The sequence below is a fragment of the Lysinibacillus contaminans genome (genome assembly GCF_001278945.1).
Taxonomy (GTDB): domain Bacteria; phylum Bacillota; class Bacilli; order Bacillales_A; family Planococcaceae; genus Lysinibacillus; species Lysinibacillus contaminans.
Window position 1 is genome coordinate 1 of the sequence record NZ_LGRV01000008.1, and the last position, 57,671, is coordinate 57,671.

General features: G+C 34.9%; 54 protein-coding genes and 1 pseudogene (1 of these 55 running past the window's edge). 37 read left to right on the top strand and 18 right to left on the bottom strand.

Annotated features, from left to right (window positions below):
• Positions 1 to 146: 146 nt before the first annotated feature.
• From AEA09_RS18620 to AEA09_RS18635, 4 genes are all read left to right on the top strand, one after another.
• Positions 147 to 428 (top strand): AbrB/MazE/SpoVT family DNA-binding domain-containing protein, encoded by a 282-nt coding sequence (locus tag AEA09_RS18620; protein ID WP_053585470.1) that lies wholly within the window; start codon positions 147 to 149, stop codon positions 426 to 428.
• Between the two features lie 192 nt (positions 429 to 620).
• Entirely contained in the window at positions 621 to 1,427 is an 807-nt protein-coding gene (locus tag AEA09_RS18625) for a protein kinase family protein (protein ID WP_053585471.1), read from the top strand.
• Positions 1,420 to 1,821, top strand: a complete 402-nt coding sequence (locus tag AEA09_RS18630; RefSeq protein WP_053585472.1) for a hypothetical protein — start codon at positions 1,420 to 1,422, stop codon at positions 1,819 to 1,821. The genes AEA09_RS18625 and AEA09_RS18630 overlap by 8 nt, the downstream gene beginning before the upstream one ends.
• A gap of 252 nt (positions 1,822 to 2,073) precedes the next feature.
• Positions 2,074 to 2,307, top strand: a complete 234-nt coding sequence (locus tag AEA09_RS18635) for a hypothetical protein (RefSeq protein ID WP_053585473.1) — start codon at positions 2,074 to 2,076, stop codon at positions 2,305 to 2,307.
• A gap of 88 nt (positions 2,308 to 2,395) precedes the next feature.
• Here the strand turns inward: AEA09_RS18635 and AEA09_RS18640 are convergent, their stop codons facing one another.
• Both AEA09_RS18640 and AEA09_RS18645 read right to left on the bottom strand, forming a co-directional pair.
• Entirely contained in the window at positions 2,396 to 3,952 is a 1,557-nt protein-coding gene (locus AEA09_RS18640; RefSeq protein WP_053585474.1) for a class I adenylate-forming enzyme family protein, read from the bottom strand.
• Positions 3,953 to 4,128: 176 nt separating this feature from the next.
• Positions 4,129 to 5,076, bottom strand: a complete 948-nt coding sequence (locus AEA09_RS18645; RefSeq protein WP_053585475.1) for an alpha/beta hydrolase — start codon at positions 5,074 to 5,076, stop codon at positions 4,129 to 4,131.
• Positions 5,077 to 5,678: 602 nt separating this feature from the next.
• Between AEA09_RS18645 and AEA09_RS18650 the strand changes: the two genes are divergently transcribed.
• Positions 5,679 to 6,959 carry an RNA-binding domain-containing protein gene (locus tag AEA09_RS18650; RefSeq protein WP_053585476.1) on the top strand — a complete coding sequence of 427 codons (1,281 nt, stop codon included), beginning with the start codon at positions 5,679 to 5,681 and terminating at the stop codon, positions 6,957 to 6,959.
• Between the two features lie 258 nt (positions 6,960 to 7,217).
• On the opposite strand, the gene AEA09_RS18655 is transcribed toward AEA09_RS18650, so the two are convergent.
• Entirely contained in the window at positions 7,218 to 8,579 is a 1,362-nt protein-coding gene (locus AEA09_RS18655; RefSeq protein WP_053585477.1) for a sodium/glutamate symporter, read from the bottom strand.
• A gap of 542 nt (positions 8,580 to 9,121) precedes the next feature.
• Here AEA09_RS18655 and AEA09_RS18660 point away from each other — a divergent pair.
• Positions 9,122 to 9,721 (top strand): hypothetical protein, encoded by a 600-nt coding sequence (locus tag AEA09_RS18660; RefSeq protein WP_082332731.1) that lies wholly within the window; start codon positions 9,122 to 9,124, stop codon positions 9,719 to 9,721.
• A gap of 331 nt (positions 9,722 to 10,052) precedes the next feature.
• Positions 10,053 to 10,262 carry an RNA polymerase factor sigma-54 gene (locus AEA09_RS19735; RefSeq protein WP_245622913.1) on the top strand — a complete coding sequence of 70 codons (210 nt, stop codon included), beginning with the start codon at positions 10,053 to 10,055 and terminating at the stop codon, positions 10,260 to 10,262.
• A 68-nt stretch (positions 10,263 to 10,330) separates the two neighbouring features.
• Here AEA09_RS19735 and AEA09_RS18665 read toward each other — a convergent pair whose 3' ends face one another.
• Entirely contained in the window at positions 10,331 to 11,758 is a 1,428-nt protein-coding gene (locus tag AEA09_RS18665; protein WP_053585478.1) for an aldehyde dehydrogenase family protein, read from the bottom strand.
• A 545-nt stretch (positions 11,759 to 12,303) separates the two neighbouring features.
• Here AEA09_RS18665 and AEA09_RS18670 point away from each other — a divergent pair.
• Entirely contained in the window at positions 12,304 to 13,155 is an 852-nt protein-coding gene (locus tag AEA09_RS18670) for a DegV family protein (RefSeq protein ID WP_053585479.1), read from the top strand.
• Positions 13,156 to 13,444: 289 nt separating this feature from the next.
• A complete protein-coding gene (locus AEA09_RS18675) occupies positions 13,445 to 14,359 on the top strand; it encodes a DNA primase (protein ID WP_053585480.1) in 915 nt (304 codons plus the stop codon).
• A 111-nt stretch (positions 14,360 to 14,470) separates the two neighbouring features.
• Here the strand turns inward: AEA09_RS18675 and AEA09_RS18680 are convergent, their stop codons facing one another.
• The 5 genes from AEA09_RS18680 to AEA09_RS18695 all read right to left on the bottom strand — a co-directional run bounded on the left by AEA09_RS18680 (position 14,471) and on the right by AEA09_RS18695 (position 18,227).
• Positions 14,471 to 15,073 carry an ABC-2 transporter permease gene (locus AEA09_RS18680; RefSeq protein ID WP_053585481.1) on the bottom strand — a complete coding sequence of 201 codons (603 nt, stop codon included), beginning with the start codon at positions 15,071 to 15,073 and terminating at the stop codon, positions 14,471 to 14,473.
• Entirely contained in the window at positions 15,066 to 15,932 is an 867-nt protein-coding gene (locus tag AEA09_RS18685) for an ABC transporter ATP-binding protein (RefSeq protein WP_053585482.1), read from the bottom strand. Before AEA09_RS18685 ends, AEA09_RS18680 begins: the two co-directional genes overlap by 8 nt.
• A gap of 5 nt (positions 15,933 to 15,937) precedes the next feature.
• Complete coding sequence (locus tag AEA09_RS18690) at positions 15,938 to 16,309, bottom strand: GntR family transcriptional regulator (protein ID WP_053585483.1); 372 nt, start codon at positions 16,307 to 16,309, stop codon at positions 15,938 to 15,940.
• Positions 16,310 to 16,334: 25 nt separating this feature from the next.
• Positions 16,335 to 16,511: a hypothetical protein gene (locus AEA09_RS20035; protein WP_156312251.1), complete on the bottom strand. Its 177-nt coding sequence runs from the start codon at positions 16,509 to 16,511 to the stop codon at positions 16,335 to 16,337.
• A 1,098-nt stretch (positions 16,512 to 17,609) separates the two neighbouring features.
• Positions 17,610 to 18,227, bottom strand: a complete 618-nt coding sequence (locus AEA09_RS18695; protein WP_053585484.1) for a TetR/AcrR family transcriptional regulator — start codon at positions 18,225 to 18,227, stop codon at positions 17,610 to 17,612.
• Between the two features lie 289 nt (positions 18,228 to 18,516).
• Here AEA09_RS18695 and AEA09_RS18700 point away from each other — a divergent pair, with 289 nt between their 5' ends.
• Positions 18,517 to 20,208, top strand: a complete 1,692-nt coding sequence (locus tag AEA09_RS18700) for a CocE/NonD family hydrolase (RefSeq protein WP_053585485.1) — start codon at positions 18,517 to 18,519, stop codon at positions 20,206 to 20,208.
• A 487-nt stretch (positions 20,209 to 20,695) separates the two neighbouring features.
• Positions 20,696 to 21,631, top strand: coding sequence for a magnesium transporter CorA family protein (locus AEA09_RS18705; RefSeq protein ID WP_053585486.1), 936 nt, complete (start codon positions 20,696 to 20,698; stop codon positions 21,629 to 21,631).
• 421 nt (positions 21,632 to 22,052) lie between these two features.
• Here AEA09_RS18705 and AEA09_RS18710 read toward each other — a convergent pair whose 3' ends face one another.
• The 3 genes from AEA09_RS18710 to AEA09_RS18720 form a co-directional block, all read right to left on the bottom strand.
• Positions 22,053 to 22,373 carry a YflT domain-containing protein gene (locus AEA09_RS18710; RefSeq protein WP_053581955.1) on the bottom strand — a complete coding sequence of 107 codons (321 nt, stop codon included), beginning with the start codon at positions 22,371 to 22,373 and terminating at the stop codon, positions 22,053 to 22,055.
• A gap of 590 nt (positions 22,374 to 22,963) precedes the next feature.
• Positions 22,964 to 23,875, bottom strand: coding sequence for a DMT family transporter (locus tag AEA09_RS18715; protein WP_082332732.1), 912 nt, complete (start codon positions 23,873 to 23,875; stop codon positions 22,964 to 22,966).
• A 35-nt stretch (positions 23,876 to 23,910) separates the two neighbouring features.
• The gene (locus AEA09_RS18720) at positions 23,911 to 25,047 is read right to left on the bottom strand and encodes an NADH-dependent flavin oxidoreductase (RefSeq protein ID WP_053585487.1); all 1,137 of its coding nucleotides are present in this window, start codon (positions 25,045 to 25,047) and stop codon (positions 23,911 to 23,913) included.
• A 148-nt stretch (positions 25,048 to 25,195) separates the two neighbouring features.
• Between AEA09_RS18720 and AEA09_RS18725 the strand changes: the two genes are divergently transcribed.
• Both AEA09_RS18725 and AEA09_RS20040 read left to right on the top strand, forming a co-directional pair.
• Positions 25,196 to 26,077, top strand: coding sequence for a LysR family transcriptional regulator (locus tag AEA09_RS18725; protein WP_053585488.1), 882 nt, complete (start codon positions 25,196 to 25,198; stop codon positions 26,075 to 26,077).
• Between the two features lie 514 nt (positions 26,078 to 26,591).
• Entirely contained in the window at positions 26,592 to 26,765 is a 174-nt protein-coding gene (locus AEA09_RS20040; RefSeq protein WP_156312253.1) for a hypothetical protein, read from the top strand.
• Positions 26,766 to 27,215: 450 nt separating this feature from the next.
• Here the strand turns inward: AEA09_RS20040 and rpoN are convergent, their stop codons facing one another.
• Positions 27,216 to 28,538: an RNA polymerase factor sigma-54 gene (gene rpoN, locus AEA09_RS18730; protein ID WP_053585489.1), complete on the bottom strand. Its 1,323-nt coding sequence runs from the start codon at positions 28,536 to 28,538 to the stop codon at positions 27,216 to 27,218.
• Between the two features lie 310 nt (positions 28,539 to 28,848).
• On the opposite strand from rpoN, the pseudogene AEA09_RS20385 reads away from it, so the two are divergent.
• Positions 28,849 to 29,027, top strand: a pseudogene (locus AEA09_RS20385) (group II intron reverse transcriptase/maturase); the annotation flags it as partial.
• Positions 29,028 to 29,047: 20 nt separating this feature from the next.
• On the opposite strand, the gene AEA09_RS18735 reads toward AEA09_RS20385, so the two are convergent.
• The 3 genes from AEA09_RS18735 to AEA09_RS18745 all read right to left on the bottom strand — a co-directional run bounded on the left by AEA09_RS18735 (position 29,048) and on the right by AEA09_RS18745 (position 34,288).
• Complete coding sequence (locus AEA09_RS18735) at positions 29,048 to 30,172, bottom strand: M20 family metallopeptidase (protein WP_053585490.1); 1,125 nt, start codon at positions 30,170 to 30,172, stop codon at positions 29,048 to 29,050.
• A 17-nt stretch (positions 30,173 to 30,189) separates the two neighbouring features.
• Positions 30,190 to 31,599, bottom strand: coding sequence for a YfcC family protein (locus AEA09_RS18740; protein ID WP_053585491.1), 1,410 nt, complete (start codon positions 31,597 to 31,599; stop codon positions 30,190 to 30,192).
• Positions 31,600 to 32,218: 619 nt separating this feature from the next.
• Positions 32,219 to 34,288 carry a sigma-54 interaction domain-containing protein gene (locus AEA09_RS18745; RefSeq protein ID WP_053585492.1) on the bottom strand — a complete coding sequence of 690 codons (2,070 nt, stop codon included), beginning with the start codon at positions 34,286 to 34,288 and terminating at the stop codon, positions 32,219 to 32,221.
• Between the two features lie 1,035 nt (positions 34,289 to 35,323).
• Here AEA09_RS18745 and AEA09_RS18755 point away from each other — a divergent pair.
• The 4 genes from AEA09_RS18755 (at position 35,324) to AEA09_RS18770 (ending at position 38,781) form a co-directional block, all read left to right on the top strand.
• Positions 35,324 to 36,061 carry a hypothetical protein gene (locus tag AEA09_RS18755; RefSeq protein ID WP_053585494.1) on the top strand — a complete coding sequence of 246 codons (738 nt, stop codon included), beginning with the start codon at positions 35,324 to 35,326 and terminating at the stop codon, positions 36,059 to 36,061.
• Between the two features lie 876 nt (positions 36,062 to 36,937).
• Positions 36,938 to 37,294, top strand: coding sequence for a DUF4181 domain-containing protein (locus tag AEA09_RS18760; RefSeq protein WP_053585495.1), 357 nt, complete (start codon positions 36,938 to 36,940; stop codon positions 37,292 to 37,294).
• Between the two features lie 165 nt (positions 37,295 to 37,459).
• Positions 37,460 to 37,834 (top strand): hypothetical protein, encoded by a 375-nt coding sequence (locus AEA09_RS18765; protein ID WP_053585496.1) that lies wholly within the window; start codon positions 37,460 to 37,462, stop codon positions 37,832 to 37,834.
• A gap of 380 nt (positions 37,835 to 38,214) precedes the next feature.
• Positions 38,215 to 38,781 (top strand): helix-turn-helix transcriptional regulator, encoded by a 567-nt coding sequence (locus tag AEA09_RS18770; protein WP_053585497.1) that lies wholly within the window; start codon positions 38,215 to 38,217, stop codon positions 38,779 to 38,781.
• 645 nt (positions 38,782 to 39,426) lie between these two features.
• Here the strand turns inward: AEA09_RS18770 and AEA09_RS18775 are convergent.
• The gene (locus AEA09_RS18775; RefSeq protein WP_053585498.1) at positions 39,427 to 40,551 is read right to left on the bottom strand and encodes a serine hydrolase; all 1,125 of its coding nucleotides are present in this window, start codon (positions 40,549 to 40,551) and stop codon (positions 39,427 to 39,429) included.
• Positions 40,552 to 40,791: 240 nt separating this feature from the next.
• Between AEA09_RS18775 and AEA09_RS18780 the strand changes: the two genes are divergently transcribed.
• The 6 genes from AEA09_RS18780 to AEA09_RS20145 all read left to right on the top strand — a co-directional run bounded on the left by AEA09_RS18780 (position 40,792) and on the right by AEA09_RS20145 (position 44,390).
• Positions 40,792 to 41,196 carry a DUF6188 family protein gene (locus tag AEA09_RS18780; RefSeq protein WP_245622910.1) on the top strand — a complete coding sequence of 135 codons (405 nt, stop codon included), beginning with the start codon at positions 40,792 to 40,794 and terminating at the stop codon, positions 41,194 to 41,196.
• A 791-nt stretch (positions 41,197 to 41,987) separates the two neighbouring features.
• Positions 41,988 to 42,305 (top strand): DUF3784 domain-containing protein, encoded by a 318-nt coding sequence (locus AEA09_RS18790; RefSeq protein ID WP_053585500.1) that lies wholly within the window; start codon positions 41,988 to 41,990, stop codon positions 42,303 to 42,305.
• A gap of 69 nt (positions 42,306 to 42,374) precedes the next feature.
• Positions 42,375 to 42,809, top strand: coding sequence for a YxiJ family protein (locus AEA09_RS18795; protein ID WP_053585501.1), 435 nt, complete (start codon positions 42,375 to 42,377; stop codon positions 42,807 to 42,809).
• A 177-nt stretch (positions 42,810 to 42,986) separates the two neighbouring features.
• Positions 42,987 to 43,460 carry a hypothetical protein gene (locus AEA09_RS18800; RefSeq protein ID WP_053585502.1) on the top strand — a complete coding sequence of 158 codons (474 nt, stop codon included), beginning with the start codon at positions 42,987 to 42,989 and terminating at the stop codon, positions 43,458 to 43,460.
• 199 nt (positions 43,461 to 43,659) lie between these two features.
• Complete coding sequence (locus AEA09_RS18805) at positions 43,660 to 44,112, top strand: hypothetical protein (protein ID WP_053585503.1); 453 nt, start codon at positions 43,660 to 43,662, stop codon at positions 44,110 to 44,112.
• A gap of 104 nt (positions 44,113 to 44,216) precedes the next feature.
• A complete protein-coding gene (locus AEA09_RS20145; RefSeq protein WP_169778100.1) occupies positions 44,217 to 44,390 on the top strand; it encodes a hypothetical protein in 174 nt (57 codons plus the stop codon).
• A 215-nt stretch (positions 44,391 to 44,605) separates the two neighbouring features.
• On the opposite strand, the gene AEA09_RS18810 is transcribed toward AEA09_RS20145, so the two are convergent.
• Positions 44,606 to 45,040 carry a hypothetical protein gene (locus tag AEA09_RS18810; protein WP_053585504.1) on the bottom strand — a complete coding sequence of 145 codons (435 nt, stop codon included), beginning with the start codon at positions 45,038 to 45,040 and terminating at the stop codon, positions 44,606 to 44,608.
• Between the two features lie 383 nt (positions 45,041 to 45,423).
• Here AEA09_RS18810 and AEA09_RS18815 point away from each other — a divergent pair, with 383 nt between their 5' ends.
• The 13 genes from AEA09_RS18815 to ltrA form a co-directional block, all read left to right on the top strand.
• Positions 45,424 to 45,840 carry a hypothetical protein gene (locus AEA09_RS18815; RefSeq protein WP_053585505.1) on the top strand — a complete coding sequence of 139 codons (417 nt, stop codon included), beginning with the start codon at positions 45,424 to 45,426 and terminating at the stop codon, positions 45,838 to 45,840.
• Between the two features lie 315 nt (positions 45,841 to 46,155).
• Complete coding sequence (locus tag AEA09_RS18820; RefSeq protein ID WP_053585506.1) at positions 46,156 to 46,569, top strand: MarR family winged helix-turn-helix transcriptional regulator; 414 nt, start codon at positions 46,156 to 46,158, stop codon at positions 46,567 to 46,569.
• A 174-nt stretch (positions 46,570 to 46,743) separates the two neighbouring features.
• A complete protein-coding gene (locus tag AEA09_RS18825; protein WP_053585507.1) occupies positions 46,744 to 47,517 on the top strand; it encodes a DUF4097 family beta strand repeat-containing protein in 774 nt (257 codons plus the stop codon).
• A gap of 315 nt (positions 47,518 to 47,832) precedes the next feature.
• Positions 47,833 to 48,333 carry a hypothetical protein gene (locus AEA09_RS18830; protein WP_053585508.1) on the top strand — a complete coding sequence of 167 codons (501 nt, stop codon included), beginning with the start codon at positions 47,833 to 47,835 and terminating at the stop codon, positions 48,331 to 48,333.
• 147 nt (positions 48,334 to 48,480) lie between these two features.
• Complete coding sequence (locus AEA09_RS18835; protein WP_245622911.1) at positions 48,481 to 48,951, top strand: DMP19 family protein; 471 nt, start codon at positions 48,481 to 48,483, stop codon at positions 48,949 to 48,951.
• A gap of 194 nt (positions 48,952 to 49,145) precedes the next feature.
• Positions 49,146 to 49,337 carry a hypothetical protein gene (locus AEA09_RS18840; RefSeq protein ID WP_053585509.1) on the top strand — a complete coding sequence of 64 codons (192 nt, stop codon included), beginning with the start codon at positions 49,146 to 49,148 and terminating at the stop codon, positions 49,335 to 49,337.
• Between the two features lie 184 nt (positions 49,338 to 49,521).
• Entirely contained in the window at positions 49,522 to 49,827 is a 306-nt protein-coding gene (locus tag AEA09_RS18845) for a MafI2 family immunity protein (protein ID WP_053585510.1), read from the top strand.
• A 456-nt stretch (positions 49,828 to 50,283) separates the two neighbouring features.
• Entirely contained in the window at positions 50,284 to 50,790 is a 507-nt protein-coding gene (locus AEA09_RS18850; RefSeq protein WP_053585511.1) for an RNA polymerase sigma factor, read from the top strand.
• The gene (locus AEA09_RS18855) at positions 50,777 to 51,793 is read left to right on the top strand and encodes an anti sigma factor C-terminal domain-containing protein (protein ID WP_053585512.1); all 1,017 of its coding nucleotides are present in this window, start codon (positions 50,777 to 50,779) and stop codon (positions 51,791 to 51,793) included. Before AEA09_RS18850 ends, AEA09_RS18855 begins: the two co-directional genes overlap by 14 nt.
• A gap of 370 nt (positions 51,794 to 52,163) precedes the next feature.
• Positions 52,164 to 52,598: a YxiJ family protein gene (locus AEA09_RS18860; RefSeq protein WP_053585513.1), complete on the top strand. Its 435-nt coding sequence runs from the start codon at positions 52,164 to 52,166 to the stop codon at positions 52,596 to 52,598.
• Positions 52,599 to 53,217: 619 nt separating this feature from the next.
• Entirely contained in the window at positions 53,218 to 53,556 is a 339-nt protein-coding gene (locus AEA09_RS18870) for a hypothetical protein (RefSeq protein ID WP_053585515.1), read from the top strand.
• A gap of 1,079 nt (positions 53,557 to 54,635) precedes the next feature.
• A complete protein-coding gene (locus AEA09_RS18880) occupies positions 54,636 to 55,829 on the top strand; it encodes an ABC transporter permease (RefSeq protein WP_053585517.1) in 1,194 nt (397 codons plus the stop codon).
• Between the two features lie 791 nt (positions 55,830 to 56,620).
• Positions 56,621 to 57,671: the 5' portion of a group II intron reverse transcriptase/maturase gene (gene ltrA / locus AEA09_RS18885; RefSeq protein ID WP_483806700.1), read on the top strand. It continues 767 nt past the right edge of the window; only the first 1,051 of its 1,818 coding nucleotides appear in the window; its start codon is at positions 56,621 to 56,623; its stop codon lies beyond the right edge, outside the window.

Genomic DNA, 57,671 nt, shown 5'->3' on the forward strand with positions numbered 1-57,671 from the left:
AAGGATTGTTTTTTGTCTTTGAAGGACTGTTCATTTTTAACTTATAACTAATGAATTAATTATTAAATAATTTATAAATAAACAGATATCATTTATAATGAGTAATAAATAATTACTAATAAATAAAAATTAAGGACTGATAACTAATGAATAATGAAATGATTAAAAGTAAAACGATCAAAGTATCCTCTCAGCGTCATTTAGTGATTCCGAAAGAATACTATGACACGCTTCAGATCGGTGAGGAAGTAATGATTGAATTACATGAAGGGCATTTGGTCATTAAGCCGATTGTGAAAGTCGATGGGGATTTCGCAGAAAACTTATTAGAGGAACTGATTGCAGCTGGTTTTAGTGGTGAGGAACTGGTGGCTAAATTCAAAGAAGTAAAACAGATGGTACTAAACGGTGAGAAACCGTATCGATAACCTTATATAGTAGAAATTCATTAGATAATCCTTAAATATTTTTTCTCTGCAGCACGCTTAGGCTTCGCGAAATCATATTTTGCAAGGTATTAGTCATGTCGATTCGTCTCAACGTCTCAACAGCTTTCTAATGAAAAGAATTTCGACTACCTATATAATAGAAGAAACTCAAACTAATTGGACGTGAGAATTATGGAAAGCATTCATATACCTGCCGATGCTGTACGGATTATTAGTACGTCTAGTAAAGGCGACCAATCCAAATGGCGTGTCGGTAATCAATGGGTCAAACAAAATACACGTGGTTATGAAGGACAGGCCGAAGTATTAGCTTCCCTTGTACTGGCTCATTCTACGTTACAAGAAAAAGATTATGTTAAATATTATCCATGTGAAATCATCTTACCTGATGGCGAAACTTCCATTGGCTGTTATTCACATGATTTTCGAGACAAACTACAGGAAGTAACACTTGAGCGATTATTTGAAGCAAACTTTACTTCAACTGATCCGATATTGAACGATAAATCGTTATCAACATCCGAAAAGTTCGAACAAATTATGCAGCAAGTACAAGACTTTACAGGACTGGATGTACGTTTTGATATTGGTCGTATACTAGCATTTGATGCACTGATTTTAAATGAGGATCGTCATACGAATAATATTCTATTCCTGTATAATCCTGTTGAAAAATCATGGCAGCTCGCACCGATTTTCGATAATGGACTTAGCTTATTATCAGATGAAAAAGACTATGCACCCGGTAAACCTCTAACGATTTTAATGCGCAAGGTAAAGGCAAAACCTTTTAATTCAAGCTTTTCAAAACAACTATCTTTGTATACAGGACCAGCTTTTATCGATAAACTAACGCTTATTGAAGCACTCGAATCAAGTACAGATGATTTCGGTCGTGCAAAGCAAGTGCTCCTGTCACAGGTAAATGATCCAATCTTTAAACACTTATTCATTGAAGGAAGTGAAACGAATGATTGATTACATGAAGTTTGATGTCATGTGGATGGATGATGTGATTGCAACGGTTGATTTAAAACCTGTAAGCGGTGGAACGCCATACGTCATTAACTATATCACCGACTTTAACAAACAATTTTCGCCGAATATGGAGGGGCATATTACGCTCGAAGAACTTGAAAAGTGGCTTAAGTGGCGTACGTTTCCGCCAACGCGTGCCAATGCTGACGAACTACTTGAAAGCCTTGGCATGCAAGCATATAACCGCTGGGGCATTGTCCGAAAAACACATGGTGTGATGGCAGATGATGAAATTTGGCTACGTTTTAAAGGCGAGACCCTCAAACATCGGGATGTCTGCTTACGTAAAGATCTATACTATCCTGAGGAACCAAATTATCTAGAATTTCAATAAGTTAACGGGTTAACCTCACCAACAAAGGAGTTTTAAAGTTAACTAATGAAAATTAAATGGGCTCTCAGACATTTTAAAAATTGAGTTGATGGAGGATTCCCCGTCTCGATTCGTCTGAGAGCTTTTTTAATGTGCTCTTATTTAAGCAAACTAGCATAAAATAGAGCGCCATAGAATAGAGAAGTAAAATAATACGTGCGATAGCGTAGAAAAGAATTGAAAATTTTTGCGAAGAACAGGAGAGAGTAGCGTATGGAACAAACGATTTCAATAGAGAAGCGTATACAAGAGGTGCTCGCAAATGATCCATTATTTCAAGTCATCCAGGAAACACCAGCCGAGCATCACTTTTTATCAGAGCAGTACTTAGCAGAGCTGATTGAAAAGAAATTCTACTCAACACCCGAAGTAGCAAGTTGGTTTGACGTTACCGACGCCCAGTTACGTTGGTTCTGGTGCAAATATGATTTGTTAGAAACATTTTAAAAATAAAAGCCATTGAAGTATGGTTACTTCATCGACTTATAGTAAAAGCCCCTTGACGTTCCACACAATGTCAAAGAGCTTTTTTATTTTATTTAGATTCGATTGCAATACCATCACGTAAAGATTGTTTTAAAATTTTCCCTGATGTATTACGCGGTAATGCAGGTAAAAACTCTACAAACTTAGGCTTTTTATAGGAGGCTAAATTTTGAAAACAATACTCAATTATCTCTTCCTTTGTGAGTGTTTTATTTTCCTTTACCACTACGAAGGCCTTCACACTTTCTCCCCACTCTGCATCTGGTACACCTATGACAGCTACTTCAAAAATAGCCTCATGACGATATAAAAGATTTTCTATTTCGGCTGGGTAAATATTTTCACCAGCACTAATAATCACATCTTTTTTACGATCACGTATATAAATAAAGCCCTCTTCATCTGCAGAAACTAAGTCCCCACTATGGAACCAACCACCCTCAAAAGCTGCTGCTGTTTCTTCTGGATTTTTATAATATTCTTTCATCACTGTCGGTCCTCGGTACACAATTTCCCCAATTTCCCCGACTGCTACATCATTCATGTTCCCATCAACAATGCGTACCTCTATATTTAAAATAGGTTTTCCCAACGCAGCTGATTTACGCATTGAATCAGCTGGTTTCATGGCAATAGTAACTGGACTCGTTTCTGTTTGACCAAATAAATCATACATACCTTCTATTTTAAAATGCTCCATTATTTGCTCTTTTAATTTTACTGGGCATGTTGCTGCTCCAGCAATACATGTTCGCACAGAAGATAAATCATAGTCCCCTATATTAGGCGTATTCACAACAAAGTTCCACATGGCTGGCACTAAAAATAAAGTTGTGATCTTTTCCTCTTGAATGGTTTGCAACACAGCATTCGGAACAAAATCTTTCTGAATAACAGCTGTTCCTCGTGCTAAAGTGCAAAACACTAATGATGCGAGTGCTGCAGTATGAAAAAGCGGAGCTACAATCAGCTGTTTAACATTCATATCTAAATCTAATTCTCGAACCAAATTTTGTGCGTTCACTACTAGATTTTTATGTGTAAGTACAGCCCCTTTTGGTTTACCAGTTGTCCCAGATGTATACATAATGATGCATGCATCATTATCACTTTGCTGCTCGGGAATATAATCATATGTTTCATCAAACAAATGATTATATGAAAGCATCCCTTCGACTAGTTGTTCAGAAACTACTATTATTGTACGCAAATTCGGTAATTCGTTACGAATCGATTGAATAGTATCTACATACTCTTTATCGATAAATAAAAGCTCTGTATCAGAATCATTAATCATATAAAGCAATTCTTCACTGGATAGTCGGAAATTCATCGGTACACCTACGCCACCAGATAATGTAATAGCCCAAAACATTTCTACAAATTCTATAGAATTTTTAAACAGGAAACCTATTTTCTGATCTTTTTTAATACCTTGCTCCTGTATCCATCCTGCTAATTGTAACGCCTTACTTTCAACTTGTGCATAAGTAAATTCTTGATTTTCAAACGTAAAACATACCTTATCTGGTACAATATGCGCCGCACTTCTTAATATATTGCCAAGTAGTAACTCTCTCGACATCTCTAAAGATTTTGTTGTCATAAACTCACTCCTTTGAATTGGCTATAACTATAAAAACCTTTACTTGAATAACTCTGCCGCAATTTCTTCCATTGTTGCACCATCATCACCACGTCAATTAACAATTTTCGTAGCTGATAATAAGCTTTTCTTTATTTAAATTAAACTTCTTTTTTCGTTTAGTTTAATACTTGTTATCAAAGTGACTGGAGTACTCGTACACGGTCGGCCATCGAGCGCTGAGTTACTTGTGCAGATCGTGCTACTTGTTCAAACGCATGCTGTGCACCTGGGTGTACATGTAATTCAACCGAAATGCCAGATTGCCAAAGTTTCTTTGCATAATCAACATCTTCATCTCGGAAAATGTCTAGTTCACCTACCTCAATGTAAGCAGGGGCTAGTCCTTCGAAATTTGTATTACGTGCAGGGGCAGCTATAGGTGAAACATTATCTCCTGCTAAATCTTCTCCAAGAAGCGCCTTCCAACCAGTATAATTATTGTCATATGTCCATGAGGCGAATAGGACAATATACATATCAGGCTCAAGATTTCTATCATCTAGCATGGGGTAAATAAGAATTTGTTTCAAAAGTGGTGTCTCACGATCACGAGCAAGAATAGCTACACCTGCAGCTATACCTCCACCCGCACTATCACCCATTACAGCAATTCGATTTGATTCAATACCTAATTCAGAAGCATGTTCAATTAGCCATGTAATTGCAGCATAAGTATCTTCCACAAGTCCTGTGCCTGGATTTTCTGGGGCTAATCTATATTCAACCGCTAGAAATGGTACACCACTCAAAGATACATAATGAGAAACAATTGGATCATACATGTCAAGATTTCCACATACCATCCCTCCACCGTGTGCATATACAACAGCTGAACCAGGATTAGAGCCTATTTTGGTATACCAGCGAAGCTCAATTTCGGCATTGTCTTTAGTAGTTAGATTAAACGATTTGATTTTCACATCTGAAAATGATGGAGCTTGAGTCGCCCTATGTTCTATAAGTGCATTCACCATCTCTCGTAAAGCTTTCCAATCTCCACGTTTTGGTAATGTAACTTCTTCTGAATTTTTCGGAATTTCATCGAACACAGCCTGAATTTCTGAATCAAATTTAAAAGTCATTGTTCCATACCCCCCTTGATTAGTAGACCACATAACACTTCTAGTTGTAATAATATGATAGATATAGTTATTACATTACTAGCCCCATATCAAATCATCTCTACTTTTATATTAAAAAACTAAAATAATCAGAAAATTAAAAATAAAAACGCTATATCAAAAGCTAGTCAAGTTCTTATCAAAAATTCAGGTAAGAAAAGGCTTTTATAATGTTTTTTCAATGAAATGGCATAAAAAAGCACACAGTAGAAGAGAAAACTATAGAAAAGCAATAATTGGACATGCATTTAAATAGCATAGAAAAGAGTGCAAAGATTTCCGTAGAATAGGAGGCAATAGCGTATGGAACAGACGATTTCAATAGAGAAGCATATATAAGAGGTGCTCGCGAATAATCCACGATTCCATGTCATTGGGGAAACATCTGAAGTGGCCAGTTGGATTAACGTCACTGACTCTCAGTTAGATCATTATATTAAAGAATACCTTTACTATTTAAATTAAAAATTTAGTCTATACTGATTTAAAGGTAGAAAATTGATTAATCGATTATAATCGATTATTATTGATCAATATGAATAATCGATTGAGGGGTTGATTCGATGGAATGGAAAGAATCGCTTACATTAGAATGGAAACGCGAAGTAACTGAGGCCATCAAAAAAGAAGTCATTGCTTTTGCGAATACCATGGGGGGCGACCTCTATATCGGGATTGATGATGATGGGCAGACAATTGGTCTTGAAAATGCACATCAATGCTTAGAAGCTGTGTCGAGCATGATTAAAGATAGTATTAAGCCTGACATCTTAGCCCATACACGTTTAGAGATCATGCAGCGTGATCAAAAAGAGATCATTAAAATTCAAGTTTCGCAAGGAAGTCGTAAACCATACCACCTTGCGAGTAAAGGCATGAAGCCCTCTGGTGTATTTGTTCGTTATGGCACCTCTGTCAGTAACGCCTCCGATGAAGCAATTCGTCAAATGATTATGGCATCAGACGGCTCCAATTTTGAAACCATGCGTAGTCTCAACCAAGAACTTACATTTAACACTGCTCAAACGTTCTTTGAAAGGCTTCAATTGAAATTTGGTCCTGAGCAGCAGCGAACACTAGGACTGTTAACCGATGACGGCTATTATACAAACTTAGGTTACCTATTCTCGGATCAGTGTGAACATACGATTAAATGTGCACGCTACAAAGGAACGGATAAGCTTGAATTCCAAGATCGTAAAGAGTTTAATGGCTCTATTTTGGAACAAGTAGAGGCTGTGTATGAATACCTAAGCTTATATAATGCCAAATCTTCTACATTTGAGGGATTACAACGTATAGAGCAAGAAGAATACCCCTCTTATGCGATACGTGAAGCTTTAATTAATGCGGTCGTACACCGAGATTATAGCTTTAGTGGCAGCACCCTCATTCACCTATTCACAGATCGTATCGAAATCGTATCTGTTGGCGGTTTAGTAAAGGGCTTAACACTTGAAGATATTGAACTCGGCATTTCTCAGAGCCGTAATCCAAAGCTAGCCAATGTGTTTTACCGGATGAAATGGATTGAAAGTTACGGAACTGGCTTACAACGCATGAAGGAAAGTTATAAACATGCCGCAGAAGGGCCATTTTGGAAAGTCAGTCCGAATGCCTTTGTCGTGACGTTACCAAAACAGCAAATCGTTCCACCCTTACAACAGGATAACCAAATCGAAAGCTGGTTGAATGATAAGGAAACGTTCACTGCGAGAGAGCTAGAAGAGTATTTAAACCGCAGCAAAGGCACTGTCCGTAAAATCATCGAATCGCTCATTCATGAGCATCGCATACTTCGAGTTGGCAATGGCCCATCCACAAAATATGTCGTAAAAAAATAAAGAGCTCAGACCAATCTCTCCTCTCTCGATTGGTCTGAGCTTTTTTCAAGAAATCTAGCATAAAACAGCACTCAATAGAATATAGAAGCAAAATAGTACCTGCAATAGCGCTTTGTTTGAGCCATTTTTTAATGAAATGACCGCAATCTTCACTGTATTCTTCTCTATTCTTTTTTATTCTGTCCTACCCTATTCACGACTTCTATTTCTACTTCTTTACCGACCAAAGAACAAACTCACATTTCGGACAGTAAAACCTCACTTCTTATTGTAGGTCTGTTCTTTTGCAGCTAAGCCCCACAACCCAAAATATTTATAGGCTACAATAATAACTACTCCCACAATAAGAAGGGTAATTGGCATGATCCACGGTAGTCCTATGGAAACTAGTAGAGGTGCAAAAGTAATAATCATAATTTCAACCGGGACCATGCCTATGTATGATAAGGCATAATCATCTGAGGTTTTACTTTTTAAATCAGGATCCACAATACGGAGAAGTGAAAGTCCCATTGCTACTGTTCCTGTGCTCCATCCCCAACCGAATAAGGCTTTCTCAAACCAAAAATCTTTGAATATGTTTGGTCCGATAAACTTAAAGATGAGATAAGCCCAAATAGTTCCAAAAACAAATAATAAAATTAATGGTATGGCATAATCCATAACTACTGAAACATCTATAGAAGCAATACCGATGACAACTAAATAGTCGGTAGCACTCCCACCAATTCGATTTATTATTCGTTGATCGACATAAGAGTCAGCTTTTACTCGTCTAATTAAAATTTGAAAAATTAATGCTACAACAAAGGCGATACTAAGTAAAGGTACAGCAATTCCTGGTAAAAGCGAGTCCAATACCTGAGTTACCCAATAAGATATACCCACAACAAATACAATGATGGATAGATGTAAAACTAATGGATCAATAGAGCTTGATGATACTGTCTCGTCCCCCATACTAGTGCGGTCATCGGGTTTGATTAACCCTGATCGCATTTCAGAAGGTAAATCTTTAAAGCTCGACATAAATTGTGTGTGCCCTTTTTCAGTACCTCTTTTAACAAGCAGTATTCCACCTAAGACAGCAACTAATATCCCAACGGTGGCGGATGTCATACCTAGAGACTTAGCTTCTTCCCAGCCATGTAGACTAAATGCTTCTCCAATTGCGGCTGCTGTACCATGACCACCTAAAAATCCTGCCCCTAAAATTAATCCAAATCCACTTGGCAAGTCCGTAAACACTTGACCAAGGACCAAAAGGCCAAAAAGGGCTCCTCCACCCCACATTAACAAAGTCAGTAACATTGAATAGGACCACATATCTCTTACTCGACCAATGATTTTTCCAATATTGACCTTCTCATTTCCTATTGGTATAGATGCAAATATTACTGCAATTAATAATCCTGGATATGTAGCAAATTGGTCCGAGAAGGGAAGTATCTTTACTCCACTAGGTCCAAGGGCTAGTCCAATAAAACCAGCAATGATACTGGCTGGTAAAAATAGTGATTGAATCCATGTTATTTTCGCGCGTAAAATTGTTCCTACTAACAACAAACCAGACACAATACTAATATCAATCATCAATGCCCAAATTGAATATTCGTTCATTTTATTCCCCCTTTTTAAATAAATGATATTATTTGTAACACAGCACATTTTATTTTCGTAATATTGAAATTTTCAGCAAAAAAACGACATAATAAAGATATACTTCCATACAATTCCAGAATAATGTTCTTTTGGTTGGTATGTCAACAGAAAGCTAATGTCTGTTTAAATTCTACTGGCGTTAAACTGTCTAGTGTTCCGTGAATTCGAATGTTATTGCACCAGAACCCATTTTTAAAATGACCTTAATCCTCACTGCTTTCTTCTCTATTCTTCCCCATCCTATTAAAGGCTTCTACATTCTCTTCACCTATTTTAATAATTGCTCAAAAATGAACTATCCAATATTTCGAACACAATTACTTTAACTGTAAAAATGAACATTTTAAAGTTAACCACCGAAAATCAAAAGAACTCTTTTTCAAAAAATCTAGCATAAAACACAATGCCATAGAATAGAGAAAAATAGAGAAGCAAAATAGTACGTGCCATAGCGTAGAAAAGAATTGAAATATTTTGCGAAGAACAGAAGAGAGTAGCGTATGGAACAAACGATTTCAATAGAGAAGCGTATACAAGAGGTACTCGCGAATGATCCATTATTTCAAGTAATCCAGGAAACATCAGCCGAACAGCACTTTTTATCAGAGCCATATTCAAGCGAATTGATCGAGAAGAAGTACTATTCACCACCTGAAGTAGCAGGCTGGTTTGAAGTAACGGATGCCCAGCTGCGTTACTTCATTAAACGATTTGAAGAATACTTATTTGATGGACAAGCAACGAATCCAACAACAGCAACCGTTATTCGCTTAGACTTCAAAGCGATTTTGAAGCTACGTATGATACTGCTAGTAAAAGATGAGTACCGTGTGAAAGGCTTAAAACAACTTTTACGCATCAATGAAGATGGCCATATCGTCAAACAAGTACCAACTCAAGAAAACTTACCCGAAACGACCACTGACAAACGTGTAGATACTCTAAGCCAAGCGCTTGCACAGATCATGCATACCGGTTTATTTCAAATGGAACAAGATGAAGAGACCGAAGAAATGAAGCTCACTTTAAACGTGGACTTTCTCCAGAAAAAAATCAAAGCACTTCCTTCCGAATCTTCGCAAGAAATTGAAAAGCTTTAATCGCTAACGGAAAAACTGGAGCTAAAAAATCAGGAACTAGCCGAAAAAGCAGAAGGGATTCTTACATCAAACAAAGTAGACATCGCCATCCGAATCAGAGAAAAACACATTGAACAAAGCTTCCTAAACCTCCTAGAAAATGATGCCCTAACGCAATACGCAGCAACAAAAGGATGGCAACTCTTCGGGAAACTTTTCCGTTCTACCCAAATAGAAATCGAGAAAAAAAGTATATTGTTGCCTAAATCGATTAACATTTTTCTGAGCAACTAAAACAAGAACTTCACCAGTACCACGAGTTGCGTTACAATCTTTATTTACAAAAGGGCTCATCAATAGCTCCGGAAAAATCGATTCGGTTTCTTATATAAAACGTCGTATTAAAGAACTAATCGAAAAAGAAAGTAAAAACGCACCTTTATCCGATCAACAACTAACGATTGAATTAGTAGCTGAGGAGATACAAATCTCACGTCGAACTATTGCAAAATATCGTAAAGAATTAAATATTGCCAATTCATCTAAACGGATCTATATGTAGGTTCTTAAAAAGCAACTTCCTGACACACTAAAAAAGCTGTCCAACGTACGTCTTGGACAGCTTTACGATTAAGATGGCATTCCCATAATCGCTTTTGGCTCAAGAAATTCTTCGATTCCATAATCTCCCCATTCACGACCAATACCGGATTGTTTAAAGCCACCAAATGGTGCCGACCTATCCGTTTCACTATCATTGATTCTGATTTGTCCTGCTCGAATAGATAAGGCCACTTTCTTCAGTTCTTCTTTATCATTTCCGAATACATAACCAGCAAGACCATAAATGGTATCGTTGGCAATTTCAATGGCTTCGTCAATATCTTTATACGTGATCACCGACATGACCGGTCCAAAGATTTCTTCTTGTGCAATCGTCATATCGTTCTGCACATTTGTGAAAACTGTTATTTTCGAAAAGAATCCTTTATCCAGTCCATCTGGTTTGCCAGGTCCGCCAATAACAAGGGTAGCCCCTTCTTCCTCACCCTTCTTGATGTAGGCTTGAACAGTTTCCCATTGCTCTTTGGAAACCTGTGGACCCATAAATGTATGTTTGTCTTGTGGATCACCAACTGGGAACTCTGTTACTAATTCCTTCATGGCTCCAATGAAATCATCATGCATTTCTTCTGGTACAATCATTCGTGTAGCCGCTGAACATACCTGACCTGTATTCGTAGCAATTTGAGCTAAAGCCGTTTTCGCTGCTTCCTTGACATCTGCATCTTTTAAAATGACTAAGGGCGATTTGCCACCAAGTTCCAATGAGACATTTTTAATATCGTCTGCAGCATTCTTCATTAAATTACTTCCAACTGCACCCGACCCAGTAAAAGATACAGAATCGATATCCGGATGAGAGCTGATTGCCCTCCCAACTGTTGAACCTGAACCATTGACAAGGTTAAAGACCCCTTTAGGAACACCCACTTTGTCAAAAATCTCCGCCAGAATAATAGCCGCAAATGGTGTTTTAGATGTTGGCTTCACCACCATCGTGCTACCAGCTGCCAACGCACTAGCCAGCTTTGTAGAAATCTGATTGGTCGGGAAATTCCAAGGTGTAATCAGTCCTGAGACACCAATTGGTTCCTTCAGGATATAAGAGTTTCCTCGTTCCTCCGTAAACTTGAACGTTTTCAATTCCTCTGCTGCCTGTTTAAAGTGTGTAAGCCCTAGTTGATAATGGATTTCCTCCGATTTTGTTATGGGGGCTCCTAGCTCTTCGGTTATGACTTTTATTAAATCCTCCTTGCGATTTTCATATTCTTTTGCAATAGCCTCTAGAAGCTTTATTCGGTCGTTCACTGACATTTTAGAAAAGGTAGGGAACGCCTCTTTTGCCGCCTGGACAGCTCGATTCACATCTTCCTCAGTTCCGCTGCTAATCTTACCAATCACTTCTTCTGTTGCCGGGTTTATTACGTCAATTGTGCCTGACCCAGTAGAATCAACCCACTCACCGTTGATGTATTGTTTTACATGATTAAGCATAATCAAACTCCTTTTTAAATCGACTTACTATAAAATGTTCCCTTTTTGATTAATAGTAAACATTTGGCGTTTTCATCACAATTCAGCTCTATTTCAAGAAATCTAGCATAAAACAGAGCGCCCAGAGAAAAATAGAGAAGCAAAACAGTACGTACCATAGCGTAGAAAAGAATTGAAAATTTTTGCGCAGAACAGAAGAGCCTTGCGCATGGAACAAACGATTTCAATGGAGAAGCGTATACAAGATGTGCTCATAAATAATCCATGATTGCAGGTCATTGGGGAAACACCTGAAGTGGCCAGTAGGGGGCATAGCTGGTGCCATTTCATACTATTTTTCTCCAATATAAGTAGGTCAAATCATTTTCATATATTCTAGATTGTTGCTAGTATGCCTTCTTGCGTCTAGTAATACCATCCAGTCAACAAAACCACTAATTTACAAATTTAACGCATTCAAACATCAATCCCGCATTTTTAATGTATAGTTAGAGTAAATTTTAAAAGCTAAGCACTAATAGAATGTACGTTGGGGGAGATATACAGTGAGAAGAATTATTTTATCGACTGAGAGTGGGGCCGATTTGCCGGAAGTTTTAGCGGACAAACATGATGTACAAGTTGTACCGATGCATGTCATCATGGATGGTCAGGATTATTTAGATGGTCATCTATCCGTAAATGAAATTTATGATTTTTATGAACGGACAAAAAAGATACCTTCTACATCAGCCACTAATGTCCATGAGTATCATGAGTTTTTTAAGAAAATTAGAAAAGATTTTCCTGATAGTATCATTATTCACATTGGTTATACGTCAAAGGCATCTGCTTCCTTTCAAAATGCGTTAATTGCAGCGGAAGATTTTAAGGATCTTTTTTTAATTGATGCGTTGAACGTTACAGGTGGATTAACTGCAGTTGTGATGTATGCTGTAACTTTACTAGAGAAAGAACCTAGCATTGATCCTGTTCACTTAATAGAAAAAATCGAATCAAAGGTTCCTAAATCCAGGCTTGCTTTCATTCCTGGTAGCTTAGATTTTTTAAAAGCAGGTGGACGAGTAAGTAATTTAGCTTATCTCGGAGGTGCTTTATTGAAAATAAAACCATGCATTGAATTAGTAGAAGGAAAGCTTGTTTCAACTAGAAAATATCGTGGAAATATGAACAATGTTGCTGAAAAATTAATGCGTGATTATTTAAATCAATATGATATAGATAGACAACAAATTTATTTTATCTACTCAATCGGACTCAGTGAAACTATCAAGCAACGGATAACTGAAATGGCAAATGAAACTGGTTTCGAAAATAGTACTTGGATTCAAGCCGGTGCAATGATTTCTACTCATTCTGGTCCTGGAGGATTTGGAATTGCAGGAATAGAAGTTTAACCTTGTATATAATTCTAAAAAGGCTTCATCGATAAGGAAGTTTCAACCATTGAACCACTCAAGACGAATTCATATAAAAACAAATGAGCTCTAGGACGTATTTAAAATCGAGTTGACGGGTATTTCTCCGTCTCGATTCGTCTGCGAGCTCTTTTATTATGCTCTTTTTCAAGAAATCTAGCATAAAACACAACGCCATAGAATAGAGAAAAATAGAGAAGCAAAATAGTACGTGCGATAGCGTAGAAAAGAATTGAAAATTTTTGCGAAGAACAGGAGAGAGTAGCGTATGGAACAAACGATTTCAATAGAGAAGCGTATACAAGAGGTACTCGAGAATGATCCATTATTTCAAGTAATCCAGGAAACACCAGCCGAGCAGCACTTTTTATCAGAGCCCTATTTAAACGAATTGATTGAAAAGAAGTACTACTCAACACCCGAAGTGGCAAGTTGGTTTGATGTTACCGACGCCCAGCTCCGATACTACATTAAGCCCTTTGAAGAATACCTTTTCGATGGACAAGCTACAAATCCAACAACAGCCACAGTCATTCGCTTAGACTTCAAAGCGATTTTGAAATTGCGCATGATTCTACTATTAAAAGATGAGTACCGTGTAAAAGGCTTAAAACAACTTTTACGCATCAACGAAGATGGCCATATCGTCAAACAAGTACCGACTCAAGAAAACTTACCCGACACGACTAACGACAAACGTTTAGATACCCTAAGCCAAGCGCTCGCACAAATCATGCATACCGGCTTATTTCAAATGGAACAAGATGAAGATACGGAAGAAATGAAACTCACTTTAAACGAGGACTTTCTCCAGCAAAAAATCAAAGCACTTCCTTCCGAATCTTCGCAAGAAATTGAAAAGCTTCAATCCATAACGGAACAATTGGAGCAGCAAAATCAGGAATTAGCCGAAAAAGTAGAGGGGATCCTCCTATCAAACAAAGAGGACATCGCCATCAGAATCAGAGAGAAACACATTGAACAAAGCGTCCTAAATCGCCTTGAAAATGAAGCCCTAACGCAATATGCAGCAACAAATGGATGGCAACTCTTCGGAAAACTTTTCCGTTCTACGCAAATCGAAATCGAAAAGAAACAGTATATTGCAGCGTATATAGAAGAACACTTTCCTGAGCGACTAAAGGAAGAACTTCATCAGTACCATGAGCGACTGGTGGAGTGAGGGGCTACCCAAAACGCAACAAAGGCAACCTCCTAACACAGGGAGATTGCCTTTGTTGGCATTGATTGATTTCAGTGCTCTCTATGGTTTTCAGCTAGTTCACAGGGTCACTTAGAACGCTTTTCGCTGGTAAATGCTAGTGGTAACTCCCCAAGAGACCGCGTAAAGGAGCACGATCACAACTGCCACTCCCGTATACAAAGCTGAGGTGGATAAGCTGGCGATTAAATCGGTAATGATTGTTAAATGTTTAGCTAAAAACGACACAAAAGGCGGTAATACGGCTGCTAAAATGATAAAGCTAATCATAATAACCGTTGTGATTTTGCCCCTAAATATGTAAAATAAAGGGAAGGTAAACGCAACAAATGCTAAGAATAAGCCACTGCCAATTGCCAGATCAGTCAGCGTAAACGGTTTATCGAAAACTAATAAGCCTAAACTTGTGAGCCCTATGGATATGCCCATGTAAACAATCGCACCAATATAGCGTGATGCAATAATTTCCTTACGTGTATACGGTAAAGAATTTAACAAAATATTCGTCTCTGCTTTCTCATCGTACGCATATGCGTTAAAGGGAATAATGATACTGGCAACCATAAAAATTAAAGCTGGATGTGAGTTCATCACGATAAAGAAGATAATAAAAGGAATGAATAATAATAACTGTCTTTTCTGTATGATGGCATCACGCCTGATTAAATTAAACATAGCTTTTCCTTCCTTTCATGTAGTACATGATTTCTTCCAAAGATGCTCTTTCAATAACCACCGAATCCCCGAATATAGTGTTTACTGCTTTAATATTATCCGTTAATGCCTCAAAACCAGTTGGTGCAGGATGTACATGGACAAAGGCTTTTTCCGTGTCTCGATCTAGCAAATCCATACCGCCTTTCACGAGCGCATAGGTTTCAGCCACCTCATGAATGGACTGGGTAAATACCAATTCCCCGTTCTGTATAAACGCAATATAATCTGCGATACGATCCAAATCTGTTGTAATATGTGTTGAGAAGAAAATAGTACGACTACCATCAAGCATTAATTCTTGTAAAAGATCCAGCAGCTCCCGTCTGAAAATAGGATCTAAACCTGCTGTTGGTTCATCCATAATGATCAGCTCTGCATGATGGGATAGAGCGACCGCCAATGATGCCTTCATCTGCATCCCCTTGGAGAACGTTTTGATCGCTTTATTAAGAGGTAATTTGAATTGTTCCACATACTGATAAAACAAAGCATCATCCCATTTTTTATAAGCTGGTCCAACAATGCGCTTGATATCTTTTAAGTTCAGCCCTTCAAAAAACACATTGCCATCATATACAAACCCAATGCGCTCCTTAATTGCCTTCTCATGCGTCGCGTAGTCCAACCCAAAAATCTTAACCTCCCCAACATCCGGTTTTAATAAATTCATGATCATTTTGATCGTTGTCGACTTCCCAGCACCATTTGCGCCAATGAAGCCCGTCACAAAGCCTTGTTTCACTTGCAAATTCATATTGTTAACGGAAAAACCTTTGAAATTTTTCGCGACACCTTTTAATTCAACTACATTTTCCATTCATTTCACTCCTCATGTAAAATCTTCAATAATTGCTGTAGTTCATCAAGTGATAAGCCAATTTCTTTACTATTCATAATGACCGCACTCAGCTGCTCCTCAATGGCCTTTAGCTTCCGCTCTCTCATGACTTCTAAATTTTGTTCTGCGACAAAAGAACCTTTGCCGACAATGGAATAAATAAAGCCTGCCTTCTCCAATTCTTCATAAGCGCGCTTTGTCGTGATCACACTAATTTGTAAATCCTTTGCGAGTTGACGCATGGAAGGTAACGCAGCCCCATTTTTCAGATCACCTGATAAAATAGACGATTTAATTTGATGCGTAATTTGTTCATAAATCGGCTCCTTCGAACTATTGGAAAGTATTATTTGCATGTTAATCCCTCTTCTTTGTTTTTACTCAACTTCTTTTTCTCATTTGAGATACACCATATACAACGGCGAAAATCCCGAACAATACAAGAACTAGTATATTTGTTAGTGGATCGCTAATTTTTGGTATTGAGTCCTCAAACACCTTTAAAAGAACCACTAGTACTAAAACAAAAATAATCCCTACAATTGAGACTTGTTTCATTATTTCTTCCCTCCCCCAACCCATGCTTCATGCACTTCACCAATTATGTAAAATAATGATTTAGTGATTATAAACGATATACATGTATCCCCTAAGTTCCAATATTGTATATACACTATATACACATCATACACACTCATAAAACTTCATGCAACTATTTTTATTTAAAAATAAATAATTTTCAGAATATTATTCTTGAACGGTAAAACAGAATGTTGTTCCCTGAAATTTAGGGGAAAGGGATGATAACTAGGGGAAATCAGCCCCTTCCTTCGCTTTCGGAAACAAAAAACGAGTACTCCAATTTTCCAAAAGGATAAAATGATGCAACTTGATGAAAGGTATGCGGAGGGTATATGAAAGAAGTTACAGGTGAGGTTATTGTAAAGCGTACGAATACGCGAGAAATAATTTCGTGGTTTTAGATGTTAAAGAATTAGAAAATTCGAGAAACCACATTGAACAAAGCCACCTAACGCAATATGCAACCACAAAAGGATGGCAACTCTTCGGAAAACTTTTCCGTTCTACTCAAAATGAAATTGAGAAAAGCAGTATATTGCAGCCTATATAGAAGAGCATTTCCCTGAACGACTAAAACAAAAACTTCACCAGTATCATGAGCGATTGGTGGAGTGAGAAACTACACAAAAAAGCCAATTACCTAACAGAGCAAATCTTTCAACTAGAGCAAGCCAATGAACGTATTCGCGAACTAGAAAACACGCTAGAAAACGCCCAGCTGTGGTCTTTTAATAAAGATTGATAATTTATAATTAAGTTCGATCATTTATAATAAATTTTGATAAAAAACCTGTATGGAATGCAGTTTTCTTATTCCACAATCGGGCCAGATTGTTGAGGAAAGTAAAACACATATTAGTGTGTTGAAGTTAATGAATTAACAAAGCAGTTTAGATTATCTAGGAAGGCTAATAGTAGGGCACCGTCAGGAAAAAGCGGATTTACAAATAAGTTCATTCTTCAAGTAACTCTAGTGTTTTTATCGATTTTTTATGTCAAAATCGGAAAAGAATAAATTGATATAAAGGGACAGTACCTGTTATTACTAAGGGAATGCCCCTTATTCTTTAAGGATTATTTTTTTAAACCAGCTGCAAAGTAGGGACCATTAACGGTAATGGTCGTTAGAATACGAGCCATTTCTTGAGGAGATTCTTTCCTACCACTTTCCAACCATTGTTGAATTACCCCTATTATTGCAGTTCCCATATAAGAAGCTAAATATTGTCCTGGAACTAGGAAGTTTTCTTCCTTTATAAATGCGTTTGGATTATTTCCATAGAGTGTTTCCCACATAAAATCTTTCAGTTTTGATTGAAATGTTAAATCCCCCTTTGGACCTAACACTGCTTTCATAAATTCGCTATTTATACTTAGATACTCAAATAATGAAACTGTTAAGGAAAATGGTGTCAAATCCTGAGAGTCAGTTTCAAGTGCAGCAATAACACTTGGAAAGTTTTGTTTTGTAATTCTGGACATATCAAGCATAATTTCCTCTTCACATTTAGCCATTAAATCAAATTTGTCTTGATAGTGTGCATAAAATGTTCCTCTATTAATTTTCGCCCTAGTTGTTATGTCTTTAACAGTAATTGCTTCAAAACCTTTTTCATTTATTAATTCTACTAATGCGTGTCGAATGGACTCTTTTGTCCGAATGACACGTAAATCACCATTATTAATACTCAAGCTAATTCCCCCTTTATTTTACCAAACACAAATATTGAAAGTGTTCGAAAACCAACACATTTGCCATTTTTAATTATTGAATAGTACTTAATTCAGTTTTATAATTTGAAATGTAATAAACAACAGGTTGTTTATTATTATAACTTATCAGATGGGTACAGCCAACATTTTAATGAAAATATACACTTGGCTAAATTCGACATCAACTAATCTGTATTTTTTCACTCAATGTTGAGGTGCTACTTTTAGTTACAGCAATCAATTTATAAGGAAAGGAAGTAGATGTAAAATGAATAAATTCTTGGGTCGACCTGATCTGAAAGCAACACATCCAAATGACACTAAACCAGGTTTGAACAAAATAGTCGTGACTACGGCGCATTATGGTAATCAAGAGATGATAATGGAGAAGGATGTTCCCATTAAAATGCGTGATGGGGTCACTATATATGTCAATATCTTTCGTCCAGATAAGCCTGGAAAGTTTCCGGTGATTATGAGTATGGATCCATATAATAAAGATGGCTTACCCCCCTATGAGACTTTTCGTCAAGTCTGGCCGACAGTAGGTACTATCGTTACATCTCTTTTTGCACCATTTGAGTCACCTGATCCCGGTTTTTGGGTGCCAAACGATTATATATTGATTAAAATCGCAACGCGTGGTAGTTCAAATTCGGAAGGTGACCTCTATCCTTGGACGAAAACGGAAACTCAAGATTATTATGAAGTAATCGAATGGGCTGGCGTTCAGGAGTGGAGCGATGGCAATGTGGGATTAAACGGTGTGTCATATCTTGCCATGACCCAATGGCGGGTGGCAGCTATGAATCCGCCTCATCTGAAGGCGATCATACCGTGGGAAGGGACTACTGATTTGTATCGGGAATGGTACTTTCACGGCGGAATACCGGAAACGGTTTTCTCAGCTGATTTCGAGAAGTTGCAACATACCCGGTGGCCAAATAACAACATAGAAGAAATGGTAGCGGCGCAAAAAGAACATCCGTTACTCGATGAGCACTGGGAAGAAAGACAGGTTACATTGTCCGATATCAAGGTACCCATGTTTGTTTGCGCCAGCTGGTCCACCCAAGGGTTGCATAATCGCGGTACCTTTGAAGGCTTTAAACAGGCTTCATCCAAAGACAAGTGGCTGCTGGTTCATGGCCGCAAGGAATGGGAAACCTACTATTTGCGTGAATCGCTGGAACAGCAGAAGGAGTTCTTCGATTATTTCCTGAAAGGCATTGAGAATGATTGGATGGATACGCCTCGGGTACGCTACGAGGTCAGAGAGAAATTCTATAAAGGGCACATTCGCACCGCGAATGAGTGGCCGATACCCCAAACAAAATATTCCAAGCAATATCTGAACGGAGAAGAAATGTCCCTGCAGCAGGCTCCCGTTCAGAACGAAACCAGAATTACCTATAATGCCGAACCTGGTCAGACAGAAAACAGTGATTTAAGATTTAAAATTACCGCCGACGAGGACATCGAGCTCACAGGAAATATGAAGCTCAAGCTCTGGGTCTCCACCGATGACACGGATGATATGGATCTTTTTGTCGGCATTAAGAAGTATGACAGACGTGGCAATGAAGTATTCCTGCCAGACTTTAACCATATTGAAAACGGTCAGGTGGCTAGAGGATGGCTGAGGGTTTCCCATAGAGAGCTGGATCCAGTGAAATCTACTCCTTATCAGCCTGTACTTAAGCACAAGAGATTAATGAAGCTTAATAAAGGCGAGATTGTGCCAGTAGAAATTGAAATATTGCCTTCAAGCATATTCCTAAAGAGTGGGGAAAGTCTGATTCTGGTCATAAAAGGCAGCGACATAATTATCGATGACAACCAGACAGGCTCAAGGGGATATGGGCACACCGATACAGTGAACAAAGGAACTCATTCGGTTTATGCTGGCGGGAAGTATGATTCATTCCTTTTGGTACCGGTGATTCCCAAGAAAGATTAGTGAAAGTCTGAGGCAGGCAAGTATGCAAATTGCGCTGGCTGGACTCAGAAAAATATTCCATGTAGGTAAGTTAATGTTTCCGTGAAAGGATAACGGTTGGTATACGTCTCTCAATTTATTATGACCACTGAAACAATAGTAAGTTGAATGAACTGGGCCCGAGCTATACCGCCAGGACTATTGGTATTGGAGTAAGAAAAATACGCTAAGTCGGTTATATCTAAAGACTTAGCGTATCTACTCTTTAATATATATTACTATGGAAATCCACAATACCTCGAAAATGAGGTATTAAATAGATAGAGCAATAATATTTGTTGTAGCTGAAGAGTTGATTCTAAGCTCTCAGGAAAGAGAAACATGTATCTGACTTCTATATATTTAATGGTTGGTTTTATATTGGTGATGATTCTATATGTGGCATTGGGATAACTTGAATTTTTACTTATATAGGACTTTAAATTAAGAATAGAAAGGGTGATATATAGTGTTGATTACTTATAAATCTTCTCGTGATGGAATTCTAGAAAGAATAGAAAACTTCGAAAAGGATAGTTGGATAAATATTACCGATCCTTCAATAGAAGAACTTAAAGAGGTATCTCAACTTTGTAATATCCCAATTGAGTTTTTAGAGGACCCGTTAGATTTAGAAGAAAGTGCTCGGATAGAATATGATGAAGAGACAAATTGCACATTAATTATTAATGACTTTCCAACTATTAATAATAACAATCAATTTGATTCTTATATTACCATTCCTATTGGAATAATCTTAGGAACGGATTACATTGTTACGGTTTGTAGCCAATCGGGTGATTTTTTAGAGAATTTAATCAAGAAAAATGTTAACACATTAATGAAGAGTCGTTTTGCATTAGAGATATTATTTTCGATTTCAACTCAGTATATAGAAAAATTAAAAAAGCTCAACAAACAACGTCTTAAAATAGAGAATAATTTGCGTGATTCATTAACGAACAAGCAACTCTATGACCTAATGGAGATTGAAAAAAGTTTAGTTTATTTTCTTACATCATTAAAGGCTAATGCAGATGTTATAACCAAGCTATTTCGTACCAATTCCGTAAAGTTATACGAAGATGACAAAGATCTTCTAGAAGATGTAAGAATTGAAAATAATCAAGGAATTGAGACCACCGAATTATATACAAGAATTTTGAACAGTATAACGGGGTCGTATTCTTCACTAATTTCTAATGAATTGAATAATACAATGAAAACTCTTACGTTATTTACAGTTTTTTTAACTCTTCCTACACTTGTATTTAGTTTCTTCGGTATGAATGTTATCTTACCTATTGCTGATAATGATCCCTCCTCTTGGATTATTACACTGATAATAGCATTAATTTTTGTTATTTGGATCGGATTGGTACTATCGAGAAGGAGGATATTCTAATTTGTTATGTATAAATTAAAAAAGGCAGTCGATTTAAAAATAAATCGAGCTGCTTTTTTATTGTGTCTGGCTGCCTCTTAGAAGGTTGTAATAAATGTACTTAACGGGTGCGTTTCGGAAACACTGGAAACGCACTTTTCTTCTTTAAGTAACCAGCTATTAGAAGATTAATCTTATTCCATTATAGGGCGCAATTCTAGAGAAGAGATTGCGCTTCTTCTTCAAAAATTGGACCATATTGTTGAAGAAGACTCTTTAATGAAGAAGATGAAAATTTCCTCGAGCAGATCATTGACAATAAAGAAGGATGGGTTTTTATACTGACTTGGTTGAAAGGCTATCTGGAATACAGAGTCCAAGGAATACGAGGAGGACTTGTAAAATGAAAAACAAACCCGGGATTGGATTCCCGGGTTTGTTTTTACTTATTGGCAACTATGACCAATTTACCTGTATCCAGTTCCTTTTCGAATTGAGCAGCTTCCGATTCACTTAATCCGACAGAAGCTAACTCATTGCGGAGTTCATCTCCACGGGAATTCACCAGGTTCTTCATAGAAGTCAGGAACCCTTGCTCGCCAATACCAGCTTCTTCTGTCCCGAGTGCTTCGTTAATATCATCTTCACGTTCTTCATAGTGCGCAAAGATGTAAATGTTATCTCGAAGATATCCTTGCGCTTCTAATTTCTCCACTTCTTGTTTCGCCTGTACTACGTTTTCTACTGTCAATTTGACTGTCATTATTTATCCCTCCTATATATGTTCACATTCAATCTATTCCACTAAATTGAATGAATAAAACATCTTTTTAGTTTTTAATTATGTTAGAGTGGCATTAACAACTAATGGAATACTAATGAACAACTCGAAAACATTGTAAGTTGTTATTCTATAATTGGGCACTATTCTATTTAGGGATTGTACCTTATTCAAGAATAGGGCCAGATTTTTGAATAACATTCTTTTACGAAAAATCCAATCAATCTAGGAATTGTAGAAATGGTTTCTCAATACTTCCTGTTTTCTTGAATTAAGCAGATAATTATTCATTTAAATATCAAGATGGTCAAATACATAACTTATAAGAAATATAGCTACAAGATATTTAGTTGGTTAGAATTCTTTATTCAAAACCAACTAAAATTGTGAATGAATACACTTAAACTAATAGATGCAATAGCATAAGAACAGGGCCGTCATTTAGACAGCTTTTTCTTATGCAGCTATCGGGGCAGGTTGGTTCAAGAAGAATTTTTGGCTTGTTCAACAGGGAGGAATTGATGATAAAAGGAACGACGCCGTCTTTAGTAACAAAAGCACACAACTACCGTTCAGCCTACCCTTTTCGGATTGGAAGTCATATAATTCTTCTGTCGAGCATCTGTGTTATAATTGTTCGCTTTAAGGGAGTAGAATAACCCGACAAAGATACAAAGAATGCCAAGTAATTGTAACCATTTTAAATGGGTACCCGTCACAGCGATATCCAGTAAGATAGCGACTGCAGGGTCTATAAAAATCATAAAAGAGACAACGGACGTAGGCAACTGACGGATACTACTGAAAAATAAAATGTACACGATTCCAGTATGAACAATTCCCGTTGTGATAGTATAGCTCCATTGGGAAGTTCCAATTGCTTGGTAACTGAAAAAATGAATAAAAGGCAGTAATACGATTAAGCCTATCACCATTTGAAGAAAAGTGGTTGCATATACAGTTGTTTTTGTAATGCTCTTTCCTAAAATCATCGTTGCCGAATAAAAACATGCCGCAATAATGCTGTATATTATTCCCTTCCAGTTTGCAGAAGATATATGGAATCCATTCGCCCCCACAATGAACATTGTTCCAATAAAGCAAATCAAGATGGCAAGATACGTGAATTTCGTCATTTTCTCCTTAAAGAGAAAGGTCCCTACTGCAAGAACCATGATAGGGGCCAAATGATATAAGGTAATTGCGATTGTAATAGATGTCATTTCAAATGCTTTGAAAAGAAACACCCAGTTCAATACATTCGCGATGCCACAACAAACAATAAAAAATAATTCTTTTCTATCCCATTGCTCCCTTTTAAAACTACCTGTTACAATCCAAGCAACACATAGGAAGACACCTGCAAATATACAACGAATCCATACGAGTTCAATTGCCGGAAGCCCAGTGAGATTTGAGAAAAAACCAACGGACCCAAAGATGGACATGGCTATAATTAATTGAAGTACAGCATTTTTATTCATATCCATTCTCCTTACTTGTATATATACCCATGTGTTTATCTCTTTTCAGGCATCCCATCACGTGTTAGTATATTTTTCCACATTGCATCCGGAATAGAGAGTGTCTGTTGACTATCACGTGGCAAAATAGTTCGAATCTCTTCTTCTCTACCTTCTTCTAGTTTTTTAACCCAATCTGGCTCCATTAGAATTTCTCTTCCTAACGCAAACAAGGGTATGCCTTTCTCTAATACGTCCAATGCGTCGTCTGGTGTATGGATAGAACCAAGTGACAGGAAAGTTGTTCTGTCAGCGATTATATTCCGAAATATCTCTGATCTTGTCTTCGTTTGATCCGAACCACTACGAGGCATAGACCATACATTTTTAACAGAGAGATGTAAATAGGAAAGATCTAAATCAGCTAGCCGATCTACTAATGCGATGCTCTCCTCCATTATTATCCCACCCTCTTCTGGTTCTTCTGGTGAGAAGCGATACCCAATTATAAAGTTGTTGTCCGCATATTGATCCCGTACCCGTTTTACTTCTTCTATTACAGCAAGCGGAAAACACATCCTTTTTTCCAGTGATCCACCCCACATATCTGTTCGGTGATTTGAATATCCAGAGAAGAATTGTTGGATAAGGTATCCGTTAGCTCCATGAATTTCTACACCATCAAAACCTGCATGTATGGCCATCATTGTTGCACGTCCGAAATCTTGAATAGTGGATAGTATTTCTTCATGTGTCAGTGTACGCGGAATGTATACTTCTTCTGCGTCCTTATAGATACTTGCAACAACGCCGCTTGGGCTTACCATTTGCTTATCGCCAATATACCCGATAAGGCTCTCGCTTCCTCCGTGATGGAGTTGGAGGATTGCTTTTGCTCCTTTTTCTTTAATTGTAGCCGCCAAATTGATGAGACCTGAAATATTCTGCTCCCCATAAGCCTTCATTTGACAGGGAAAGCTAATGGCAAGGGGGGATATTGTTGCAGCTGCTGTAATGAACATGCCAGGGCCATCCGCTCTTCTCTTATAGTAAGCAAGTTCTTCGTGAGATACGCTTCCATCTATATTTCCGGAATAGGTCGTCATCGGAGCCACGACGACTCGATTAGTAAGGGTTACCCCATTTGAAAGTGTGTACGGTGAAAGAATCTTTTCATATTGCTGTTTTGTCATAACATATTTGCTCCCATTTCTGTGCTTTTTATTTGATTTGTTTTACAACGAATATTGTATTTCTAAAAGTAATATAAGTAAAATGAATGTTTCCTATGTAAAGTATTTGAATCTCTCATGTATAATATAGAAAAGGATGTGAGACGATTTGAATTTCTTTCAACTTGAAGTGCTTCTGAAAGTAGTGGAGAGTGGGAATTTTACAAAGGCAGGTCAGGAAATTGGGTTGACCCAGTCAGGTGTGAGCCACAACATTACTACGCTTGAATCGGAACTTGGTGTGACACTATTAAAACGTGGAAGGGGCGGTACATCACTGACAACTGCAGGTGAGTATATCATTCCACATATACGAAGTATTGTAGCTAATATGGCTCATATGGAGCAGAAAGTTGCCTCCATAAAAGGACTGGAATTAGGAAAGATTTCTATCGGGAGTTTTCCTAGTTTTACAGCCTCATTTATACCTGCTTTGTTTTCTATATGTAAAGAACGCTTTCCGAATATCGAAATCGTATTATATGAAGGTGGGTATGAAGATATTGTAAAGTGGGTTGAAGAGGGAACTGTGGACCTTGGCTTTACTGCATTACCAGTTAAAGGTGTAGAATGTATACCACTTTTGGAAGACCCTTTGTCTGCAGTCATATATGATGGACATCCTTTCGTAGAAAAAGATGTTGTCACGATGACAAATTTCGTTGAGGAATCTTTTATCATGTTACGCTCTGGATGTGAAGCTCTTATAGAAGATGAATTTCGTAAAGCACATCTTCCCCTACGTGTTTCCTATAATAGCAAAGACAATGAAACGGTAATTTCCATGGTAAAAGGAAAACTTGGCGTTACTATTATGCCAAACCTTGCAATTCCTGAATATACAGAGAAGATTCATATTTTGCCTTTGTACCCGCAGCTAGTCCGAAATATTGGTTTGATCATGAAGTCTTCGGAAAACCTAACACCAATCGCACAAGAGTTCTTTAAAATTGTAACAGATTATTTTAAGGAGCATGGGAGTAAAGTTTAACAGGCGTTTCTGTATAAAGAGGAGTCTTTTATAAAGGTACAGTTTATTTGTTGTATGAAATGTAGTTTGTGAAAGATTGCACCTCAACTAACGGAGTGTGCATTTTTTGAAGAAAAAACTGTTTGAAGATAAATAAAAAGGCTAGGTTCTACTATGGTAGGACCTAGCCAATTACTTAAACCCACCAGCACCCATGTGTTGCCACATACACTCGACGCAAATGGTATGCGGAAACATAGACTACACCTAAAATAATTTTAATGTTGTAAAAATTCAGAGGTGAATGATTCTAATTCTTAGTTTGAATAGACAAATATGATGTTCAGCAATCGGGCGCGTTTATGAAGTAACGCTGTAGAAAATGATCAAACTTTTTTATAATAAGCAAACTAAAAAATGCTTCTTATTAATCTTAGTGTAAGGATTTACGAGGTGTTTTTGTTCAAACTTTATTTTAAAGCTACACCAGCTGAACTATACACGCGAAATCGAAATCATCCAGGAGCGCAAAGATTTGGAGCGTGAGAAAGCACTGGTAGAAGTAGAACGCAACTATCAAGCCAAGTTACAAGCGCAAAATGAGAAGTACAATGATAAAGTAGCTGAAATGCATGCGGAGAATGAGCGGATTCGTGCGAGCTATGAGGCGAAATTAGAGGCAATAGAAAAGAACAAACCGAAACATTGATATATAACTGGCGGCAATACTCTATAGCTAGCATCCCAAAATCTTATATCAGGCTATTCTCGTCCAAAAACCTTTACCCCTTTAATTTGGAATTATGGTTTTTTTTCAATTGATGAATCGACTCGCCTTGCATGTTTGCTAATGAATGATGTTCGAAAAAATCGAACAATAGAATAGAGTAAAATAGAAAAGTAAATTTAGCCGTAGAGAAGCGCAAAAAAGAATTGAAAAAATTTCCGAAGAATAGGAGGGAGTATAGATCAGACGATTTCAATAGAAAAGCATAAAAGATACTCGCTAACTTCACCACTATCACGAGCGATTGGTGGCGTGAGGGAGCCCTCTAAAATTCAGGGCTCAAACCACATAAAGCATTTTTATTATTTCTGCTGTCTGCTTGACAGGAAGCAGTTCATTTTATGTATTGGCTACTTTTGGGATATTTAATTTTTATGACATCATATTATCTATTTCTTTACGTCTACTTGAAGATGGAATTTTTAGTTCCTCTCGATACTTACTAATCGTACGCCTTGAAATTGTAATTCCTTTTTCATTTTTAAAATAACTTGCAATTTTTTGATCTGATAAAGGTTTTAATTTATTTTCTTGTGCAATAAAAGTCTCTAACAGTCGCTTTACCTTCGTTTGGGATATGGAATTTCCGTCTACAGTATCTAACTTTGATGGAAAGAATACCCGAAGGTCAAAAGTGCCTTTTGGAGTTTGAATAATTTTATTCATTGTAGCCCTGCTAACAGTGGACTCATGCATTCCTATTTCTTTTGAGACTTCTTTTAAGGTTAAGGGATTGAGTGCTGTAAATCCGGCCTTAAAAAAATTTTCCTGTTTTTCAATAATTACCTTTACTATTTTCAAGATTGTTTGACGTCGTTGTTCAATACTACTTATCAACCATTGATAATTATTATATTGAGTCGTAATATACTTTGACATTTCATCTTTATTTTTTAGAAAACTTGAATACTCATTATTAAAATGAATACTAGGCAAATAACTGTCATTTAGATAAAAAGAAAGGCCCGTCTCTTTTCTCTCCACAATTATATCTGGGTTCACATATTCTATTGAAAAGTCAGATATCTGAGAGCATGGTCTAGGATTGAGCGTTAGAATAAAGTCGTGAATTTCTTTTACAGTGTCCAAAGGCATTTTCAGGTGAGTCGCAATTTGATCCCATTTTCTATTCGCTAACAGGTCCAAATGGTTTTGAATTAGATATTCAGCTAGTTCTACTTTCGGGAAATCGTTTGGTATTTGCAATAATAAGCACTCTTTTAAACTCCTTGCGCCTATCCCTAAAGGCCCTACATGTTGGAGAAGTTGAATTCCTCTGTCAATATCATTTTCAGCGTATTCGTCATAAAGAAATGGCTCATGTTCATTGACGTTTAAATATCCATTATCATCTAAATTATCTATGAGATATCTGATTAACTTTTGATCTTGGCTATCCTTAAATAACAATACAGCTTGTTCATAGAGTTTAATTCTCATACCTCTATCATTACTCGTTAATAAATCACTGGTCATTCTGGATGGGCTATTCGAACTCAATTGACTGTTAGGTTTTCCTACATACAAAGGATCATTTTCTTGTTCTTTTAAATTTATTAAGGGATTTTCCATCTCTTGATCTTTAATGTATTGATAAAGTTCATATGTCGAATATTGTAATAGTGTGATGGCTTGTCTTAATTCACTTGTCATTCTCAGATTAAGTTTCTGTCTTTGATCAATTATTAAATCCATAATGTCCCCCCATATCCATTAGTTTATATGGAAACGTTTAATAATGTATGAACTATTATAGTATAACTTTTATGACTACTCTAGTCTTAAATTGAATATTTAGAAACTAATTTGTGTAGTGAAAAAAACGTAAAATATTAAAAATAGGCCTAAAGAATTTTAGACAAGGACTTAATATTCCATTGGGTTTTTCATGAATTTGAATCGATCTTGAAGAGTGTAAGTGTCTTTAATAATCTATGAATTGTGGCTCGATTCTTGCGATTGATGTAGTAATAAATAGTATTATCAAAAGGGGATACCGATTTTGTGGATTAATAGAAGACTTCGGATATGTATGTGGAAGAAACCAAGTACGAAGGTGAGGAAATTCACTAGAGAATATCCAAAAGTCCGATATTACACAGAGCCCTTGGAAACTCCTATTGGAGTTTCCAAGGGCTCAAAAGTCTGGTATCTCGTTACGAAACTTTGAATATAATATGTTGAACTAAAGCATTTAGTCTATTCTATAAAGAACTAATTAAATTACACAACAGTGCTGTACGATTTGGAATTTCACTTGCTAATATATGTTCATTTCTAGCATGAATACCTTTACCTAAAGCGCCCAGGCCATCTAATGTCGGCACCCCTAAGTTAGCAGTGAAATTACCATCACTTCCACCGCCTACATACTCTTCTTTTAAATCTATACCTAAATCTTTTGCACCTCTTTTCGCAATAATAAATAGCTCACTTGTTTTATTATTACGGTTCATAGGCGGTCGGTTAATGCCTCCTCTTACCTTAAGCGTAATTCCTTCCGTATGGGGTTTTAATTCCCTCATAATTTTATCTATTCGTTGTTGTTCTTCCAGAGACTTTGCACGTACATCAACGCCAAACGTTGATGATTCGGATACGACGTTTAGTTTTCCGCCACCTTTTATGGAGCCAACATTAACAGTCGTGCCAATATCATAATTAGTCTGGGATTCTAAATAGACTATTTGCTGGGCTGCTTCCTTAATCGCACTAATTCCATCTTCATGATGATTCCCAGCATGAGCAGCTTTGCCTTCAATCTCAACATAATATTTGGATGTACCTTTTCTACCCGTTTTCAATGCTCCCGATTCTGCTACTGGGGGTTCTGTCACTAAAGCAAATTCACTATTCATTGCTTCTTTTTCTATAATTTCTTTGGAAGAAGGGCTACCTACCTCTTCATCACTTGTACAAAGAAATATCACTTTTTTCGATAGTGGGATATGTAAATCCTGAAGCGCTTTCAAAGCCCAAATGGCTTGAACGAGTCCACCCTTCATATCAAGAATTCCCGGTCCAAAGACTTTGTCTCCCTCTACTTTAAACGCCAAATCTCCCTCGTTCCAAACGGTATCAAAGTGCGATAGCATTAGAATCGTTTCTTCTCCTTCACCATATTCAAAACGAAGATGATTTCCATAATTCTCTTGCTCGATTTCTTCGGGCTTGTAGCCAAAATAGCGTTGGAATAAGTTCTGAATTTTTTTGTTGCAAATATCTGCTAATTTCTTGTTATTTGATGGAGAATCGCTCTCTACTAAGTATTGAATATCTCTAAGTATAAGTTCCTGATTTTCCTGCATATATTTTTTTATTTGGTCCATAATTATTCTCCTTTATCTTAAAACGGTCCATAATCAATGAGCACAGCGATTGCTATTAAAATAACAGCTACAATTGACCATAGAATCACGACTGGGAATATAAATTTAACCCATTTCAAGTATGGAATTTTCCCAACTGCGAGTACCGCCATTAAAACACCAGATGTTGGTGTAATGATATTGGTAATACCATCTCCCAGTTTGAAAGCAAGTACCCCTGTTTGTCTTGTGATATCCAACATATCCACTAATGGAACAATAAAAGGCATCACAATGGCTGCTTGACCTGAGCCGGAAGTTACAAGCAAATTAAACAACAAATTAAACAAAAATATTGCTTCTGCACCCACTATCGTTGGAAAAGAACTTAACGGTGCAAACGTAGAATTTACAATGGTATCCAATACATTACCATTTTCAAGTAGAATAACAGCAGCTCTTGCTAAACCGATAACCAATGCACCATAAACGATACTCTGAGCTCCTTTAATAAATACCTGAATAAAATCATTGGCTTTAATTCCTCCAATAAATGCTGCAACAACCCCCATCATAAGGAAAATAGCAGACAGTTCACCGAGACCCCATTCAAAATTAAATACACCATAAAGGAATATTCCGATGAATACGGCGAATGTTAGTAAGACTAATTTATGTCTACCGGTAAATGGTCCATAGTCTTCTGCTTTTTCATCGATACCATCAGCGTCATCACCAAACGGCGTAATTCCCATTAAACTTTTTGATGGATCTTTGCTGATCTTTCTTACATAGAGACAAATATAAATGATTGTTACAATAAGCAATGAAATAAATGCTGCAAATCGAAGACTTGCACCGGATAATAGTGGGAGTTCAGCAATCTTTTGTGCCAATCCAGTTATCACCGGATCAAACGTTCCAGTAGCAACCCCTACATATTGGCCTAAATAAACCATTGCCACACCAACGATTGGGTCAAGTTTCAACGCTTTTGCGAGAATAATTCCAATCGGAATAAAGGCAATGACAGCATTACCGCTTAACCCTGCCATATCCATACAAGCAAATAGTACAATGAAAGTAATTACGAGTGGATATTTCCTCCCATTTGCTTTCTGAATCATTGCATTTATACCTGTGTTGATGGCTCCAGTGTGTTCAAATATAGCAACAACTCCACCAACAATAAATACCATGAATATCAAATCTGCACTGTCTACCATCCCTCGATGAATGGCAATAAAGATATCCATTATGGAGGATGGGTTTGCTTCTGTAGTAGCATATGTACCATCAATAACAACTTGTCTGCCATCAATCTCTGTTCTTTCAAAGGACCCGGATGGTACAAGATATGTTGCAATTGCCGATAGGACGATAATTCCAAATATAATGATAAATGCATCCGGCATCAAAAACCGTTTTTTCTTCTTTGTCTGTTCCAATATAATCCCCCCATTAAATTACGATATTACGCTTGTTTTCAAAAATTAACTTAGTAATACGAAAACTCACAATTAAAACATACTGCAAGAACCATGCCAATTCTTCAAGTTAGTAAATCCCTTCTTTAGAAGGTCATATATTTTAAAATCAGCATTTATAGGTCTATTTATAGGAGGTAAACTAATCATAAAACAACCTAAAAAATACGAATATTATCAATTAGCCAAATATGGGGATTCTTTTTTCGTCACATTACGCATATTGCGATGAAAGGTTATACAAATTCTGTATTTTTCTCTTCGACAGTAAATATGACCATAAAAAAACACCTTTCTTGTATACCGATGTTAGTTTAGTCGCTTAACATCGTATCAAAAAAGGTGTTTTTTCATGATTTCGTTGGAAAAAACTAGCTAAACAACAGCTATGATAAATTATTTTTATTTCCCCTAATCAATTTCAAAATTACTTATGTCATGCGTAAAGGCGAACGATAAAATCATCTATTAATTCATTGTCCGTCAATTTTCCGTTTAATACATCTATTATGAAATTGATTCAGTTTTCCTCAAAAAATATACCCCGGAAGAGAATTAGGAATAACAGTAAATTCAACATTTACACTTTTAATCTATTAAATATTTCCACACCCATTTCCGTAATCTCTGTACCTTGTTTTTTGATTCCAACTTTAATACATTTAGCTTTATTTAAAACCGCTAATCGATGTCGCAACTGTGAATCAGACAAAAAATAAGGGAGCATTTCTTGTATGACACTTCTTCCTACACTTTTTTCTCTCTTTTTACAAATCCAGAGTATTTGTAATATGGATTTGTAGTCTTCTATAAAATTTCCTGTTTTTAAATATAGAAGTGTCTCTTCAATTTCCGACAATGAATTACCAGATGAATTAACTTTCTTTTGTGATAGTAAAATCTGATTTGGTATATGATTTTCAGTAACCACATTCCCTTCAACTATCACCATTAAATAATGAATGAAACTTTCAAGTTCTCGGATATTACCTGGCCAATTATAGTTTATTAAGAGGCTTTTTATATCTGGTTTAAAAATTAAATTTCTCTTATTCAACGTTAAAAAGGAATCAATCAATATAAATAAATCCTGTTTTCTTTCTCTAAGTGAAGGAATCTGCAATGGTAAAACATTTAGGCGATAATACAAATCTTCACGAAATGTACCTTCTTGCATCATTTGATATAAGTTTTTGTTGGAAGCTGCAATAACTCGTACATTTATCGGTATGATTTTGTTGCCACCTACACGCATGACTTGGCGTTCTTGAAGGACTCGTAGAAGAGATGCTTGAATACTTAATGAGGCATCCCCAATTTCATCCAAAAATATAGTTCCATTATGGGCTAGTTCGAATAAGCCCATTTTCCCTTCCTTTCTAGCGCCAGTAAATGCCCCACCTTCATATCCAAATAATTCACTTTCTATTAACGTTTCGGTTAGTCCTGCAAAATTAACCGCTACAAATGGACCTTCTTTTCTTTCTGAACTAGTATGTATAGCTTGTGCAAAAACTTCCTTTCCCGTACCATTCTCTCCTGTAATTAACACTGTATAATCACTTTTAGCCAATCGAACTGCTTTCTGTTTTGCTGATATAATCAAAGGGCTTTTTCCAATAATATTATCAAATGAATATTTTGTTGTTAAACCTAGCTCTGTACTTTTTTTTCTAATTTCTTGCTCCATTCTTTGAACCCTTGTAACATCTTGAAATGTGATGACAAGGCCTACTAGTTGTTTGGTCAAGATTAAAGGAACTTTCGATACGAGCAAAGAGCGATTGTTTATTTGAAATAAGTTATCAAGTTGTTCTTTTTGATCTAAATATGTCTCATTAATCTGAAAGTCAGGTAAAATTTCTCTATAATGCTTTCCAATAAAATTTATAGAAGGGAGTTGTAGAATTTTATATGCATCTTCATTTATTAATGTAATAATGCCTTTTTCATCTAGCCCTATAATCCCTTCATGTACTGCATTTAAAATAGAATCTAATTTTTGTGTTAATTGTCTTTCATTTTGGATTGATAATGATAAATTTCTTCCTATTTTCACAAAATCTCTAAAAAATCCTGCCGTATAAAAATGCGCATTTTCTAAAGAAAGATTTAAAATATCTGCAATATCAAGCATAGTCGTTAAATCAATTGGTCGATTTTCTAAATTGATCGTTCTTTTAATATGCTTTGGTACAAGTTCAGGTTGTCCAAATGTAATAGCTATGTCTAGATTCTTTACCTGTTCAATATTTGTAAAACCTGGAGTATAAGGAATTAACGTTAAATGACCAAATCCAAAGGCGTGTAGAACATCAATAGAGTCTCTAGTCACTTTCATGGAGTTAGAAACTAATAAAATTTTTGTTTTAGCAGGCAAATCCAGAAGCTTTTCTAACCTTGCAATTAGAACGGAACGTCGAGCAACCATTAGAGGAATATTTAAATTTTTTTTTCTTATTTCCTTTTCTAACACTTGGTTAGACAGTAATATTAAATCAGCTTTATGGATAAGCTTTTCATTTAATGGCAATTTTTCATAATATGTATCAATGTCAATTTCTGAACCAAAAAACATTTTAAGATTTTCTTCAAATGTTTTACTTACTGTTTTAGTGCTAGTTACAATAAGTATAGTAGGCTTTTTCATCTTCTTCTCCTTACCTTACAATTACATTTTGCTCTTATTCTAACAGACTTTAAGGTAACTTAAAAAGGAATCCGGTTAAATAATACACCAATGGTTAAGAGAATGACTACTAAGGTTGCCCGTAGGTTTAGATCATTGATCAGTTCCATCGCAGCTTCTACAGGCGCATCTGTTAACAATTGTTTTATTGGCGATATTTCAGGTTCTTCTGATGTAATAAAAATTAAACAGGTAGCGCATAGGCTTCTTAAAAGTCTATACGCTTTAATTAAAAATTACATAATTACGGTTTGCATGTAAATATGAAAAAAAGGCGCCTAATCCTAAATTAGTCGCCTTTTTTCATGGATCGCTTTAGAGTAAACCCTCTTTCTAAGTAAAACTTACTCAAAAGCAAAATAAACAAGGTCAAAATCAGTCCGCAACCCCCAAAAACCAGCCTGTTTTCAGCTGAGAAACACTGAAAACCGCCCTCCAAACCTCCCGGCAAACCCCTCCATCCCCTTTCAGCAAGGACAGGATTGAACTTGGAGGCGCTCTTAGGGGAGGAAGGGGGGCCAATTCAGTCCGAATCGCTCCGCTTGTTCGGGCTGAATTGACGGCTGGTTTTTGTCGTTTGCTCTCTCTTTCACGCACAGTAACTCCTAGCTAAAAGAAGTAAAGTTGGCGCGGCATCACGACATTTTTTTCGACACGGCAAAAACGCCGGCTCGAAAAAACCACAACTCACCGACAAGAACACTCGGTGAATTGTTATGTCGTCATGCCACGCCAAAGCCACTACCCCAAATCGAACCTACTCCCAACCAAAGAAATCCTCCTAACCCAAAACCATCATAATCCTACTATCCAAAGGGCTCGCCATCATGAAATTTTGGGGTGGCGTCAGATTTATGCGGACTTTTCCCTCTGATCACTTCTAACATATTGAAATTCAGAAATATTATCAAAAAAATAGTTGTTTTTAACATGAATGTATCTTAAAATTCACTAGGTGAAAAAGTATATTACAATAATATTTTAAGGAGACTACATATGAAAAATGTTAAGATGTTTTCGAAAGTTTTATCTATATTGTCAGTATTAGCTCTTATTTTTAACATGGGTTCTATTACGACTGCTAAAGCAGATACTTATTACTCATTTTGGAAGATTGAATCTTCTCAAAAAAATTATACTACTGAAAATGTAGGTTCTTGGGAATTGGCTTACAAAGGAACACCTGCAAAAAGAGATGGAGAATATGATACGGTATCAGCTACTATAGCTCGTTCAGCTTCTGTTTCTGGAAGTATTCAGCTTACTAAAAAGGCGATCTCTGGTGAAGTAGGGATTGCATTATCAAAAGAATATTCTATAGGCGGTAGTAAAAATTCTGCTCAACTAAAAAAAGGTGAGTATATTAAAGGTTATGTAAAACAAGTTGCTTCTGTTTCAAAAGTAGTCCAAAGAAAATGGGAACATATGGGTGGAGTCAATTATAAGTCTGGGACAACTGCAACAGCTTATGTAAAAAAACCTACAGGTGTTACAATCAAAATTGAATATTATAAAAATGGTGTTAAAATTAGATCTACAAATGAACAACCTATAGATGTTGATTATTATTATATTGATAATGAAACAAATGAAACTATTAAGTTGACTGAAGAAGAAGTAAATAGTTTGGAAGAAACTACTGAAGAAAATGAGGATTTTATTAATTATAATCCTGAAGAAGATGAAACATTAGGTTTAGAATTAGATCAAAAAATTTATAGAGAAGAAATATAATGAAACAAGTAAAAAAAACGACAGATAGCTATCTGTCGTTTTTTTTACTTGTTTGTTTTTTTAAATATAAGATATAGACCAATTACTAAAGGTATTAAAATTATACAATATACAGGGAATGGTATGTAGTAAATCCAGTGTTTAAAATATGAAGAAGTGTTTCTTTCAATAGATAATGATAACACAGAAATCATTATTACTAATGCCGAGGTCAATAGAGTAAGACATATCAATACTAATCCTTGTATTTTATTTGGTAACAAGAAAATTCACCTACTTTTTAAATATAATTATTAATAATTTAACATACTTTTTAAATCATTAATAATTATATTTAAAAAGTTTTTATTAAGTTTTTATTCAGATTTTTCGTTGTATTTGAATTGGGCTATTTGTTCGATTCCATCTTCCCTAAGAATGATTTCAAAACGAATTTGTTTAATCTCATTCCAGTCACCTTTTCTGAAAAGAAAAGTATTTGCTCTAAATGTTCCTCTGCTTATTCGATCTAGGATTCCCTTCAGCAATTTCTTTTTGCCACTGTCATTAGCTCACCCCCCACAACCAATTTTCGGGTGTGAGGTCTCTCGTGTTTATGTCGAGGCCATTCGTCCATACCATGCAAGGTTTTATACACGCTGCAGCTAGTAAGGTCACCTCAAAATGCTATCAAATCAACAATGTATAAAAAATGAATACGGATTGAATACGGTTTTCGTTATAAATGCTGATATAGCGAGGTTTTGGCTTGAACCTAGCTTCTGCTATCTGGTGTTATGTAAACCTAAAATGTATGGGATTGTATAAGGTAGTTAAACCAGAATCAACAATCTTTGAGAAAACAGCCTATAATAAAGATGAAATGAGGGATTTTTTATGGGGTTTATAGGGTATTTGGTTTTTTTTGTAATTTTTATGTTTTCATTAGAAAAAATATCTAATACGTTACTTGGTGTAGAGAAGAGAAAGATTTCTGAAACCTCTGGTAAAAACTTTAACAGATGGGGGAAGGGAATTATTTTAGTCATCTCGTTATGTATTTTGCCGTTTGCATTTACGAAGGGAATAGATGGTATAAAATGGTTTTGGGTACTCTACACAGCTATAATATGGGGTTTTCAAGCTATTATGGAATGGAAATACATAAAGAACTCAAAACAATATGTTACTACAATTATTCTTTCGATGTTCATCATATCTTTTCTTTATAATATTGAGCATTTCATCAATTAGGGGTCCTGTCAGATTTATGCGGATTACAACGTTAAGCAAAGAAATGTACCAAAACGGCAATTTTGGAAGGTTATACTTCACCTTCCGGAACTTCTACCAATTAATTTCGTTACTCCCAGTAGTGGAAATTGTTTTATAATATGTATTTTTTAGGGGGATTTAAAAGTGTTTAAAAAAGCAGCTATAATTACAGGAATTGTATTGAGTTCAATTTTGTTAGTTGGGTGTAATGGAGAGGAAGTAATAAATATTACGGAAAACGGGGAAAATGTTGTTTTACCACCAGCAAATATATTTCTTTCAGAATTACATGATGAAATAATCGTAGCTATTAAAGAACAAACGGCAATTGAGGCGGATTCAATAATGTTAGGTGGTAATTTTAAAGAACTTTCTGTATCAGTAGGTTTCCAGAAGGATGTAAAAGTTGATGATACGTTGATTCAACAAATAGTTGAAGATTCTATAAAGAAAGTTTCTGAAACAAAAAACGAGACAATTAGCGAAGAAAATATAACAATAAAAATTGAGAAATACTAATGGAGAAGTTCTTAAAGGATACAAACAACCTTAAAAAACAGTTGCTTTATAAAGTATACAAAATAAATCTAAATAACGTTCCCAAATGAAAATTAGGGAATAATACACCCCATTCAATTGAATGAGGTGTTTGTTTTTTGCTGCTTAGAATCAGATGTCCCCAAAACTCATTTGGGTGACTTTTTTTAAAGAATACCATACAGCGCTAATGAATCTTTAATCATAGAAAAATCACTAAAGAATTAGTGGTAATATGGAGTTTTCTCTTTGAAATATAGATGACAAAATACTTTTACATACGAAAAACCCTTAATTATAAAGAGTTTTGATAGCTGATACTCTATTTTTTAACTAATCTCTAATCAGAAGGAGCGATTAAAATGAACCTCAGCAAACAAATCAAAAAATACAGAACCAGGGATCAGTTTTCGCAAGAAGAATTAGCTCAGAAACTATATGTTTCTCGACAAACCATTTCTAACTGGGAAAATGAAAGAAGTTATCCAGACATACACAATTTATTGTTAATGAGTGTTCTTTTTAATGTTTCTTTAGACGATCTAGTTAAAGGAGATGTAGAAATGATGAGAAATGAACTTCAAGGCGCTCAGATGAATAAATGGACCATCTCAATGGTAACTTTTAGTTTACTAGGAGCGATTTCGATTGGACCAATGATGAATTGGTTTGGAACAAAAGGGCTTCTAGTTTCATTCGTCTTAATAGCTTACTCAATTTATTCAGCTTTTAAAGTGGAGAATATCAAAAAGAAACATAATTTGAAGACTTATAAAGAGATTTTAGCTTTCCAGGAAGGACGCCAGTTAACCGACGAAGAAAAAGGAGAAGGGCGCAAAAAAAATAAATATATAAAGGTTATGATGGTTATTTCATCGGGTCTAATCACTGGAATATTAACGTGGTTAAGTTTAACTTTCTTTAATTAAGAAATAAAGGAGATAAATATGAATAAGAAACAGATAAATATGCCTCTCATTTTTTATGTTTTTATGGGAACTTGTGTCGGTGCTTTTTTTGGACTATTAGCATATGTAAAAGATTGGATTTAAATTTAAATTCTTATAATGCAGATCTAGCCCCCCATTCAATTGAATGGGGGGGTGATTTTGACTGCATATGCACAGTATTTCCCCAAACGAGGGTTTGGGAAGGTTATACTTCAACTAATGAAGTAGGAAGTGATCTTTTGGATAAAAAACAAATCTAATTTTAGGGTCGTTATTCATTTTAACTAGTGGACTAATTTTTACGATTGAACGCTTAACTGCATATGTATATTGGGCTACTCAAAATCATTATTTCACAGCTGTAACATCAGTAGGGAAAATCCACGCCTATTACTATGAAAAAGGCAATCGTATTCCTGTATAAAGAAAAGAGCTAGTCGTTTAATCCGACTACCTTTTTATATTTTTTACATTTTTACCAATATTAGAAAAGTTGATTTAAATTAAGTATTCCATATCCTCGTCTAACAGACAAAACCCAGAAATGATAGACTATCTCGGGTTTTATCGCTCAAAATATTTTCAAGTTTTTAATATGAATTCTCTATCCTATTCAACGGTCAATTATAAATTAGACAATTCTTCTCTTACATATGTGCGAAACTCCGCATTTGTTAGAAACTTCAGTTGAAAACCATTTAAATTTCGAGATAGTTTCGCTTGCTCTAGTCGGTTTAAGTCATTTGAGAAAAATGCAAGCTCAGTTTTATTTCCTTCTTTATCTGTGGCATACATCGTATTTGTCAAAATAAAAGCAGTCGATCCACCCTTTCTCCCCACATGAACAAGAAATTCTTGATTAGCTGGATTTTTCATCAACTGCTCCATTACTGGATCCAAATATGTATGGATTTTTTTATTATAGTATTCTTTGCTATTTAGTTTTTCCATAATTGATATATAGTCTTCTGTTGTTGAACCCGGTAATCGATCAGACCAAATTTTTTGGAAATCCATGCTCATCATTTTTAATAGTTGCTCTTTTTCTTGGTTCGTTGGTGGATGGCTGAGCCATTTTTTGTGAATTTCCATTGCTCTATTACGATATTCTGATAAGTCCATGCTTTTTAATGCTTCTAGCGCCTCTTCTTGTGTTAGGTTTTTCTCATTCATCAGTTGACTAGTTACGAAAAGCACACTTACAATCGGATACAAAGGATCGTGCTTGGAAATACCTAAACTTTCTGGAACTCGATTGATATTTTCAAACCCTAGCACATTCATTAAGTATTCTGTATTTGCGTTTGAGCTAAAAGCAATCATGCCATTCGCAACTTCACTTAAGGGAACATTAATTGTCTCTTGACCTTTATTCAACTGGGCAATCCATGCTTCATGTGCTCCACCATCTGTTTTAGGTACATAAAATGTGTTAAGTTCCTCTAAACTTATTTCTTGTGCAGGGTCAATCTTCCCTTCTGCTGCCTGTTGAGCATATTCAATTGCCACAATGATTTTAACCGTACTGGCGAGAGGTAGTTTCTTTTTTTCGTTAACCTCTACCCATTCTTGACCATTAAAATTGATTGATAGCGAGACATTTTCATTCCTAATATTTTCCTTTATAAACTGTACAATGTAGTTAGGATCTTCCTTGTTCACATACTTTTTGAACGACCACGCCAAAATTCCTATTATTAAAACAAATAGAACTACAATACCTACTATTATCAAAAGTAATTTCTTCAAATTTCTCCCCCTCTCTATTATTAATATTTTACGTTTAATAAGTAATAAAGTTTCAAAAATAGGTATATATTCCAAATTCAATTTAATTAATTCAGCAAGGAAGGATTACTCATTATGGGATAGCGTCAGAATAATGAGGATTTACAACGTTAAGGTAAATAATTTTATCAAACGATGGTTTGGGGAGGTTATACTTTAGCTAATGTAGCAGGTTAATAATTAAAAGTTAGGTAGGATGTTATGCATAAAAAGTTAAGTAATGTAGAATTCAGCTATTTTATTGGTCAGAAGGTTGAAGAAGTAAATACTGAAAAGAATATAGTTTTTGGAATGGCTTTTGAATCAGGCTTTTTAACAATTGAATGCCCTTGGAGAATACGATGTGATAATGAAGTTGCGATTGGTTACTCCGATGTTCGCCATTCAGCCGGAAAGTTTTCACACAAAAATGCTGAACAAATATTACTGGGAAAGAGAATCGTGAATATATTTCATTTCGAACAAATATCTGACTTAGTTGTGGAATTTGAAAACGGTATTTATCTTGAATTATTCCACGACAGTTCTTATTACGAAGGATGGCAATTGGGAACCGAGAAGGGATTATATTTATTTACTTTGCCAGGGGGCTCTTACAGCGATTAATTAAAGAGATTTAGACTTAGTGCAACAAGCATTTCAAAAAGTCCCCCAAACGAGGGTTTGGGAAGGTTATACTTCAATTAACGCAGCAGGTTTGCTGAAAATAGGGAATTGCTTTTATTTGTAGAAGATTGGGGGATGATTAATGGAGTTTAATATTTTGATGTATATAATGCTCATTTTAAGTCATTTGATATTTTCCAGTTTAATATTGGCTATTTTTACTTCCGTCTTTGTGAAAAGTAGAAAGAAGGGATATGTATTTTTAACAATCTATATATTATTAAGTATTTATTCGCTAACCACTGTATTTAAGGACTCAATGTTATTGGGAAGTTATATGTTGATTATATACATTTGCTTAGGTGTAGTAACTTACTTTGTTATTAAAAAGAAACTTTCAAAAGGAACTGAAATATAGATTCTTCAACTAACTCGCAGCGTGGTAATATAAGGTTTATATGAGGTATATAAACGGAAAAGTCTATTGTTGGTATTGAGATATTGTTTGTACTGAATCTTTTACTTCAGTTAATCGACATAAACGCACGAATTTTAATTTCTCCTGTTATTGAATGGGTTACAAAGTTCATTCTACCGTGGATATTATTGTATTGGATTATTAGATTCATTAAAAATTCAGAAAAAAATCGTTAGCTTTCTTCAGCTAACGAGGGCTTTAGTGAAACAAGGATTTACAACGCATACATAAATGAACCTAATAACGTTCCCGAATGGGAAATCTGGATTGTCTTACCGACAAGAAAATCGTATAGAAAAAGAGGTGACTTGTTTTGGTAGTAGCTACTCTTATTATCTCAATACTTTTCTTGATTTTTGCTATCACATTATCGCAAGGAAAAGGGGCATCATTACTAACGGGTTATAATACAATGTCTGACAGTGAAAAAGCTAAATACAATGAAATAGCTTTGTGCAAGTTTATGGGCAAAATTATGTATGGTATTAGCTTTAGCATTTTTTTGTTTTCGTTAAGTGAGATGGTAGAAAATCAAGTTATATTTATTATTGGTCTTATTTTATTTATAGCGCTTTTCATTTTTTCATTAGTGTACACCAATACAAAAAACAGATTCAAAAAGAACGTTTAATGATAATTGAGAAAGAGGTCTTCATATATTGAAGTCCTTAATTTAATAGAATCGTATAAGGGAGAAAATATGAACACTATTTTAAAACAATTAAAAGAAATTAAAGCTGAATTAAGAAAGCCATTTCCTACTAGAGATATTAATAAAATATGTGAAGATTTTCGAACAGAATTTTTGAATTTATCCGATGAGGATGAGGTGGATGTCTATGAAGATTTTCGTTTCTACTGTGTGAACATAGCAGGAACATTAAGTTATGTTTTAGAAGATAAGACAAATCAAATTCCACAAGGACAAATTGACATGTTATATAAGTCTTTTTTTGAATACTATAATAAATATGAATTTTTTGAAGACCGGATAGCAAACTATAATCATTTCTTTCAGGAATATAAAACCCATGAGCAAGCAAGAAAATTGTTATTACAGCTGTTGTCAAATAACCATTATCCATTAAAACGACAGAGTCTTTACACAAAAATAAATCTGACTTTTGAGAAATGAACTTGAAATTTATACAACAAAATTCAATAAAACGCTCCCAAATAAGACTTTGGTGACTCTACGAGGAAGGCAAACTACGCTTTGGGAATAATGTTGAAAGGGATTGTAGACTGTTTGTCGAACATATTAAACTATTACAAATAAAACGTGTGATAGTTTTAACAAAGGAGAGAACCAATGACTTTATATTCTGTACTTGTAGCCAATAAACCTTTACCAACAATTGATTGTACTGGGATTGCAGAAATTACAATAAAAGAATTAAAAAAATTATATCCGATTACTGTAGATACACCTGAACAGCCCTGGCATTCAATGCCTGATGATTCAATGATTTTACACGCACCAGACGAATCAGCCTTTGGACAGTTAAATATATTTGAATGGAGTAATCCACCTTATGATTTAGAGGATTATAACGATAAAACTTATGTTTACTGTATCGAGGGAAATTGGAGTTCAGTGTTTTTAAATGATTTGTTAAATTATTTGAAACGATCTATTAAAAAAGGGCAAGAAGCTGAATTAATCCGTTTTTGGGCAGGTGAATATGATCGGAAATTGAAAAAACGACATATTAATATTGAAGAAATCGAATTACATCATCTTGAGAAATTAAAGAGTGAAGAATACATACGTATCATTTTTTGATTGAGATAGACGTTCCAAAATCAAAGCTAGGGAATAATACACCCATTCAATTGAATGAGGTGTTTGTTTTTTTGCTGCTTATAAGTCAGTATGTCCCCAAACCACGCTTTGGGAAGGTTTATGTTTTATCTATAAAAAAGATGGGACATTTTGTAATTTAATTCGTAAATGTAATAATAGTCTTAAAGGAGTTGATTATTTGAAGCATTTTTTCAAAATGTTTAGCGGGATTTTTATTGTCATATTATTATCGGGATGTATTGGGGAAAGCTATGATTATTCTCCCCCAACAGTTACACTTTCACACCCTGACGATTATACGCAAGATGTAACGCTAGCAGAAGCAAACATTAATTGGGACTATGACAAAAAATACAATAAAGAAACTGAAGATATTCAAACGTTATCAAAAGAACAAGTGCCTATTTACTTAAAGGCAGGTCAACAAGTTCAATACCTAATCGAAGATGGTCATTTTGAACCCAATCGAATTAATGTTTCGCTTTTGGAAAATGATAGTGAAATAAATCTAAAACTTGAAGAGGTAGAGTCATTTAGATTAATTAATGAAACAGGTGAATATACAGTTGTTTTCAATATAGAATCTTCTAAAGGAGACGCTCAGTATGTGGGACGCATTGTGATTCAATAGTGCAGTTGTTGAATAAGCGCTGTGCTTTAATCGGATTAGATTGAAAAAAAGTGTATGTTAAAATTCGAACAAAATAAATTTATATGTAGGGAGATGACTACTTTATGAAAAAGAGAATTTCTATAGTATTAACAACGATAGCTATCATTACTTTTGGTGTTTTTACTTATTATGGGTCTTTGACCGAGGCTAATAAGGAAACCGACAGTATTGTAATAGATAAAGATGGAGAAGTAGTAGAACCACTTAGTGGTAATAACGATAATATGGGTCATTAATACACATTAATATCGGCAGACATTTTTCTTGACGTTCTATTTGTACCAATACTCTCCTAAGCAATCGGGCGCTTTAGTGCAACAAGGACTTATAAGCTATACAAAACAATCATAATAAACGTTCCCAAATGAAAGTTAGGTAACAATACACCCCATTCTAGTGTGAGTGGGGTGTTTGCTTTTGTTCATCAAATTGAAATTAAATAACTATAAAATTAATCTTTTTTAACTTTATATCTAACTTGTTTAAAAGTTACTATATCTCCATCTTCAGTATCATCTATAGTTTGAAAAAGTTGAACTTTTGGGTTGTAGTCCGTCCTATGAGCATCTTTTATATCCAAAATGTTAAGTTTGTAGGATTCATCATTTTTTATTTTTTGTTCAAATACTTTTTTATTTGCAACAAAAATATAGGTCACTTTATTTTCATCAATTCCCTCAGTCATAAATTCTAATTGATTATCCTTTGTTGTAATCTTTGGTGTTAATAGTTCAATACTTCCGTTTCCAGTATCTCGTTTAATAGCAATTTCAATATCGGCTTTATCACTTGAATCTAAAGAATCTTCTATTATATTTGAACATCCGGATAATGTGATACCAGCGAATAGAATAGAACTTAATCCAATTATCTTTTTCAAAAACATCACTCCTTTTAGTAAATTATAATATAAATGTAAAAATAAAGAAAATTAAGGGTAATACGTTTGGCATTCTTCGACGGAGTGCTTTAATGCAATAAGAATTTATAAAGTATACAAAACAAACCTAATAAACGTTCCCAAATTAAAGCTTGGTAACAATTCAAACAGCGACAAACACTGTTAAATCAGTGTTTGTCGCTGTTTTTTATAGAAAATAACACGCTGAGACGCTGCGAAAAATAATTTTAAAGAAGACTGTTCGATCCACTTGTTCTGAATGGCGGTAACATATAAATAGAATCTCAATGAAATGTTGCCAAAGGACGCTTTGGGAAGGTTTTTATGATAGACTTTTCAAGAACTTTAAAATAAAAGGATGAATTAGAGTGAATGATTTAATATTTAATACTTGTGCATTTGGAATAGCAGCAATAGTTTCTTTAGCATTACTAGTTCATTTTTTGAAAAACAAAAGACAACATAAAGATTTTTTGTTAGTTATATTTTCATTTAGTATTTTATTTATTTTTTCGCTCTACGGAGTTTCTATATGCTTACCTGATGTCATTGAAATAGGCAACGGTAATGCAAAATCAAAAAGTGGACAATGTGAAATTGTTTTCTTAGAAGATATAGGTGGACGATTTGGAACTTCAAATCTTCTTCAAGTAAATATAGAGAATTTAACACTAGAAGCCGACCTTGAGGACTTTCCTGACCTAGAGGAAGGGATATTTTCTTGTGAAATAAAATATGGTGAACACTCCGAGTCATTAGTTGATATAGTAATTAAACAAGAATAAATTGCATAATCTTGAATATTAAAATGAAATAACGTTCCCAAATGGAAGCTTGGTAACATTTCAAACAGCGACAAGCACTGTTAAATCAGTGTTTGTCGCTGTTTTTATTGGAAAATAACGCTCTGAAACGCTGTGAGAAATTATTTTAAAGAGGACTGTTCGATTCACTTGTTCTGAATGGCGGTAACATATAAATAGAATCTCAATGAAATGTTACCAAACGACGCTTTGGGTGCATTTTTTTCAATAACATTATATACTTGATTAACTATAATATATAATTAATATATATTTTAACAGGCGAGGATGTTTACGATGGATAAGGATGAGTCTATAAAAGCTTTAATGGAAGAAATGTTTAATATTCAAGTTAAATCCAATAACTTCATGAAAGTACTTACTCATGATGAAGATATTTCTGAAAATTTGGTCCTACTGTTACTAAGACTAAAATTATTTGGATTCTTAAAAATTACCGAAATTTCAGATGCATTTCTCTTAACACCTGGCGCTGCATCTAATATGTGCGATAAACTTGAAAAATTGAATTATATTGAGAGAGTAAGGACAAAAGACGATCGTAGAGTTGTACGAGTTACGCTAACAAAAATAGGCGAAGAAAGAGTTGAAGAAATATTTTCTAAATTTTCAATTAAAAAGTTAGACACGATTACAAGTACCTTATCGGAAATAAATCACTTATTTAAAAATATTGAAAATAACATTTGAAACAGATCATAAAAAGATCTGTTTTTTATTTTTCAGAAAATATTGACTTAATATTTTAGTGATTGTATATTATATTTATTGAATATTTTAGCGACTAAAATATTATGTGATTAGAAGTGAGGATGAGTGATGGGGAGAAAGAAGCTTATATTAGGGATTGTGGGGGGCATAATAATGTCATTATTTGTTATAGGATCATTAAACAGTGTAAAGAGTAAATTCGAATACCATTCAAACATAAAACATGTAACCAGTATTACAGTTAATGCAGATCTCGCCAATATTGAATTGATTAGTAATCATTCAGAATTATTTGTTGATTTCCAAGGTCAAAAAAACAAATTTGGAAGCCCGAAAATTGATATTACTTACGATAATGACAAAGCGTTAATTAATGTACTAACTTATAATAAGAATTGGAAGAAACTCTTACCTGGTAAAAGAACCAAGGGTAACATAATTTTGAACATTCCACCTCAATTCTTAGAAGAAATTCACTTAGAAACAAAAAATGGCAATATTAATATTGGTCATATTGCTGAAATTAATCGGTTATCTCTTATTTCTGATATAGGTACGATCAAAGTGAACAGATTTCAAGGAGGGTTTCTAAATGTTGAAGCTAAGAGTGGCTCTATAAATTTAGGAGAAGTAGATGGACAAATCAATATTAATAATCAAGTAGGCGGTTTGAACAATGTAGTCCTCAAAAGAATTCAAGGTGAAAATACTATTAAAGTTTCAAATGGTAATGTAAAAGTCAAGATTCCTAATGGAACTGATGGTATAGGATTAAACGTCACTACAAAAAACGGAAAAATTACATCAAAGGCACATAAAATAAATATCAAAAATAAAGGCCCAGGGAAAGAACTACTCCATAATGCAAATAAAAATGAAGCAAGACTAAATATATCTGTTTCAGTAGGAAATATAGAATTAGAATAATACTTTAAGCCGCTAATACTAATGCAACAACGGATAAGTTAAACATGGGCTGTTGCACAAAAGCAGCTGTCTTGTTCAACAAACCGAGGGCTTTAGTGCAACAAGAACTAATAATGTATACAAAATAAATGCAAATAACGTTCCAAAATGAAAGTTAGAGAATACCCCCCCGTTCAATTGAATGAGGGGGGTATTTTGGCTGCTAATAATTGCTATGTTCCCTAATGATGCTCGTTTTCTATCAAGATAAATATTTTTTAAGGTAATCTGTTATTATTAGGTTTAATGTTTTTTATTTTCAGGAGGTTTTTATTCATGTTTTCAATCGATAATTATATTACTTCAATAAAATCTAATTTAGAAAAACACACTGATATTGCGGTAGAGGAACTACAGAAAATGATTTTTTATAAATTTGATGCTGCTGTAGATTTAGTGGACTTTTCTACATTTACAGACCCTACAAAATTTGAGATGTCTATCATGATGTTTTCAATGGATAAAGATGCAAATGAGGTGTTTGGCGAAGATATTACGCCTGACAGTTTTGCAGGTAGTGTTGAATTGCTTTCTAATATTCCATATCATCATTTACAACATAATCAACTGAATGATTTTTTTGATTTCTATGAACAAAACGATGAAAAATTGGTAATGAAGGAGCAACAAATTTTCACCGAGTGGTTCGCTGAATGTTGGGATAAAGCAGGTGGTAAAGCTTTCAATTTACCTGCATATTTCGGCTTCCATGATGAAACGCGTTCATATGACTTACAGAACTCTCGATTTGTAGAAGATGAAGAAAAATGGGTTTAGATATGACTATATATACAAATAACGTTCTCAAATAAGACTTTGGTGACTCTACGAGGAAGGCTTTCCAAACCACGCTTTGGGTGCATTTTTTCACTTAACGGCGCAGTTTAGTTAAACAAGAGGTATAGATGAATTGGAGGAAATTCTGTGAAACCAAAAATGAAAAGAAAAGATTTAATGAGCAAGGCAGATATCTCAAACGCTGTTACAGATGTTTTAAGTGCGTATGATTCAACATCGGAAGATAACATCTTAAATAAAGCAATCATTGTCTATCAATACTATTGTGAACTTGAAAGTGGGGGGCACGAAAGCTTATTTAGGTGGTTTGGGCAACATATTAAAGAAATGGGAATAGATGATTACTTGAATAAACTAATCGGAACCCTTGAGGAAATAGGTGCTCACAATTATGCGTTGATTGAGAAAAAGTATTGTAAAGAGATGTGGAACTTGTACATTGCCCTAGAAAATGATGAAATTCATGAAGATGAATTTTATAATGTCATTAAAAAAGCGACCGATGAGTATTACAAGCTTAATGATGAGTTGAGAGAGTTATTAGATACATATTTTGTTTCTATCTATACGGACTTGATTGAAGTAGTTGAAGATTAATCATTCTTATTCAACTATCTAAGGTTTTAGTGAAACAAGGGTTTATAACGTATACAAAATAAACTCAATAAACGTTCCCAAATGAAAGTTAAGGAATACCCCCCATTCAATTGAATGAGGGGGTTTGTAACGTATAAAGACGCTACGGCGTTTTTATGATAAAATTTACATATATTTCATAAAGAGGTGGTTATATGGAGACTGACAAATTAGTTTGTAAATCATGTGGTAGTGATGTCTTTGCCCAAGGTGAATTAGGTGGAGCTTATGCAAATGTAAGACCAGTAGACGCCTTTTTTTCTAATTCGCCACTAATTTTGACTATTTGTAAGAACTGCAGAGAAGTAGCCTCAATGAAAGTTAAAAACCCTCAAAAGTTCAAGTAGTCCTTTGCATTTTATAAAAAGGGTCACTTCTAACCGAGTGACCTTTTTGCTTTTTTCAGTTAGTTCATAAAACCTACCCAAACCTCGCTTTGGGGGCTTTTCTTAAATTCAACTACGGCGCAGGATAGTTGAAGAAGAAGTGCTATAATTTATTGAGGATAATCGTTAAATAGAGGTGTTTATTATGGTTCCAACTATGAATGATTTGATTATTAGTTCTCATTACTCCCTTTTAGGCGCAATACCAAACAAATTAAGAGGGTTAACTGTAAAATTAGAAAACGAAACATTGTATTGGAAAGGTTATTTTGACGGTGAACCAACTGAGGAAGAAAAAGAAATATTAAGCGTTGCCTGTACAGAAGTAATAGCTGATTTTCCAACAATTAAGGATGTTAAAGAGGAATATTTTAATCATAGTCGCCCTTTAAAAATGGAAATGTTACAATTTTGGGCTTTTTTAAGATGGGAGCAAGATGATTCTTATTAAGCTAACGGTGTGCTTTAGTGAAACAAGGATTTATAATGTATACATAAATAAACCTAATAATGTTCCCAAATGAAAGCTTGGTAATATTTCAAACAGCGACAAACACCGATTTAACGGTGTTTGTCGCTGTTTTTTTATAGAAAATAACACGCTGAGACGCTGCGGAAAATAATTTTAAAGAAGACTGTTCGATCCACTTGTTCTGAATGGCGGTAACATATAAATAGAATCTCAATGAAAGGTTACCAAAGGGCACTTTGGGATCGTTTTCATTTCCTCTACAATTGGACCATTATCTTGAAAAAACATTTAGTCATATGTCAACTTCATATGATTAAATGTTTTTTATTTCTAGGAAAATTTTGAAAAAATTTGTATACATTTTTGTTTTACAATTGTTATATAGGTGAGTGATCACTACGAACTAAAAAAGGATATCCAAAAGTTGGTGAAGTTTTGAATAATATATGGGAGCAAATACTCCTTGAGCATGCAAAAATTGTATTTAAATATCTAATTAAAATTGGAGCAACGAGAGAAGATGCAGAAGATATTACACAAGAAACAATCATGAAAACTATTGAATGCCTCCAACAAATTGAACCTGAGAAAATGCGGGCATGGATGTTTAAAGTGGCAATTAATCGCTACTATTCTCTTTATAACAAAAATACATCCGTGGTTACGTTAAGCGAGGTAGATTTAGAACGTTTATTGCCAGTGTTTGAACATGTAGAGAGCAATATATTAACGAAAGAGAAAGCAAGAGAATTGGAAGAAGTGTTGCATGTACTTCAGCCAACATTTCAGCAGCTACTCATTTTGAAGTATTACATGGAACTGTCGTATAAAGAAATCAGTGAGATTTTAGATGCGAAAGAAACACAAGTAAAGACGTATTTACAACGTGCGCGAAAAAGTTTTAAAAAGATTTGGGAGGAAAAAGGATATGAGCAACGATAAAATAGATGATCTTTTCGATGTTAATAAAATGGAAAAAACGATAAGAAAAGCAAAGTGGCAGGCAAACCGGAAAATGGTTATTATTTCCAGTATCGTTCTAATCGTTGTCATCATTGTAGGTTCCATTTTAAATCGGTTTATTACACATAAATTGGAAACCCCTGTTCAATTTTCTGCTAATGGATTTTATGAAATATCTGCACCGAATGAATTTATGGGAAAACTGGAACGTTATCAAGGATTTTTAGGGGGAGAAAATCGTTACACAACTTATAAAATCATTGAAGGAAAAGTTGTTTATACAGGTCAAGAAAGATTTGGATATGGACTTTTCCGTGATGAAAATTTAAATCGGGTAGATATTACATCTCCAATTCTAGTTGGTCCAACTTTGCATGAAGGAGATTTACAAAATCAGCACTATAACGAATTAGGACAACGAGAAATGGTGTTTTTCTATCCGTTTTTGCAATATAAAACATATCGTAATGATTTAGCATTGCTTGATGATATTGGGGAGGACAAAATAATGGAAGTCGCCCTATCTTTTGATCAGGGCTATACATTTGACGAGGTGCAATCAATGATTTCAAATAATGTAACACTCACTTGGCTTTGGGTGGATGATGTTAATGAAGACACAGATGATTTTCAATATAAATATGTAGCTGAAAATGGTGAAATAAATGTATTAGGCAATTTACTTCGTTCAGAACACTTTGTCTATGGTATTTCGCTGCTCGATGAAAATGGGGATAAAAAAGAAGAGCCCGTTCTTCACTTTATTGGAGCGATTGAGGCAAATCAACAATTCAAAGCCTTCAGGCAAGGAGAATTTAAACGCTTATATGAGACTCTTAGTGGTGCAGACGGTCAATTAACTGCGGATGACTTGCAATATTATGGCGCAGTTGTCACAGGAGATGCACAAACCTTATCACAATTAAATAATCCTCCTTTTATTAAAGCTTCAACGATTGGAGTAATTACGGATAAGTACTAAAAATTTGGATAGGAACGAAGAAACGTCCCTATCCTTATTAAATTCATTATTATCTTAGTTCATTAAAAACTTATAAAGTATGCAAAACGAATCTAAATAACGTTCCCAAATACAAGCCTGGTAACATTTCAAACAGCGACAAACACTGTTAAATCAGTGTATGTCGCTGTTTTTATTATAAAATAACGCTCTGAGACGCTGTGAGAAATTATTTTAAAGAGGACTGTTCGATTCACTTGTTCAGAATGGCTGTAACATATAAATAGACTCTCAATGAAATTTTGCCAAAGGACGCTTTGGGAAAGTTTGTGCTAGTCTACTAAACAAATTTGATAAAATAGATAAATGACACACGTATAAGGGAGAAAATATGAACGCTATTTTAAAACAATTAACTGAAATTGAATTAAGACATCCATTTCCTACTAGAGATATTAATAAAATATGTGAAGATTTTCGAACAGAATTTTTGAATTTATCCGATGAGTTGGACAATGAGGTGGATTTCGATGAAGATTTTCGTTACTACTGTGTGAACATAGCAGGAACATTAAGTTATGTTTTAGATGATATGACAAATCAAATTCCACAAGGACAAATTGAAATGCTATATAAGTCTTTTTTTGAATACTATAATCAATATGAATTTTTTGAAGACCAAATAGCAAACTATAATCATTTCTTTCAGAAATATAAATCTTATGAGCAAGTACGAAATTTGTTATTGCAGCTGTTGTCAAATAACCATTATCCATTAAAACGACAGAGTCTTTACACAAAAATAAATCTGACTTTTGAGAAATGAACTTGAAATTTATACAACAAAATTCAATAAAACGTTCCCAAATAAGACTTTGGTGACTCTACAAGGAAAGCTTTCCAAACCACGCTTTGGTTGCATTTTTTCTTCAATGTAGTGTAGTACTTTACTTAAAAATTTAACGAGGTGAAAAAATGTATTGGGAGACTCTTCCTGATTGGTTTTGGATAATTTATTACTTATTTATTATAGCGACATTGGGAACTGCAATATTTAGTGTTATTCGAAAGAAAATGATAATTCCATCTATTATTACCATAGTTCTTACAATGACTATTCCAATAATCGTTATTACAAACAGCATCGGGAGAGAGAAAGGAGTGGATGAGTTTGAACATTTAGTTACTCATTTACATCAAGGTTCTCCCTGGTCTATTTATGTAATCACAGGTTTCTTATATTTAATTATTTGGTGGATTATGTTTCTGTCAAAATATAAAAAGAGGGAAGTTTCTTATTAAGCTAACGGAGGCTTTAGTGTAACAAGCATTTCAAAACGTCCCCAAACCTCGCTTTGGGAGGGTATACTTCAGCTAACGACGCAGTTTAGCTGAAGAAAGAGTTAATTAACTTTAAATGAATAATTATAGAAGGAGGTATCCATTTGAAAAAGATATTATTAGGGTTATTTGTTATTATGGTAATGATTATTTTATACCAATATAAGTCGCCAATAATGAGTACAGAAGAAGCGATAATCAGTATAGAAAAACATTTACAAAATCCACCTAAAGAGTCGAGAAAGTCAATTTCTTATGTTGTTCTTAAGGAAATCCCAATAGAAAATATTAGTACGTTTCTAAATCAAAAGAATGGATTCTTGAATGAATTAACAAACAGAAAACAGTGGGAAGTAACAGTAAAATATAATGGTATTGAACCCACAGTTGTTATAGATGCCCATACGGGGGATTTTATTGATTTGTATGGACCGCTCAATTAAAAAGTTTCGTTTACCTTATTAACGGGTGCTTTAGTGCAACAAGGATTTATTACGTATACATAAATAAACCAAATAACGTTCCCAAATTAAAGCTTGGTAACATTTCAAACAGCGACAAACACTGTTAAATCAGTGTTTGTCGCTGTTTTTTATAGAAAATAACACTCTGAGACGCTGAAGGCTTATCCTTTTCTTATGAAATTAACTCATTTAGATATATTTATGGAGCAAATAAAAGAGAACCTATTAGCGAAAATAGAGATAACACTAATAAAAGTATATTTAATGTAACACCAAAGAATCTAGTTTTCTCGAATATTGAAAGAATAAAAAAAAGTACGTAAGACGCTATTAAATAATAAGCTAAATTATTGGTACTTTCAGTATGGTGATAAATCATAATTGGGATAATAAAAAGACCTGCAATAATATTAAAAATATGTGTTTTTCTCAAAATATCACTTCCTTTATTATTTTACATCTCTCTTCAATATATATATTATCATTATATAAAAAAGAAAATAATGGATATACAAAGAACATGTTTTTCATATAATTCCAGGAAATAATCGAGTAAGAGGAGGCGATTAACCTCCGTCCTCTCACACCACCGTACGTATGGATCCGTATACGGCGGTTCAATTAAGATGAATAACGCAGGATTTCATAACGAGCTTGCAGACTTTTGAGCCTTTGGTTACTCCAATAAGAGTTGCCAAGGGTTCTATTTAATATTGGACTTTTCGCATTCAATTGAATGAGAGGGTTATTTTGGCTGCTAATGATTGTTATGTTCCCTAATGACGCTTTGGGGACTTTTCTTTACTCAACAATCGGGCCAGATTGTGGAACATCACTTTAAAGAAAAATTGGTAAGAAAGAAGATATTGAGAAGATCTTTACTCAAACTAACGTGACAGTATAGTGAAAGAAGGGATATACAATTGGAATGGAGAATATTCAGTCATAAGTAGGTATTGGAGCAATTAAGGCAATGGCAATTGTAAAAAAAGAAAAAAGCTAATTGAAATATACAATAGTGCCATTAAGTTAGTATTCAATGAAAGTATGGTGTACTAATGGATATAAAATCATTATGGGGTTTAAGGGTTCAGGAATTTTATAGAAAAATGTTCAGATACTATTCAATAATTGGTGCGAATGTTGTTTATTTTTTTCTAATCATTGGTAGTATCTTTATATATTATTTTAATTTATTTCTTCAATGGATACCTCCTCAAATCCCAGTTGAAGGAATCCTATCACTATTTGTAACCTTCATTTTAATACAGACAAAAGTTCGTACTTTTATTAAAAGAGCAGATATAGTCTTTTTGTTGCCATTAGAATGGAAATTAAAGCCGTATTTTATTAAATCACTTGTATATAGTTTTGTAATTGATGTTATTAAATTACTTAGTTTCATTACTGTTTTCTTATCTCTATTTTTAAAAACAATTTATTTAGATTTTTCCATCCTATTTTTTATAGTTGGGATTGTTGCTCATAACATTTTAATGAAGTGGGATGAACAATGGTTAGAGAACCATGTACAATTTGTGTTACATAGGTTAAATAGGTTTTTTTCAATATATTTAATGTGTTATTATTTGTTTAAAAATGACTGGATTTTTGCGTTTGTTTTAATGATTGTAAATTTCGTTTATTTAATTTATTTTATAGAAAAAAATAGAATTTTGAATTGGCAGTGGCTAATAGAGGAAGAAGAAAGTGCCTTATTAAAGAATTTTAAATTTATTAATTTCTTCATGGATGTACCTAATCTTAAACGTTCTTTTCGAAATAGACGTTTGCTCACTATGATTTTGAAAAGGTGTATCCCATATAGTCAGAGTAGTACATTCGTATATTTATACTCACACTTGTTTGTAAGATATAATGATTACTTTTACCTTTATTTAAGACTAACTGTAATTGGCATGTTAGTTAGTTATGCTATGCCAACAAATGGTTGGATCTTTAATCTCCTCATTTTATTTATGACTGGATTTCAATTAATTCCTTTACAACATGAAATTAAACAAAGTGCATTAATCTATCCTATTTCTGAATCACAGAGGAATGATTCCTTCTTAAAGTTTGTCCTGTTTGTATTATATGCACAATTTTTCATTCTGTATTTCGCTATGTTCATTCATACCTCTACTGCTAAAATATACTATCTTGTAATTGGAAGTTTATTTGTATATATATTTGTATATTTCTTTATATCAAAGAGAGTCAATATCTCAGGAAGTGTCTTAAAAGAATAGCATGGTATTAAACTAACGGGTGCGATTGTTGGTGCGAAACGTTCCTGGTTCAAATGAAATGTGGTCACACAATTTCGGTAAAGGTCAGGCAGTTTTAGGTCTCCTAAAACTGAAGGGTTATATCGAGAAGTCGAATGAGGAGGTAACTCTCTGAAAGGCTTCCCCTGCGTCGAGTAGCACGCAGATTAGTAAGAAAAAGCGTGTTATAAGCTCGGCTAATAGGCGTGAGAATTTACCGTAACAGTCCGGCTGACGAAAGCCTACCCGATGGGGTGGTGTAAATCATGATGCTTGGGTTGAACAGATATGGTGAGAATGCAATGTAAATACAATAAGATACTGTATTGCTGGCGAACCTCTGAATGTACGGGTCTAGACGCGCGTTATATAGAAATGTATTTACTACCAGATGTAGGGTTAGCTGTGGATGAGTAAGAATCAACTATATAAAAATCCATCTTGTGTTACAGGCACATGCAATGCTAACAGGCTCATAGGAGGCACCTAAGTTTGTTCCATAATAGATATAATTCAACGTTGTAAGCTGATAACGTGGAGGGCTTATTCCCGATGAAGCGTTGGAAAGGAAAATAGGCGTGAGAATAGCGACTATATAACTTTCCTTCATATCAGGGAAAGTGGTGGCACAGTACCGTTGAAGCGTGTAATGAACGTGGAGGGATAGCCACTAGACTAATAAAAGATTCATTCAACCATGCAAGACAGTTCTTCAACGATTAATAAGGTTCTTGTAAGACTAATAGAGGTTCAGCTCCGAAGGAGCCACCGACTTGTTAAAACGAAAGAAACTGAGGCACAACGAGTATTATGATATGCAATATCATTTTGATTCTTTATACGCTCAAAGTGCTGATGGTCAAAATTTTTATGGATTACTCGATTTAATGCAATCCGATGAAAACATTCGATTAGCTTATCGTAATATTAAACGAAATACCGGCAGTAGAACGGCTGGATATGATGAATTAACGATTGAGGATATAAGTCAATTGTCCGTAGTGGAAGCTGTATCAACGATACAAAGGATGTTTGAACGTTATACACCCAAAGCCGTTCGTCGGGTTTTTATCCCGAAGGCAAATGGGAAAACACGTCCATTAGGGATTCCGACCATTTGGGATAGATTATTCCAACAGTGTATTCTTCAAGTGCTTGAGCCAATTTGTGAAGCAAAGTTTTACAAACACAGCTATGGTTTTAGGCCGAATCGCAGTACACATCATGCAAAAGCTAGGTTCGAGACGCTCATTAATCGGGCGTGTTTATATCACTGTGTAGACGTCGATATTAAAGGGTTCTTTGACAATGTAAATCATGCCAAACTATTAAAACAAATGTGGTCGCTTGGTATTCGTGATAAGGCACTGCTCTCTATTATCTCGCGTCTTCTAAAAGCTGAAATTATAGGGGAAGGATTCCCAACCAAAGGCACCCCCCAAGGGGGTATATTATCGCCCCTGTTATCTAACATTGTATTAAATGAATTAGATTGGTGGGTTAGTAAACAATGGGAAAGTCTAGAAACACGAAAACCATATAAATCGTATGCTGGCAGATACAATGCATTGAAAAAATCGAACTTGAAACACTGCTATATTGTAAGATACGCAGATGATTTTAAAATTCTTTGTCGCACTCGATCGCAAGCGATAAAAATGCATTATGCAGTGAAAGATTTTCTTCAAACAAGGCTTCACCTTGAAATTAGTGAGGAAAAATCAAAAGTGGTCAACTTAAAGAAAAACTCATCAGAGTTTTTAGGATTTCGTCTTAAGGCACATCGGAAGCAGACGAATAAAAGAACTCTTTACGTTGCACGAT

Excerpts from the sequence above, each read along its gene's own strand:
- AEA09_RS18820 (WP_053585506.1), top strand. The coding sequence starts at position 46,156 with ATGGATAAGGATGAGTCTATAAAAGCTTTAATGGAAGAAATGTTTAAT.
- AEA09_RS18640 (WP_053585474.1), bottom strand. The coding sequence starts at position 3,952 with ATGACAACAAAATCTTTAGAGATGTCGAGAGAGTTACTACTTGGCAAT.
- AEA09_RS18680 (WP_053585481.1), bottom strand. The coding sequence starts at position 15,073 with ATGTTTAATTTAATCAGGCGTGATGCCATCATACAGAAAAGACAGTTA.
- AEA09_RS18660 (WP_082332731.1), top strand. The coding sequence starts at position 9,122 with ATGGAACAAACGATTTCAATAGAGAAGCGTATACAAGAGGTACTCGCG.
- AEA09_RS18710 (WP_053581955.1), bottom strand. The coding sequence starts at position 22,373 with ATGACAGTCAAATTGACAGTAGAAAACGTAGTACAGGCGAAACAAGAA.
- AEA09_RS18675 (WP_053585480.1), top strand. The coding sequence starts at position 13,445 with ATGGAACAAACGATTTCAATAGAGAAGCGTATACAAGAGGTACTCGAG.
- AEA09_RS20145 (WP_169778100.1), top strand. The coding sequence starts at position 44,217 with ATGAAAAAGAGAATTTCTATAGTATTAACAACGATAGCTATCATTACT.
- AEA09_RS18780 (WP_245622910.1), top strand. The coding sequence starts at position 40,792 with ATGCATAAAAAGTTAAGTAATGTAGAATTCAGCTATTTTATTGGTCAG.
- AEA09_RS18760 (WP_053585495.1), top strand. The coding sequence starts at position 36,938 with ATGGGGTTTATAGGGTATTTGGTTTTTTTTGTAATTTTTATGTTTTCA.
- AEA09_RS18770 (WP_053585497.1), top strand. The coding sequence starts at position 38,215 with ATGAACCTCAGCAAACAAATCAAAAAATACAGAACCAGGGATCAGTTT.
- AEA09_RS18635 (WP_053585473.1), top strand. The coding sequence starts at position 2,074 with ATGGAACAAACGATTTCAATAGAGAAGCGTATACAAGAGGTGCTCGCA.
- AEA09_RS18735 (WP_053585490.1), bottom strand. The coding sequence starts at position 30,172 with ATGGACCAAATAAAAAAATATATGCAGGAAAATCAGGAACTTATACTT.
- AEA09_RS18800 (WP_053585502.1), top strand. The coding sequence starts at position 42,987 with ATGACTTTATATTCTGTACTTGTAGCCAATAAACCTTTACCAACAATT.
- AEA09_RS18655 (WP_053585477.1), bottom strand. The coding sequence starts at position 8,579 with ATGAACGAATATTCAATTTGGGCATTGATGATTGATATTAGTATTGTG.
- AEA09_RS18830 (WP_053585508.1), top strand. The coding sequence starts at position 47,833 with ATGTTTTCAATCGATAATTATATTACTTCAATAAAATCTAATTTAGAA.
- AEA09_RS18855 (WP_053585512.1), top strand. The coding sequence starts at position 50,777 with ATGAGCAACGATAAAATAGATGATCTTTTCGATGTTAATAAAATGGAA.
- AEA09_RS18645 (WP_053585475.1), bottom strand. The coding sequence starts at position 5,076 with ATGACTTTTAAATTTGATTCAGAAATTCAGGCTGTGTTCGATGAAATT.
- AEA09_RS18715 (WP_082332732.1), bottom strand. The coding sequence starts at position 23,875 with ATGAATAAAAATGCTGTACTTCAATTAATTATAGCCATGTCCATCTTT.
- AEA09_RS18810 (WP_053585504.1), bottom strand. The coding sequence starts at position 45,040 with ATGTTTTTGAAAAAGATAATTGGATTAAGTTCTATTCTATTCGCTGGT.
- AEA09_RS18685 (WP_053585482.1), bottom strand. The coding sequence starts at position 15,932 with ATGGAAAATGTAGTTGAATTAAAAGGTGTCGCGAAAAATTTCAAAGGT.
- AEA09_RS18700 (WP_053585485.1), top strand. The coding sequence starts at position 18,517 with ATGAATAAATTCTTGGGTCGACCTGATCTGAAAGCAACACATCCAAAT.
- AEA09_RS18795 (WP_053585501.1), top strand. The coding sequence starts at position 42,375 with ATGAACACTATTTTAAAACAATTAAAAGAAATTAAAGCTGAATTAAGA.
- AEA09_RS18825 (WP_053585507.1), top strand. The coding sequence starts at position 46,744 with ATGTCATTATTTGTTATAGGATCATTAAACAGTGTAAAGAGTAAATTC.
- AEA09_RS18650 (WP_053585476.1), top strand. The coding sequence starts at position 5,679 with ATGGAATGGAAAGAATCGCTTACATTAGAATGGAAACGCGAAGTAACT.
- AEA09_RS18880 (WP_053585517.1), top strand. The coding sequence starts at position 54,636 with ATGGATATAAAATCATTATGGGGTTTAAGGGTTCAGGAATTTTATAGA.
- AEA09_RS18720 (WP_053585487.1), bottom strand. The coding sequence starts at position 25,047 with ATGACAAAACAGCAATATGAAAAGATTCTTTCACCGTACACACTTTCA.
- AEA09_RS18620 (WP_053585470.1), top strand. The coding sequence starts at position 147 with ATGAATAATGAAATGATTAAAAGTAAAACGATCAAAGTATCCTCTCAG.
- rpoN (WP_053585489.1), bottom strand. The coding sequence starts at position 28,538 with ATGGATTTAATAATTGATCAAAGACAGAAACTTAATCTGAGAATGACA.
- AEA09_RS18840 (WP_053585509.1), top strand. The coding sequence starts at position 49,146 with ATGGAGACTGACAAATTAGTTTGTAAATCATGTGGTAGTGATGTCTTT.
- AEA09_RS18845 (WP_053585510.1), top strand. The coding sequence starts at position 49,522 with ATGGTTCCAACTATGAATGATTTGATTATTAGTTCTCATTACTCCCTT.
- AEA09_RS18630 (WP_053585472.1), top strand. The coding sequence starts at position 1,420 with ATGATTGATTACATGAAGTTTGATGTCATGTGGATGGATGATGTGATT.
- AEA09_RS20035 (WP_156312251.1), bottom strand. The coding sequence starts at position 16,511 with ATGAAACAAGTCTCAATTGTAGGGATTATTTTTGTTTTAGTACTAGTG.
- AEA09_RS18860 (WP_053585513.1), top strand. The coding sequence starts at position 52,164 with ATGAACGCTATTTTAAAACAATTAACTGAAATTGAATTAAGACATCCA.
- AEA09_RS18755 (WP_053585494.1), top strand. The coding sequence starts at position 35,324 with ATGAAAAATGTTAAGATGTTTTCGAAAGTTTTATCTATATTGTCAGTA.
- AEA09_RS18665 (WP_053585478.1), bottom strand. The coding sequence starts at position 11,758 with ATGCTTAATCATGTAAAACAATACATCAACGGTGAGTGGGTTGATTCT.
- AEA09_RS18745 (WP_053585492.1), bottom strand. The coding sequence starts at position 34,288 with ATGAAAAAGCCTACTATACTTATTGTAACTAGCACTAAAACAGTAAGT.
- AEA09_RS18625 (WP_053585471.1), top strand. The coding sequence starts at position 621 with ATGGAAAGCATTCATATACCTGCCGATGCTGTACGGATTATTAGTACG.
- AEA09_RS18690 (WP_053585483.1), bottom strand. The coding sequence starts at position 16,309 with ATGCAAATAATACTTTCCAATAGTTCGAAGGAGCCGATTTATGAACAA.